The organism is Allobosea sp. P4_E12 (assembly GCF_056401655.1).
Map to the genome: position 1 here is coordinate 1 of NZ_JBFUIY010000006.1, position 54,329 is coordinate 54,329.

The 54,329-nt window shown below is 65.8% G+C and carries 57 protein-coding genes and 2 pseudogenes (1 of these 59 running past the window's edge); 26 read left to right on the forward strand and 33 right to left on the reverse strand.

Translation table 11 applies throughout. From position 1 onward, the window contains the following. Positions 1–38: 38 nt before the first annotated feature. The 3 genes from AC1DW9_RS08910 to AC1DW9_RS08920 form a co-directional block, all read right to left on the reverse strand. The gene (locus AC1DW9_RS08910) at positions 39–1,001 is read right to left on the reverse strand and encodes a dihydrodipicolinate synthase family protein (RefSeq protein WP_441488636.1); all 963 of its coding nucleotides are present in this window, start codon (positions 999–1,001) and stop codon (positions 39–41) included. Positions 1,002–1,124: 123 nt separating this feature from the next. Further along, positions 1,125–1,832, reverse strand: a complete 708-nt coding sequence (locus AC1DW9_RS08915; protein ID WP_441488635.1) for a GntR family transcriptional regulator — start codon at positions 1,830–1,832, stop codon at positions 1,125–1,127. 194 nt (positions 1,833–2,026) lie between these two features. Further along, complete coding sequence (locus AC1DW9_RS08920) at positions 2,027–2,797, reverse strand: alpha/beta hydrolase (protein ID WP_441504710.1); 771 nt, start codon at positions 2,795–2,797, stop codon at positions 2,027–2,029. 143 nt (positions 2,798–2,940) lie between these two features. Here AC1DW9_RS08920 and AC1DW9_RS08925 point away from each other — a divergent pair, with 143 nt between their 5' ends. Next, on the forward strand, positions 2,941–3,417 hold the full coding sequence (locus AC1DW9_RS08925; RefSeq protein WP_441504709.1) for a MarR family winged helix-turn-helix transcriptional regulator: 477 nt from the start codon (positions 2,941–2,943) through the stop codon (positions 3,415–3,417). A gap of 22 nt (positions 3,418–3,439) precedes the next feature. Here AC1DW9_RS08925 and AC1DW9_RS08930 read toward each other — a convergent pair whose 3' ends face one another. Beyond that, complete coding sequence (locus AC1DW9_RS08930; protein ID WP_441504708.1) at positions 3,440–3,886, reverse strand: MarR family winged helix-turn-helix transcriptional regulator; 447 nt, start codon at positions 3,884–3,886, stop codon at positions 3,440–3,442. Positions 3,887–3,940: 54 nt separating this feature from the next. On the opposite strand from AC1DW9_RS08930, the gene AC1DW9_RS08935 reads away from it, so the two are divergent. Both AC1DW9_RS08935 and AC1DW9_RS08940 read left to right on the forward strand, forming a co-directional pair. Next, the gene (locus tag AC1DW9_RS08935; RefSeq protein WP_476775737.1) at positions 3,941–5,059 is read left to right on the forward strand and encodes an FAD-dependent oxidoreductase; all 1,119 of its coding nucleotides are present in this window, start codon (positions 3,941–3,943) and stop codon (positions 5,057–5,059) included. Positions 5,060–5,205: 146 nt separating this feature from the next. After that, the gene (locus tag AC1DW9_RS08940) at positions 5,206–5,844 is read left to right on the forward strand and encodes an alpha/beta hydrolase family protein (protein WP_476775738.1); all 639 of its coding nucleotides are present in this window, start codon (positions 5,206–5,208) and stop codon (positions 5,842–5,844) included. Between the two features lie 72 nt (positions 5,845–5,916). On the opposite strand, the gene AC1DW9_RS08945 is transcribed toward AC1DW9_RS08940, so the two are convergent. The 4 genes from AC1DW9_RS08945 to AC1DW9_RS08960 all read right to left on the reverse strand — a co-directional run bounded on the left by AC1DW9_RS08945 (position 5,917) and on the right by AC1DW9_RS08960 (position 8,322). Beyond that, on the reverse strand, positions 5,917–6,138 hold the full coding sequence (locus AC1DW9_RS08945) for a hypothetical protein (protein WP_069876938.1): 222 nt from the start codon (positions 6,136–6,138) through the stop codon (positions 5,917–5,919). Positions 6,139–6,341: 203 nt separating this feature from the next. Continuing rightward, positions 6,342–6,947 carry a hypothetical protein gene (locus AC1DW9_RS08950; RefSeq protein ID WP_441504705.1) on the reverse strand — a complete coding sequence of 202 codons (606 nt, stop codon included), beginning with the start codon at positions 6,945–6,947 and terminating at the stop codon, positions 6,342–6,344. A gap of 97 nt (positions 6,948–7,044) precedes the next feature. Next, positions 7,045–7,716, reverse strand: a complete 672-nt coding sequence (locus AC1DW9_RS08955) for a LuxR C-terminal-related transcriptional regulator (RefSeq protein WP_441504704.1) — start codon at positions 7,714–7,716, stop codon at positions 7,045–7,047. A gap of 351 nt (positions 7,717–8,067) precedes the next feature. Continuing rightward, on the reverse strand, positions 8,068–8,322 hold the full coding sequence (locus AC1DW9_RS08960; RefSeq protein ID WP_476775739.1) for a hypothetical protein: 255 nt from the start codon (positions 8,320–8,322) through the stop codon (positions 8,068–8,070). 115 nt (positions 8,323–8,437) lie between these two features. Here AC1DW9_RS08960 and AC1DW9_RS08965 point away from each other — a divergent pair, with 115 nt between their 5' ends. The 3 genes and pseudogenes from AC1DW9_RS08965 to AC1DW9_RS08975 form a co-directional block, all read left to right on the forward strand. Next, a complete protein-coding gene (locus AC1DW9_RS08965) occupies positions 8,438–9,619 on the forward strand; it encodes an ABC transporter substrate-binding protein (protein ID WP_476775740.1) in 1,182 nt (393 codons plus the stop codon). 11 nt (positions 9,620–9,630) lie between these two features. Continuing rightward, entirely contained in the window at positions 9,631–10,704 is a 1,074-nt protein-coding gene (locus AC1DW9_RS08970; RefSeq protein ID WP_476775861.1) for a FecCD family ABC transporter permease, read from the forward strand. Between the two features lie 83 nt (positions 10,705–10,787). Then, positions 10,788–11,495: pseudogene (locus tag AC1DW9_RS08975) on the forward strand (ABC transporter ATP-binding protein); the annotation flags it as partial. 99 nt (positions 11,496–11,594) lie between these two features. On the opposite strand, the gene AC1DW9_RS08980 reads toward AC1DW9_RS08975, so the two are convergent. Next, positions 11,595–12,626: an AraC family transcriptional regulator gene (locus tag AC1DW9_RS08980; RefSeq protein ID WP_441504699.1), complete on the reverse strand. Its 1,032-nt coding sequence runs from the start codon at positions 12,624–12,626 to the stop codon at positions 11,595–11,597. A 42-nt stretch (positions 12,627–12,668) separates the two neighbouring features. On the opposite strand from AC1DW9_RS08980, the gene AC1DW9_RS08985 reads away from it, so the two are divergent. From AC1DW9_RS08985 to AC1DW9_RS09010, 6 genes and pseudogenes are all read left to right on the forward strand, one after another. Beyond that, positions 12,669–13,190: a hypothetical protein gene (locus tag AC1DW9_RS08985; RefSeq protein ID WP_441504698.1), complete on the forward strand. Its 522-nt coding sequence runs from the start codon at positions 12,669–12,671 to the stop codon at positions 13,188–13,190. Positions 13,191–14,250: 1,060 nt separating this feature from the next. Then, positions 14,251–14,664 (forward strand): annotated as a pseudogene (locus tag AC1DW9_RS08990) (cell wall hydrolase); the annotation flags it as partial. 88 nt (positions 14,665–14,752) lie between these two features. Further along, positions 14,753–15,568 carry a 3-methyl-2-oxobutanoate hydroxymethyltransferase gene (gene panB / locus AC1DW9_RS08995; protein ID WP_441504697.1) on the forward strand — a complete coding sequence of 272 codons (816 nt, stop codon included), beginning with the start codon at positions 14,753–14,755 and terminating at the stop codon, positions 15,566–15,568. Between the two features lie 336 nt (positions 15,569–15,904). After that, positions 15,905–16,879 (forward strand): GAF domain-containing protein, encoded by a 975-nt coding sequence (locus tag AC1DW9_RS09000; protein ID WP_476775741.1) that lies wholly within the window; start codon positions 15,905–15,907, stop codon positions 16,877–16,879. Positions 16,880–17,037: 158 nt separating this feature from the next. After that, positions 17,038–18,555, forward strand: coding sequence for an aldehyde dehydrogenase (gene adh / locus AC1DW9_RS09005; RefSeq protein ID WP_476775742.1), 1,518 nt, complete (start codon positions 17,038–17,040; stop codon positions 18,553–18,555). Between the two features lie 214 nt (positions 18,556–18,769). Further along, positions 18,770–19,195 (forward strand): DUF779 domain-containing protein, encoded by a 426-nt coding sequence (locus AC1DW9_RS09010; RefSeq protein ID WP_476775743.1) that lies wholly within the window; start codon positions 18,770–18,772, stop codon positions 19,193–19,195. Between the two features lie 19 nt (positions 19,196–19,214). Here the strand turns inward: AC1DW9_RS09010 and AC1DW9_RS09015 are convergent, their stop codons facing one another. Continuing rightward, complete coding sequence (locus tag AC1DW9_RS09015; protein WP_476775744.1) at positions 19,215–20,006, reverse strand: class I SAM-dependent methyltransferase; 792 nt, start codon at positions 20,004–20,006, stop codon at positions 19,215–19,217. A gap of 234 nt (positions 20,007–20,240) precedes the next feature. Here AC1DW9_RS09015 and AC1DW9_RS09020 point away from each other — a divergent pair, with 234 nt between their 5' ends. Beyond that, a complete protein-coding gene (locus AC1DW9_RS09020; RefSeq protein ID WP_476775745.1) occupies positions 20,241–21,131 on the forward strand; it encodes a LysR substrate-binding domain-containing protein in 891 nt (296 codons plus the stop codon). 37 nt (positions 21,132–21,168) lie between these two features. Here AC1DW9_RS09020 and AC1DW9_RS09025 read toward each other — a convergent pair whose 3' ends face one another. The 4 genes from AC1DW9_RS09025 to msrB are packed head-to-tail and all read right to left on the reverse strand — an operon-like array spanning position 21,169 to position 24,711. After that, positions 21,169–21,564 carry an NUDIX hydrolase gene (locus AC1DW9_RS09025; RefSeq protein ID WP_476775862.1) on the reverse strand — a complete coding sequence of 132 codons (396 nt, stop codon included), beginning with the start codon at positions 21,562–21,564 and terminating at the stop codon, positions 21,169–21,171. Positions 21,565–21,616: 52 nt separating this feature from the next. Beyond that, complete coding sequence (gene msrA, locus AC1DW9_RS09030) at positions 21,617–22,369, reverse strand: peptide-methionine (S)-S-oxide reductase MsrA (RefSeq protein WP_476775746.1); 753 nt, start codon at positions 22,367–22,369, stop codon at positions 21,617–21,619. 15 nt (positions 22,370–22,384) lie between these two features. Then, entirely contained in the window at positions 22,385–24,217 is a 1,833-nt protein-coding gene (locus AC1DW9_RS09035; protein ID WP_476775747.1) for a cytochrome c biogenesis protein DipZ, read from the reverse strand. A gap of 11 nt (positions 24,218–24,228) precedes the next feature. Further along, the gene (gene msrB / locus AC1DW9_RS09040) at positions 24,229–24,711 is read right to left on the reverse strand and encodes a peptide-methionine (R)-S-oxide reductase MsrB (RefSeq protein WP_476775863.1); all 483 of its coding nucleotides are present in this window, start codon (positions 24,709–24,711) and stop codon (positions 24,229–24,231) included. 444 nt (positions 24,712–25,155) lie between these two features. Between msrB and AC1DW9_RS09045 the strand changes: the two genes are divergently transcribed. Continuing rightward, entirely contained in the window at positions 25,156–25,443 is a 288-nt protein-coding gene (locus tag AC1DW9_RS09045; RefSeq protein ID WP_441488613.1) for a type II toxin-antitoxin system RelE/ParE family toxin, read from the forward strand. Next, positions 25,443–25,745 (forward strand): HigA family addiction module antitoxin, encoded by a 303-nt coding sequence (locus AC1DW9_RS09050; RefSeq protein ID WP_441488612.1) that lies wholly within the window; start codon positions 25,443–25,445, stop codon positions 25,743–25,745. The genes AC1DW9_RS09045 and AC1DW9_RS09050 overlap by 1 nt, the downstream gene beginning before the upstream one ends. Before the next feature lie 6 nt (positions 25,746–25,751). Here the strand turns inward: AC1DW9_RS09050 and AC1DW9_RS09055 are convergent, their stop codons facing one another. Beyond that, positions 25,752–26,654, reverse strand: coding sequence for a LysR family transcriptional regulator (locus AC1DW9_RS09055; protein WP_476775748.1), 903 nt, complete (start codon positions 26,652–26,654; stop codon positions 25,752–25,754). Between the two features lie 103 nt (positions 26,655–26,757). Here AC1DW9_RS09055 and AC1DW9_RS09060 point away from each other — a divergent pair, with 103 nt between their 5' ends. Beyond that, on the forward strand, positions 26,758–28,173 hold the full coding sequence (locus AC1DW9_RS09060) for an aldehyde dehydrogenase family protein (protein WP_476775749.1): 1,416 nt from the start codon (positions 26,758–26,760) through the stop codon (positions 28,171–28,173). Positions 28,174–28,236: 63 nt separating this feature from the next. On the opposite strand, the gene AC1DW9_RS09065 is transcribed toward AC1DW9_RS09060, so the two are convergent. Both AC1DW9_RS09065 and AC1DW9_RS09070 read right to left on the reverse strand, forming a co-directional pair. After that, positions 28,237–29,148, reverse strand: a complete 912-nt coding sequence (locus AC1DW9_RS09065; protein ID WP_476775750.1) for an SDR family NAD(P)-dependent oxidoreductase — start codon at positions 29,146–29,148, stop codon at positions 28,237–28,239. Positions 29,149–29,215: 67 nt separating this feature from the next. Beyond that, the gene (locus AC1DW9_RS09070) at positions 29,216–29,956 is read right to left on the reverse strand and encodes an SDR family oxidoreductase (protein ID WP_476775751.1); all 741 of its coding nucleotides are present in this window, start codon (positions 29,954–29,956) and stop codon (positions 29,216–29,218) included. Between the two features lie 113 nt (positions 29,957–30,069). Between AC1DW9_RS09070 and AC1DW9_RS09075 the strand changes: the two genes are divergently transcribed. Then, entirely contained in the window at positions 30,070–30,963 is an 894-nt protein-coding gene (locus tag AC1DW9_RS09075) for a LysR family transcriptional regulator (RefSeq protein WP_476775752.1), read from the forward strand. Between the two features lie 59 nt (positions 30,964–31,022). Here AC1DW9_RS09075 and AC1DW9_RS09080 read toward each other — a convergent pair whose 3' ends face one another. The 3 genes from AC1DW9_RS09080 to AC1DW9_RS09090 all read right to left on the reverse strand — a co-directional run bounded on the left by AC1DW9_RS09080 (position 31,023) and on the right by AC1DW9_RS09090 (position 32,793). Then, complete coding sequence (locus AC1DW9_RS09080) at positions 31,023–31,661, reverse strand: ferric reductase-like transmembrane domain-containing protein (protein ID WP_476775753.1); 639 nt, start codon at positions 31,659–31,661, stop codon at positions 31,023–31,025. Continuing rightward, positions 31,642–32,175: a peptidase associated/transthyretin-like domain-containing protein gene (locus AC1DW9_RS09085; protein WP_476775754.1), complete on the reverse strand. Its 534-nt coding sequence runs from the start codon at positions 32,173–32,175 to the stop codon at positions 31,642–31,644. Before AC1DW9_RS09085 ends, AC1DW9_RS09080 begins: the two co-directional genes overlap by 20 nt. A 420-nt stretch (positions 32,176–32,595) precedes the next feature. Next, entirely contained in the window at positions 32,596–32,793 is a 198-nt protein-coding gene (locus AC1DW9_RS09090) for a hypothetical protein (RefSeq protein ID WP_476855074.1), read from the reverse strand. Positions 32,794–33,033: 240 nt separating this feature from the next. Between AC1DW9_RS09090 and AC1DW9_RS09095 the strand changes: the two genes are divergently transcribed. Further along, positions 33,034–33,558, forward strand: coding sequence for a hypothetical protein (locus AC1DW9_RS09095; RefSeq protein ID WP_476775756.1), 525 nt, complete (start codon positions 33,034–33,036; stop codon positions 33,556–33,558). Positions 33,559–33,678: 120 nt separating this feature from the next. Further along, positions 33,679–34,482 carry a lipid II flippase Amj family protein gene (locus AC1DW9_RS09100; protein WP_476775757.1) on the forward strand — a complete coding sequence of 268 codons (804 nt, stop codon included), beginning with the start codon at positions 33,679–33,681 and terminating at the stop codon, positions 34,480–34,482. 187 nt (positions 34,483–34,669) lie between these two features. On the opposite strand, the gene AC1DW9_RS09105 is transcribed toward AC1DW9_RS09100, so the two are convergent. From AC1DW9_RS09105 to AC1DW9_RS09115, 3 genes are all read right to left on the reverse strand, one after another. Next, complete coding sequence (locus AC1DW9_RS09105; protein WP_476775758.1) at positions 34,670–36,274, reverse strand: ABC-F family ATP-binding cassette domain-containing protein; 1,605 nt, start codon at positions 36,272–36,274, stop codon at positions 34,670–34,672. A gap of 370 nt (positions 36,275–36,644) precedes the next feature. Then, positions 36,645–37,844 carry a mandelate racemase/muconate lactonizing enzyme family protein gene (locus AC1DW9_RS09110; RefSeq protein WP_476775759.1) on the reverse strand — a complete coding sequence of 400 codons (1,200 nt, stop codon included), beginning with the start codon at positions 37,842–37,844 and terminating at the stop codon, positions 36,645–36,647. Next, complete coding sequence (locus tag AC1DW9_RS09115) at positions 37,841–38,587, reverse strand: GntR family transcriptional regulator (protein WP_476775760.1); 747 nt, start codon at positions 38,585–38,587, stop codon at positions 37,841–37,843. The genes AC1DW9_RS09110 and AC1DW9_RS09115 overlap by 4 nt, the downstream gene beginning before the upstream one ends. Positions 38,588–38,686: 99 nt before the next feature. On the opposite strand from AC1DW9_RS09115, the gene AC1DW9_RS09120 reads away from it, so the two are divergent. The 6 genes from AC1DW9_RS09120 (at position 38,687) to AC1DW9_RS09145 (ending at position 45,955) form a co-directional block, all read left to right on the forward strand. Further along, positions 38,687–39,724 carry a succinylglutamate desuccinylase/aspartoacylase family protein gene (locus AC1DW9_RS09120; protein WP_476775761.1) on the forward strand — a complete coding sequence of 346 codons (1,038 nt, stop codon included), beginning with the start codon at positions 38,687–38,689 and terminating at the stop codon, positions 39,722–39,724. A gap of 32 nt (positions 39,725–39,756) precedes the next feature. Then, positions 39,757–41,295 (forward strand): ABC transporter substrate-binding protein, encoded by a 1,539-nt coding sequence (locus tag AC1DW9_RS09125; protein ID WP_476775762.1) that lies wholly within the window; start codon positions 39,757–39,759, stop codon positions 41,293–41,295. Between the two features lie 115 nt (positions 41,296–41,410). Continuing rightward, positions 41,411–42,355 carry an ABC transporter permease gene (locus AC1DW9_RS09130; protein WP_476775763.1) on the forward strand — a complete coding sequence of 315 codons (945 nt, stop codon included), beginning with the start codon at positions 41,411–41,413 and terminating at the stop codon, positions 42,353–42,355. Next, positions 42,352–43,215: an ABC transporter permease gene (locus AC1DW9_RS09135; protein ID WP_476775764.1), complete on the forward strand. Its 864-nt coding sequence runs from the start codon at positions 42,352–42,354 to the stop codon at positions 43,213–43,215. The genes AC1DW9_RS09130 and AC1DW9_RS09135 overlap by 4 nt, the downstream gene beginning before the upstream one ends. A gap of 62 nt (positions 43,216–43,277) precedes the next feature. Then, positions 43,278–44,765, forward strand: coding sequence for a M81 family metallopeptidase (locus AC1DW9_RS09140; RefSeq protein WP_476775765.1), 1,488 nt, complete (start codon positions 43,278–43,280; stop codon positions 44,763–44,765). 11 nt (positions 44,766–44,776) lie between these two features. Then, complete coding sequence (locus AC1DW9_RS09145; RefSeq protein WP_476775766.1) at positions 44,777–45,955, forward strand: mandelate racemase/muconate lactonizing enzyme family protein; 1,179 nt, start codon at positions 44,777–44,779, stop codon at positions 45,953–45,955. Positions 45,956–45,974: 19 nt separating this feature from the next. Here the strand turns inward: AC1DW9_RS09145 and AC1DW9_RS09150 are convergent, their stop codons facing one another. After that, positions 45,975–46,970 (reverse strand): aldo/keto reductase, encoded by a 996-nt coding sequence (locus tag AC1DW9_RS09150; protein WP_476775767.1) that lies wholly within the window; start codon positions 46,968–46,970, stop codon positions 45,975–45,977. 108 nt (positions 46,971–47,078) lie between these two features. Between AC1DW9_RS09150 and AC1DW9_RS09155 the strand changes: the two genes are divergently transcribed. After that, positions 47,079–47,972: a LysR family transcriptional regulator gene (locus AC1DW9_RS09155; RefSeq protein ID WP_476775768.1), complete on the forward strand. Its 894-nt coding sequence runs from the start codon at positions 47,079–47,081 to the stop codon at positions 47,970–47,972. A gap of 33 nt (positions 47,973–48,005) precedes the next feature. On the opposite strand, the gene AC1DW9_RS09160 is transcribed toward AC1DW9_RS09155, so the two are convergent. The 9 genes from AC1DW9_RS09160 to AC1DW9_RS09200 form a co-directional block, all read right to left on the reverse strand. Beyond that, positions 48,006–48,737 (reverse strand): DUF4405 domain-containing protein, encoded by a 732-nt coding sequence (locus AC1DW9_RS09160; protein ID WP_476775769.1) that lies wholly within the window; start codon positions 48,735–48,737, stop codon positions 48,006–48,008. 17 nt (positions 48,738–48,754) lie between these two features. After that, on the reverse strand, positions 48,755–49,237 hold the full coding sequence (locus AC1DW9_RS09165; RefSeq protein ID WP_441488584.1) for a cytochrome P460 family protein: 483 nt from the start codon (positions 49,235–49,237) through the stop codon (positions 48,755–48,757). Positions 49,238–49,412: 175 nt separating this feature from the next. Beyond that, positions 49,413–49,841, reverse strand: a complete 429-nt coding sequence (locus tag AC1DW9_RS09170; RefSeq protein ID WP_476775770.1) for a carboxymuconolactone decarboxylase family protein — start codon at positions 49,839–49,841, stop codon at positions 49,413–49,415. Positions 49,842–49,919: 78 nt separating this feature from the next. Beyond that, entirely contained in the window at positions 49,920–51,011 is a 1,092-nt protein-coding gene (locus tag AC1DW9_RS09175; RefSeq protein WP_476775771.1) for an alpha/beta hydrolase, read from the reverse strand. A gap of 171 nt (positions 51,012–51,182) precedes the next feature. Further along, positions 51,183–51,725, reverse strand: a complete 543-nt coding sequence (locus tag AC1DW9_RS09180; RefSeq protein WP_441488581.1) for a GNAT family N-acetyltransferase — start codon at positions 51,723–51,725, stop codon at positions 51,183–51,185. 254 nt (positions 51,726–51,979) lie between these two features. Next, positions 51,980–52,312 (reverse strand): cupin domain-containing protein, encoded by a 333-nt coding sequence (locus AC1DW9_RS09185; protein WP_441488580.1) that lies wholly within the window; start codon positions 52,310–52,312, stop codon positions 51,980–51,982. A gap of 57 nt (positions 52,313–52,369) precedes the next feature. Beyond that, positions 52,370–53,248: a branched-chain amino acid ABC transporter permease gene (locus tag AC1DW9_RS09190; protein WP_441488579.1), complete on the reverse strand. Its 879-nt coding sequence runs from the start codon at positions 53,246–53,248 to the stop codon at positions 52,370–52,372. Continuing rightward, positions 53,241–54,089, reverse strand: coding sequence for an ABC transporter ATP-binding protein (locus AC1DW9_RS09195; protein ID WP_441488578.1), 849 nt, complete (start codon positions 54,087–54,089; stop codon positions 53,241–53,243). Before AC1DW9_RS09195 ends, AC1DW9_RS09190 begins: the two co-directional genes overlap by 8 nt. Continuing rightward, positions 54,086–54,329, reverse strand: the 3' end of a protein-coding gene (locus AC1DW9_RS09200) for a branched-chain amino acid ABC transporter permease (protein WP_441488577.1). It continues 722 nt past the right edge of the window; only the last 244 of its 966 coding nucleotides appear in the window; the start codon falls outside the window, past its right edge — the gene reads right to left on this strand; the stop codon is at positions 54,086–54,088. The genes AC1DW9_RS09195 and AC1DW9_RS09200 overlap by 4 nt, the downstream gene beginning before the upstream one ends.

Below are 54,329 nucleotides of genomic sequence, written 5' to 3' on the forward strand. Positions count from 1 at the left end.
GGAAAGCTCCGCCGCCACGCCCGACCTTAAACCCGCCCTCAGGCGGCATATTTCTGGACGGCGCCGGGAAGCGTGTTCCAGGCCGCATACCAGCTGTCGAAGAGCGCGAGCTGCGCCTCGGCATAGCCGCGCTGGCTCGCGGTCAAGGCATCCGTCTCGTTGAAGTGCAGGGTGTATTCCTTGGCCCCCTTCAGCACCATCATATGCTTGAAATAGAGCACGAGATCGGGACCCTCGTCGAAGGACGAGAGCACGCCGAGAGCCTGTTCGAGCTCCAGTGCGCGCTGGCGCGCCTCGGCATCGCCGGCCGCCGCCGCCTGGGAGAGCTTGCAGAGATGGATCACTTCTTTCGGCAGCACATTGCCGATGCCGGTGATCGCGCCCGTCGCGCCGCAATTCACATAGCCATGGACGACGGCGGTATCGACGCCGATCATCAGCGAAACGTCATCGTCGCCGCTGGTGATGGTCTCGGCGGCGTAGCGCATGTCGGCGGGACCGCCGAATTCCTTGAAGCCGACGAGGTTCTTGTGCTCGGCGCGCAGGGCGAAGAACAGGTCGGCCCGCGTCGCGAAGCCATAATAGGGGCTGTTATAGATCACCGCCGGCAGATCCGGCGCAGCCGAGAGGATCGCCTTGAAATGCGCCTTCTGGGCGAGGAGGACGGTGCCGCGGGACAAGACGCGCGGGATCACCATCAAGCCCTGGGCGCCGACCTTCTGCGCATGGGCCGCGTGAGCCACCGCTAAAGCGGTGTTGACCGCGCCGGTGCCGACGATCACCGGAATGCCGGCCTTCACCAGGCGCTCGACGCCTTCCATGCGCTGGGCATCGGTCAGCAGCGGCCAATCTCCCATCGAGCCGCAATAGACCACCGCCGACATGCCTTCAGCGATCAGCTCCTTGCCCTTGCGCACCAGGGCATCGAAGTCGGGGGTTCGATCCGCCTTGCACGGGGTCATCAGCGCGGGGATCACACCGGAGAAAATCTTGGCCTTCATGTCGATCTCCTTCTGGCTTGCCGAATGGTGGAGTTCGCAGCGCCGCAAGGGCGACGATGCTCGTCTCTGCGTCCTGATATATCTGTTTGCATATTATTTGTCGACAAGAATTAGGCGAGCGTCCTAAAGGGCAATCTCCAGGCGCTCGTCGCCGACCATAAGCTTCTGGATTTGCTGGACGATCTGATCGGCGTGGGCCTTGCCGAGGCGCTCTGCTGCGACGACGTCCCGGGCGATGATCGCGGCGATCATCGCTTCATGCTCCTCGACGAAACGCTGCGGCAGCCGGTCCTCGTAGGACTGATAGTAGAGCCTGAGGAAGCGCCGCCCTTCATCGAGCAGGCGGCTGAACAGGCTGTTGAAATACGGGTTGCGGCCGGCCTCGGCGATGGCGGAATGAAACGCCGCGTTCGTCGCGATCATCGCCAGCGCGTCCTGCGCCTGCACGGCGGCGGCGAATTCCTTCTGCCGGGCGCGGATGGTGACCAGATCCTGCGGGCGATGATGCTGTGCCGCGAGCTGCGTCGTCACCCGGTACATCAGCACGAGGGCGTCGAAGAACGGCGACATGTTGAGGAAATCGAGGTTCGACACCATCGTCGAGCGGTTGGGCAGCGTGTCGATCAGCCCTTCGCCCGCCAGCCGCACCAGCGCCTCGCGAATGGGCGTGCGCGACATCTTGAATCGCTCGGCGAGCTGGACTTCGTCGATCGGGCTGCCCGGCGGCAGCACGAGGTCGAGGATCTCGTCCCGCAGCAGATCATAGACGACCTTCACGCCCGAGCCGCGCTTGCGCTCGGGAGCGGCGGCAGATTGTTTCGTCGTCTTCATCGGCAGATCCTCTTGTCGACAAGAAGGATACTGGCGGCGCCAAGGCGGATCAATCGCTTCGAGGGGCGCCTTGCGCACGCAACGAAACGAAACTCGCCTGACGCACAGCCAAAGCGGGAAGGGCGGGCCCGCTCTGGGCCCGCCCTGAAGATCGATGGCGACGGTGATGGATCGGCTCGACCGTCCTGGTCCGGTCACTTCGCGTTGGCGGCTTTCTCGATGATCTCGGCGACGACGGCCGGCTTCGAGACATAGACGGCATGGCTGCCCTTGGTCTCGACGACGGTTGATCCGGCGCGCTTGGCCATCTGGTGCTGGGCCGGGGGCGGGATCATGTGGTCGTCGCTGGCGACGAGATAGAAGCTCGGCTTCATCTTCCAGGCCGGATTGGTGACCGCGCCGGCCAGCGCCGCGACGCCCCAGGGCACCTGCGAATCCGCCATCAGGGCGGCGGTGTCGGCATCGACATCGGCGGCGAAGGCGGCGGCGAACCTAGCCTTGTCGAGGGCGAGGAAGCCGTCGACGGGCGGCAGGATCGGCGGGACTGATGCGCCGGGAGGCGGGTTGGCGATCAGCGAGGAGACCGACTCGCCCTGATCCGGCGCGAAGGCGGCGATGTAGACGACCGCCTTGACCTTCGGATCGGTGCCGGCCTCGCTGACGACGACGCCGCCATAGGAATGGCCGACCAGGATGACCGGGCCATCCTGCTGGGCGATCGCCCGCTTGGTGAAGGCGACATCGTCGGCCAGCGAGGTCGTCGGGTTCTGGACGATGGTGACGCTGTAGCCCTTTTTCCGGAGGATATTGTAGACGCCCTGCCAGCCCGAGCCGTCGACGAAGCCGCCATGGACGAGGACGACGTTCCTGACGGCAGGGGCGGCCTCGGCGGCGGTGCCGGCGACGACGGCGGAGAGGGCAACGGTAGCGGAGAGGGCGGCGGCAGCGATCAGGGACTTGGTCATGACGGTGGCTCCTTCCTGTTTCTGCGATAATCATTATCGCGATATGTAACTCGATACAGAGGCCCCGCGGCCTTGTAAAGCGATTTCTTTATCGCGATATTGTTTTTCGAGATCTGGGCCCGCGAGGCCCCTGGAGGATGCCGATGACCGATGCCCCGACGCTGCCGCTCGACGGCCAGCTCTGTTTCTCGATCTATTCCGCCTCGCTGGCGATCCAGCGCGTCTACAAGCCGATGCTGGACGCGCTCGGCGTGACCTATACGCAATATCTCGTGCTGAGCGCGCTCTGGGAGCGGGACGGCCTGACGATCGGGGCGATCGGCGAGCGCCTCGCGCTCGAGCCGAGCACGATCACGCCCGCGGTCAAGCGGCTCGAGGCGGCGGGCTTTCTCGCCCGTCGGCGCAGCACCATCGACGAGCGTCTGGTCGAGGTCCATCTCACGGAGAAGGGCAGGAGCCTGCATCCCAAGACAGGGTGCCTGACCGATGCGCTCTTGCGCCATTCCGGCTTCGCCGTGCCCGAGATGATCGAGCTCAACAGCCGCGTCCAGGCCCTGCGCCAGGGCATGCGCGACGCAACCGGCGCCCACCAGGCGGCCGGAGCGGAGGGCGTGGAATGACCATGTGATCGACCGCCCGGCGCTATCGCTCCATCGCCTCGAGATTCCCGAGCACGCGACGGAGTAATGCGATCAGCGTCTGCAGGTCTTCAGCCGAGAGACCACGCGTCATCTCTTCATTGCTCTGCTGAAGGATCGCCCGTCCCGCCGGCAGGCGGTCGCGTGCCTCCTGCGTCAGCGAGATCAGGCTGCTGCGGCGATCGGCCGGATCGGGCTCCCGCCGGATGATGCCGTCACGCTCCATGCGCGCGAGAAGCTGCGCCATTGTCGGCTGTTCGACCCTTGCCCAGCGCGCGAGCTCGGTTTGCGATCGACCGTCCCCGTCTTTCAGGGCGGCCAGCACCGGAAGCTGAGCGGTGGCGAAACCGATCTTTCCGAGGCGTAGATCACCGATCCGGGCCAGGCCGCGCGCGATCCGGCTGAAATAATGGCCGGGATAGGCCATCGGGTCCCAGTCCTCGGATGTCATTGCATAGGCTCCTATGTTGTTATATAGGCTCCTATGTATATTGAGGATCCTGTCATGACAACCAGACCGAAAATCGCGATCATCGGCGGCGGCCCCGGCGGGTTGATGCTCGCCCGGCTCCTTCTGTTGCGCGGGCTTCAGCCGACAGTCTTCGAGCGGGATCGCCATGCCGGTGACCGGCCACAGGGTGGCTCGCTCGATCTCCACGCCGAGACCGGCCAGCAGGCTATCGCCCGGGCTGGGCTCGAAGCCGAGTTTCGCGCCGTGGCGCGGCCCGAGGATCAGGGCGACCGGCTCTATGACCAGAACGGCACGCTGTTGTTCGACCGCGACGGTGCCGGAGACAATCGACCGGAGGTCGACCGGACCGCCTTGCGCCAGATCCTGCTCGGCTCGCTTGCGCCCATGACGCTGCGTTGGGCGAGCAAGGTCGATGCCGTGACACCGATCGAGGCGGGCGGGTTTGATGTCGTCGTCGACGGAATCTCGGAACGCTTCGATATCGTCATCGGTGCGGATGGGGCATGGTCGCGTGTCCGCGCCCTGCTCTCCGATGCCCGGCCGCTCTACGAGGGGGTAACGCTGGTCGAGTTCGGCTTCGCTGCCGAACGCCATCCCGACGTCGACGGGTTGGTCGGGAGCGGCAAGATGTTCGCCGTCGGCGACAATCGGGTGCTGATCGCGCAACGCAATGGACACCGCCATATCCGCGGCTACGCGGGTCTGCGTCTTCCTGAGGCGGAGGCGCGCGGTTGGATGTCGCTCGGCGACGATCGCATCCGGGCAATGCTGCGCGATCGTTTCGCAGGTTGGGCGCCGTCCCTCGTCCATCTCATCGACAGTGGCGAGCTTATCGCCGTCCGCCCGCTCTATGCGCTGCCGATCGATCATTCCTGGCAAAGCCGGGTGGGGCTGACCTTGCTTGGGGACGCAGCCCATCTGATGTCGCCCTTCGGCGGCGAGGGCGTGAATCTGGCGCTCGCCGATGCCGTCGACCTGGCAGACGCGCTGACGAGCGGCGATGGATGGGGCGCGGTTGCCGCTTACGAAGCCGCGATGATGCGACGGGCGAGACCTGCCGCGGAAGGCGCGGCCGAAGGACTGGCTGGTGCGGTGTCGGCCGAGGGCGTCGCGGCCGTTCTGGATCATTATCGCCAGCGGGTCGAAGCCTGACATGCTCCTGGAGGCATTCATCGGCCCGGACTTGACGAGCGCGATCTGGCGACGCTGTTGATTGCGGCGGCTTCCGCTTAATCTCGGCCGACCCGAAGATTGGCCGGCGGCGAGAAGCCGACAGCTCCGGCAAGGCGAAGGCGGCGATGGTGGCATTTCTGATGGATGGCCCGGCTGAGGCGAGGACAACGATCCTCCTGGCGCATGGCGCGGGGGCTCCGATGGATTCCGCTTCGATGACGGCCAACGCCGGCGCTCTGGCTGCGGCCGGTCTTCGCGTGGCCCGGTTCGAGTTCGGTTACATGGAAGGTCGGCGGACATCAGCTGGTCGAAAGCCACCGCCGCGCGCCGAAACCCTGATCTCGGAATATGCCGCCGCCATCGGCGCGCTTGATTGCAAGGGACCGCTCATCATCGGCGGCAAATCGATGGGTGGACGTGTCGCCAGCATGCTGGCCGACGAGTGGCACGCATCCGGCCGGATCGCCGGCCTGCTCTGCCTTGGCTATCCCTTCCACCCGATCGGCAAGCCCGAGCAGCTGCGCACGGCGCATCTCGAGACCATGAAGACGCCGACGCTGATCGCCCAGGGGACGAGGGACCTGTTCGGAACGCGCGAGGAGGTGTCGGCTTACACGCTCTCCAGCGCCATCGAGATCCTCTGGCTCGACGATGGCGATCACGACCTGAAGCCGCGCAAGGCGGTCTCGGGCTATTCCATCGACGACCATCTGAGGACGCTGTCGAACAAGGTCGCCGCCTGGGCGGATAGCCTCACGGCATAGGGGCACGGCCGGCGCGGGCAGGGGAAGCGGCGCGACCCCGGGCCCGGCGCCGCTTCGTCGGTCTGGCCGGCCTCAGGTTCCGTCCGGCCCGCTGCTTTTGAGTTCCCAGGTCAGGATCGCGAGAGCCAGGTTCTCAAGCTCCAGCTCGGCCATCGGATGGTGGGCGGCGGCGTGGAGATCACGCGCCCTGGCGCAGGCGCGAATATAGTCCGCCTCCGAGCTCAGCATCACGGAGCGCCGGTTCGGGTAGCCTGGCGCGCGGTTCCGCCGGCGGTCGGGTCGCTCTTCACGCATGCATGGCCATGCCGGTTCGTGAGACGATACTGCTCATGCCTTAGAGTGAGGCCGGTTCACGCCAATCGCAACCCCGAGATTACCATTGGGCGCGAATCGTCCAACGGCACGCGAATTCGAGGGCGTGCTTCAGCCAGGACGCAGGTCCCCGCCAGGGCATCATCTCTCCGGAGTGGGCGAGGGCGGTTCCGATCAGGTCCCGCCTATTGACGCACCAGGATGATCTCGGAGGTCTGCAGGATCGGGCCGCCGGGCGTGAGGTTATCCGCGACGGTCATCCGCAGGATGCCGCGGCCGTCATTCTGGATGACCATCGCGGCCTGCGTGTCGCCATTGACCGGGCGCGGCCACTCGATGCGAAGGTTCAGGGTGTCGCCGCTGCGCGTGCCGCTGAGCCGGGCGGGGCCGATCCGGGCGCCGGTATAGGTGCCGTGATAGGTGCCGGAGCGCGGATCATAAGTGACATCGATCGCGACCGGGCGCACGAAGATCAGATAGGCGCGGCAGCTGCCTTGCGCGCTGATCCGATTTTCGGTGGGCCGCCCCATGATCGAACAGGTCACGTGCCGCGGCTGGCTGCCGCCGTCGCGCTGGACCTTGCCGGAGCCGGACCAGTCGCCGCGAAAACGCTCGAGAAAGTCGGATTCGGCAGCGCGGGCAGGATTGCAGACGAGGATGACAAGGAGGCAGCACAGGCAAGCCGCCGCGATGCCGCAGCGTGTCGCCCTGCCGATGACCCGGTGCTGCAGGATCGCCCTGGAAGCCAGTTGGACCGGAATGCCGGGCGTAAGAGTGTCCGCGACCGTCATGCCGAGCCTCCCCGGCTCTGGCTGCCTTGAGCCCGGCTAGCGTCTGGAGCCTAGCGACTGCGGCCCTCTCAACGGGCCCGGCAGGGCCGGTCGTCGTTCACGGGCGCCTGATCACGGCAGGGGTGTTCGCTCCCGCAGTCAGCCTTTGCGCGGCGAGCACCACCTCGAGGCGGTTGCGCGCGTTCAGCTTGGCCATCAGATTGGTCATGTAACCCTTGACGGTCTTGGCGCTGAGCGACAGCTCGCGGGCGATTTCGTTGTTCATCTTGCCGAGCAGCAGCAGATTGACGATCTGCTGCTCCCGGACGCTGAGCCTGTTGCTGACCGCCTTCTGTCTTTCGAGGGTCTTTTCTTTCAACGCACAGATCAGCTTGGTCGCGAAGGAGGGCGTGACATAGACATCGCCTCGCTGTGCCGCCTGAAGAGCCTGGAAGAGGTCTTCTCCGGGACTGCCTTTCAGGACATAGCCCTTGGCCCCGGCATCCAGCGCCCTGATCGCGTCTTCCGTGCTGGCCGAGGCGGTGAACACCACGATCTTCGTCTCAGGAGCGATCTTCAACGCGTCCGCAATCGCCTGGAAGACATCCCCCGCCATGCTGAGATCGACGATCATCTCATCCGGGCGATGCGTTCTGGCGATCGGCACGATGTGATCTGCGACAGTCCCCGTCGCGGCGAGCATGAAACCGCCCCAGCGTTTCAGCAGCACGGCGATCCCCTCCATCAGCATGGGGTGATCATCGACGATCGCAACCGAAAGGTCCGGCATGGCTGACCTCTGCACTCTACCCCCAAGCCTGACCGGATGGTTGCGTAGTCAACGCTCTTTGTAAATCCTCTCAAAATGAGAACAATCTCGATTCAATCGGGTCGACAAACCTGTCTTGCTAAACCTTAGGTAGAAGAATTCCGTTTTCTGCGCCTGAGGTTGTGGCTGGCGGCAGGCGGGAGGGCATTCTGCCGCCGCTGCGGCGGTCACCCGGGCCGGCTGAGACCAGCAATGGCAATCTCGTTCAGCGCAATCGTCAGGTCCGCCCATCCCCGTCAGGTCGGGCGCCGGCCCATCTCGCCAAGCGTTTAGTTTAAGAATATTCTAGTTATAGATTTGAGTATTTCTAAGTTATTGAAGTATTGTGACAAATCGCCGCGCAGTCTGTAACTGGTCGCTATTCTGCACGAGGACAGATGCGGTGGATCTTCTGAGCACGCGATCGATCAGGAATAATATCCGGCGTGACTGGAACCGCCCGTCGGCCAAGCCCATGTATTGCGGAATCATGAGATCTTCTTGTTCAGCCGGTCTGCGCATCTCGGCGCGCGCGATAACCAGCGATTGCTTGAGCCGATCCGCACCAGAACCGTCTTCCTGGAGCATGAGCCGATCATGGTCGGTCGGGCGAGGGGAGGCCGCCGGTTGAACACTGGCGGCTGGGCCAGGACCGCTGCGCCATCCCCATGCGCAAACGGCAATCGATAGAGCGAGGATCATGATGGACAGGCATTCACAATCCGTGCCGGGCTGGTTTGCTTGGCTGACCCGGCGCGTGGCGCTCATGGCCGCCCTGGCCCTGCTTGCCGCACCGGGCATCCGCAGCGCGCAGGCTGCCGACACCATGATCGAGGTGACCGACCTTGCCGGCCGCACCGTCAAGGTCAAGAAGGGCGTGCAACGGGCCATCCTCGGCGAGGGCCGGCTATTCTCCGCGACGGTCGTGCTGATGGGCAAGGACAAGCCCTTCGCGCGGCTCGCCGCCATCGGCGACGATCTGCCGAAATTCGACCCCGACACCTGGAACCGCTACCTGGCGGATGTCCCTGCCGCCAAGTCGGTGACATTGGTGAGCGCGCTCGCCTCGAGCGATTTCAGCGTGGAGAAGGCGATCACGCTTGATGCGGACCTCGTCATCCTGTCGCTCGGCTTCCTGGACAAGGCGATGCAGTCCGGTGTCGTCGACAACCTGGCCAAGGCCGGCATTCCGACGATCTTCATCGATTTCCGCGAGCGCCCGACGCAGAACACCGTGCCGAGCATGCTTCTGCTCGGCCGGGTCTTCGACCGCATGGACGCGGCCAATAGCTTCATCGACTATTATTCGCAGCAGATGCGGCGGGTCTACAACGTCACGACGCGGCTGAAGCAGGATCAGCGGCCGCTGGTCTTTGCCGAGCAGGCTGCCGGCCTCAACCCGTCTGCCTGCTGCCAGTCCTTCGGCAATTTCAACTTCGGCGAATTCGTCTCCGAAGCCGGCGGCATGAACTGGGGATCGAAGTATTTTTCCGGTGCCGGCGGCATGGTCAATCCGGAGAAGATCATCGTCGATGATCCGCAATTCCTGCTGATGACCGGCGCCAACTGGTCGAACAGCAACCCCGGCAATATCGCCGTCTGGCTCGGCTACGAGACCCAGCCTGAACGCGCCGCCGCGCAGTTCAAGGGCCTCGTCGCCCGGACCGGATTTCCGGGGCTGACGGCCGTCAAGAACAGGAAGGTGATGGCGATCTATCACCAGTTCTACCAGAGCCCGTATCACTTCGTGGCCATCCAGGCGCTCGCCAAGTGGCTGCACCCCAACGAGTTCAAGGATCTCGACGCCTGGGCGACCTTCCAGGAACTGCATGACCGCTTCCTGCCGATCAAGCTGACTGGCAAGTTCTGGATCGAGATGAACTGATCGCCATGGCCCTGTCCGATATGCCGGCCTTCGAGCCGCCTGCCGATACGGCCAGCGAGCGCTATCGGCGGCGGGTGCTGCGCAAGCTCCTGCTCGCTGTCGGGGCGCTTGCGCTGCTCACGCTGGCGCTCGTGGTCGATGTCTCGGTGGGGCCCGGCAATTTCCCCTTGATGGATGTGGCGCGCGTCATCCTCGAACCGGGATCGATGGGCCCGAAGCTCGACGTGATCGTCTGGGATGTGCGCCTGCCCGTCGCGGTGATGGCCATTCTCGTCGGTGCCATGCTGGGCACTGCCGGGGCGCAGATGCAGACTATCCTCGGCAATCCTCTCGCCGATCCGTTCACGCTCGGCATCTCGTCGGCGGCGAGCTTCGGTGCGGCGCTTGCCATCGCGACCGGCGTCTCGCTCGTGCCTTTCGCGGGGGCCTTCCTGGTGACGGCGAACGCCTTCCTGTTCGCGCTCGCGACCTCGGCGATCCTGTTCCTGTTCACGCGGCTGCGCGGCGTCACCGTCGAGACCTTCGTGCTCGTCGGCATCGCGCTGTTCTTCACCTTCAATGCGCTTCTGGCCTTCATCCAGTTCCACTCGTCCGAAACCCAGCTGCAGCAGATCATCTTCTGGATGATGGGCAGCCTGTCGCGCGCCACCTGGACGAAGCTCGGGATCTGCGCCGGCCTGCTTGGAGTCATCCTGCCGTTCTGCCTGCATCGCAGCTGGATGCTGACCGCGCTCACCATGGGCGACGAGCGGGCCGCCGCCCTTGGCGTGCGCGTCGCGCGGCTGCGCCTCGAAATGCTGGTCTGCATCTCGCTGCTGGCCTCGACCGCCGTCGCCTTCGTCGGCACGATCGGCTTCATCGGCCTGGTGGGGCCGCATATCGCCCGGCTTCTGGTCGGCGAGGACCAGCGCTATTTCGTGCCGGTCGCGGCGATTGCCGGCGGCCTCATCCTGTCCGTCGCGTCGACGCTGTCGAAGGGCATTACCCCGGGGATCATCTATCCCATCGGCATCATCACCGCCCTCGTCGGCGTGCCGTTCTTCCTTAGCCTCGTGATGTCGATCCGCCGGGAGCGCTGGCAATGAGCCTTTCGATCGAGTCGATCGGTTTCGCCTATCGTGGCCGCGGCGACGTCTTCGACGGACTCAGCGCTCTGGGGCTCGAGCGCGGCACCGTCACCGCCGTGGTCGGGCCGAACGGGGTTGGAAAATCCACGCTGTTTCGCCTCGTGGCCGGGCTGCTGCGCCCGCGCGCCGGCACCATGCGGCTCGACGGGGCCGACCTTGCCGGAATGACATCGCGGCAGCGGCATGATGCGATCTTCTTCCTGTCGCAGCATGTCGCGATGCGGGCTGCGCTCTGCGTCTTCGATTATGTGCTGCTCGCCCGGAAAGCCCATGGCGGCCGCGCCACGCGCGAGGATCTGCGGGCGGTGGAGGAGGCGCTCGGCACGCTGCATATCGACCATCTCTCGGAGGTTCCGGTGTCGGACCTTTCGGGTGGCCAGCAGCAGCTCGTCTCCGTGGCCCAGGCCCTGGTGCGCGCGCCCAGCGTGCTCCTGCTCGACGAGCCGACAAGCGCGCTCGACCTGCGCCGGCAGTTGCAGGTGACCAATGTCATCCGCGAGACGACGCGKCGGCGCGGCCAGGTCACGCTCGTCGCCTTGCACGATCTGGCACTGGCCAGCCGCTGCGCGGATCGCTTCCTGCTGATCGACCGCAAGACCGTCGTCGCCGATGGCCGCCCCAGGGATGTCCTCTCCCATCCGGCGGCGTCGGACGTGTATGGCGTCGACATCACGCTGGAACAGGGTGCGACCGGCAATCTCCTGGTCGACACCACGCTGCGCGCCGGCACCGAGCGGCCGACGGCCTGAGAGGGCAGGGGGCGCCGCTCTTCGCCCAGGCCGATGGGCGTCGCATGCGCTCTGGCCGCGCCGACTGCGCCAACGGCCTTGGCGTCGGCCAAGCGACATTCATCCGTTCGGGGTGCCGCCCAGCCGCATCTGGCTCGGCGCCAGCCCGGTCCATTGCTTGAACGCATGCGAGAACGCGCTGACTTCGTGGAAACCCAGCAGCCAGGCGACCTTGGAGACATGGTGGTCGCCATCATTGAGATAGCGCAAAGCCAGATCACGCCGCAGTTGCCGCAGGACCTCCGAAAAGCTCAGCCCCTCCTCGGCGAGCCTTCGCGCCAGTGTCCGTTCGCTTAATCCAAGCTGGCGGGCGATGACTTCGGCGCGAACCTTGCCGTGAGGCAGCAGCGGAGCAATCGCATTCTCGACGCTCACCCGAAGCGGGCTCGCATTGGTCGTGCGGGATGATAGCGCCGCCTCGCAATAGGTCTGGAGGAGATCGTTGAGATAAGGGTCGGCATTCACGAGATGGCGTTCGCGCGCATCGGCCTGCAGAACGAATGCATCGGTCTCGGCGCCGAACTCCACCTTCGTCCCGGCAAACCGCGACATCGCAGAGGTGTCGCCCGATCGGTGATGCGCGATCGAGACGTGTTGTGGGACGAGATTTGCGCCGGTCAGGATGCGGCAGATCCTGATTGCTCCAAAAATGCAGAACTCGGCCTGGTGCCGATCGCAATGCCGGGGAAGGCCGGCATAGCTCAGCGTGACGGTGAACCCGCTTCCCTCGGCAATGCTGAAGACCAGCGCTTCATTGGTGATCGCGCTGTAGCGCGCAATCCGTTGCGTTGCGTCGCCGAGCGTTTGTGAGGATGCCATCACGTAGAACAGCAAGCCCATGGCTCGGGGGTCGAATTCCTGGGCCAGGGTGAAGCCGAGGCAATCATCACCCAGTGCCGCCGCGGCCCGGTCCAGGAATGCGACCTGACGCCGGGAGGGCACTCTCTGATCGTGATCGGCGAGCATGTCCTCGGTCAGGCCGACCTCGTTCAGGAGAGGCGCGGCCGGTATGCCGGCGCCGGCAAGACGCGCAACGGCAAGGCGCGAGATGCCCGCTAGCGTGGTCGGCAGGGAGGTCAGGTCGCGTGGCAAAGCCGCCGAACTCCCCTGCTCATGTCCGGGACGAGCAAAATCTTGGCCGAAATTAACAAGCGTCGGATGCTCCAGCAACGTATTTCAGGGATGTCCGGTCTGCGTGCGCGCACCGGCCACGCCTCGAAGGCAATAGGCCCAGGACAAACCAATAAGCCCAGAACAAACCTGTTGCGGAATTGGAGCCTATGGATGAGATCTCGCCGGCGTCTGGCCTCATTGAGCGCTGTCGGGATCATGATTTCTTCGACCGGTCACGCTGCGACCTTTGCCTGGGAATGTAGGTTCCCTAGCTTTCGCAATGCCCTGACCTTTGTTTGGGATACCGATAAAAGCTCCGCTTCCCTGATTGGCGGCGCGGGCTCGGCGACCTTGTGGCCGAATTTCGGCACGATTGCCTCCGGGCAGGCTGTTGTCTCATTCGCTGAGCCGACCTCTGGCGGAGCCATCCAGACGACAACGATCATCGTCAACACCGGAGAAGCGATTCATAGCCGCAATGCCATCGTCGGCGGGAAGTTTGTTCCCTCGCAAGATTCGGGTCAGTGCAGGCAAAGGCGCTGAATCTAAAATCTGCGCGCCTGCTAATATGCGTCAGTATTATCTTATTGATTTATGTTTATTAAATTAAGTTAATAATATTAATTGCGATTTACCAAAATATTGATTACAAAATTCGGCTTGCATATTCCTGAGGGATCCCGGCGCGATGCGCGTCTAAATCACCTATCGGCAGGAACGGTCACAAAGTTGCCGAACTCCCTGTCCATAGCGCTTCGATCAGCGAACAATGCAGTCTCAAATCGGGAGAGAAAAAATCTTTGGTAATTAGGAAAAAGAGGCAGAGCCGTCAGCAACATTTTTCGGGTACGCCGAGCCGACGTTGTCGAGGCCGATTTGCCATGAATGTTAAACTCAACGGTGATGCAGACTGTATGTTTGCGATACAGAATTTTGCTTCGCGTAACGGTCGTCACTCTCGGTCGGCGACGGGAAAGATTGTCGCCTGCGAAGTGGTCGTCATTTCCACTGTCGCGTTCCGGCGCGGCGCCGGCGTATCCGGACGACGCGCTAATACAGATCAGTCGTCAATGAATAGCCTGAGGCCTGACGCCGTTCCGTGGTTCTCCCGCGCGTTGAGCGGCGCGGTAACGCCTCGGCACGAGGCCGCTTGATGCGGCTCTGCCCGCAGCCTCACTCCTCATCGCAATGGCCGTAACGCCAGTTAACCCACGTTAGTCAAACAGCCTTGTCGCCTTCGGCATATCGAGACGCTGCGCTACGCAGGGCCTTCGCCATGCTTCGGGACAAGCTCCAGCAAAACGAGTTCTTTTCCGCCTCCACAGCCTCCGTGAGAGCCTTGATGTGCTCGTCTCCGGTCAGGCCGCGGCGCCCAAACCCAGCAAACAGACCAAGCCACAAGGGCCGCTGATCCTGCCGACGATGGATCCGGACCGCGAACGCACGGCTTGACCCTTACCCCCGGAGTATCCCCATGAAGCGCATCGCCCCACTGGCGTTGCTTTCGCTTGCGGCCTTTGTCGAGCCGCCCGCCACGACCCTGGCGACCACGCAGCTCATTCTCACCGGCGTGCCGGTCGTCGTCGACGGCGACACGCTGGCGAGCGAGCAGCGCTGCCTCGCCGAGGCGATCTATTTCGAGGCGCGCTCCGAAGCGGAGGACGGGCGCGTCGCCGTCGCCCAGGTGGTGCTCAACCGGGTCAAGAGCGGGTATTATCCGGGGTCCGTCTGCGGCGTCGTCTATCAGAACCGCCACCGCAGGCTCGCCTGCCAGTTCACCTTCGCCTGCGAAGGCAAGTCGTTGCGCATCAAGGAGCCGGAGCAGTGGCAGGTGGCCCAGCGCATCGCACGTGAGGTTTACGAGGGCCGGACCTATCTCGTGGAGGTCGGCGATTCCACGCATTATCACGCCGATTATGTCCAGCCCTCCTGGGCGAAGAGGCTGAAGAAGATGGATGTGATCGGCCGCCACATCTTCTACAGCCGCGGCACGACCGGACTGGCCCATTCAGGGTGACCCGGACCTGAGGCCGGCGCTCGCTTCGCAATTGCGAGCGCGGCCCCTATAGGTTGCGCGGCGATCAGTCTCGCCGGGAGTCATGCCTATGGCCTATCTGTCCGATGCCCGCGCCCTCACGCTGGCCGATTTCGCCCGGATGAAAACGGCGGGCGAGAAGGTCGCGATGATGACCTGCTACGATTCGAGCTTCGCGAGCCTGCTCGAGAGCTGCGGTGTCGAGATCCTGCTCATCGGCGATTCCATGGGGAATGTGCTGCAGGGGCACGCCACGACCCTGCCCGTGACCATGGAGCAGATGGTCTATCACACGGCCTGCGTGGCGCGCGGCGCCAGGCGCGCCTTCATCATGGCCGACATGCCGTTCGGCTCGTATCAGGAAGGTCCTGCCCAAGCCATGCACAACGCCGCCAGGCTGATGGCTGCCGGCGCCCATATGGTGAAGCTCGAAGGCTCCGACTATGCCGTCGAAACCGTTCGATTTCTCGTCGAGCGCGGCGTCCCGGTCTGCGGCCATCTCGGGCTGACGCCGCAATCGGTGCACCAGCTCGGCGGCTACCGGGTCCAGGGCAAATCGGCTGATGCTGCGACCAAGCTCAAGGCCGACGCCGCCGCGCTGGAGCAGGCGGGTGCGCGCTTCCTCGTGCTGGAAATGGTGCCGTCGACGCTCGCCGCCGAGATTGGCGAGGCGAGCGACGCCATGCTGACGATCGGGATCGGCGCCGGTGTCAACTGCAATGGCCAGGTGCTCGTCCTCCACGACGCGATCGGCGTCTATCCCGGCAAGAGGCCACGCTTTTCCAAGGACTTCATGGTCGGCGCGGGCTCGATCCAGCAGGCGGTCGAGGCCTATGTCGCCGCGGTGAAGAGCCAGGAATTCCCGGGGGCGGAGCACAGTTACTGAGAGCCGGCTCCGGCCGCAGGGGCATGTGGCCGGCCGCCGATCTGTCGCTGCAATGCAGGCAGCGAGGGACGGACATTATCAGTCGGATGCGCCCGCTATCTCCGGGGCGGCCTCCGTTAGAATGGCCTCGGCGCGATCTTTCATTATATAAGTTGGAATATAACGATCGGCTTCGTCAATTCCTACCAGAACGCTTTCCTATCCTGACCTCCGCCTATCGGACGGTTGACAGCGGTGCCGGAACGGCCGGAACATGCCGAAAATCGCATGGCTGCCGGTAGTGACGCGCCTCGGCTGGCAATGACGGTGCGAAGCGGGTGGAAATGGATGCCGAGCATGGTCGAGACTGCGCGAGGCCTGCACGCTGACCGGATATATTCGACATTGAACAACGCTGCGGCAGTGGCGCAATCGGCCGTGGCGGCGTCCTGGTCGCGTTCCGCGGTCAAATACGGGCTCGATCCCAACCACGCCCGGCCGCCCTGGCGGCTCAGCCAGCATGAATTCGATGCCGCCTTCGAACGCCTGGATCCGCTGATCCGAGTGGCGCAGTCGACCCTTGATCGGCTCTTCCAGTCGGTCGGCGATGCCGGCTGCTGCGTGCTGTTCACCGATCGCGAGGGCGTGCCGCTCGATCGACGGGGCGTCGTCGGCGACGATGTCGATTTCCGCAATATCGGGCTCTGGACCGGAATGGTCTGGAGCGAGGCCAGCGAGGGCACCAACGGCGTCGGAACCTGCCTCGCGGAGGGGCGTCCGTTGACGATCCACCGCGACCAGCATTTCCTGACGCGCAATATCGGCCTGAGCTGCAGCGTCGCCCCGATCTGGGACGCGCAGGGGCGGCTGATCGCGACGCTGGATGTCTCGACCTGCCGGGCCGACCTGACGCCGGCCATGCTGAAGCTCGTCGCCAGCGCGACGGTCGAGGCGGCGCACAGGATCGAGGCTCATCATTTCCGGATGGCTTTTCCCAAGGCACGCATCGTCGTCGCCCAGGACCGCTTCGGCGGCGGCGGCGGTTTGCTGGCCGTCGACAAGGAGGATCTCGTCTTCGGGGCGAGCCGGGCGGCGCGGCTGGCCTATGGACTGACCGACGAGCGGCTCGCGCACCCATTTCCCGCCGACGATCTCCTGGCGGGTGACGAGGCAAGGCCTGCCGAGGCGTTGAGCGCCGCCGAGCGCGGCGTCGTGCAGCGGGCTCTGGCGCGGGCCAATGGCAATGTCTCGGCGGCGGCGCGCATGCTCGGGGTCAGCCGCGCCACCATGCACCGGAAGCTGACAAGGCTCGGGCTCCAGCGCGGCCGGTGAGCGCACGCGTGGCCGAACATGCAATCTCTTCCGAAACCTGTCGCAAAGCTGAGACAGTCGGGCATCTGAAAGCGCCGCACGCCTCCTGACAACGCCAAGCATTGCGGCCGATCCTGCCCTCCAGGGCGCGGCCTCACAGCGCTGCGATGGAGGATGAGATGAACAAGTCCGAATTCAACCGCACGACCGCGACGCCGTTCAAGGCGCGCTATGGCAATTTCATCAACGGCAAATGGGCCGAGCCCCAGTCAGGGCGCTATTTCGAGAACACCTCTCCGGTGAATGGCCGGCTGCTCTGCGAGGTCGCGCGCTCCGACGCGAACGACATCGAGGCGGCGCTCGACGCCGCCCATGCCGCCAAGGGTGCCTGGGGCCGCACCAGCGCCGCCGAGCGGGCGCTGCTCCTCAACAAGATCGCCGATGTGATGGAGGAGAATCTCGCGCTTCTCGCGCTGGCCGAGACCTGGGACAACGGCAAGCCGATCCGGGAGACGACCGCTGCGGACATGCCGCTGGCGATCGACCATTTCCGCTATTTCGCCGGCGCGGTGCGCGCGCAGGAAGGCGGCATCTCCGAAATCGACCATGATACGGTCGCCTATCACTTCCACGAGCCGCTCGGCGTCGTCGGCCAGATCATTCCCTGGAACTTCCCGATCCTGATGGCAGTCTGGAAGCTGGCGCCGGCGCTCGCCGCCGGCAATTGCGTCGTGCTCAAGCCGGCCGAACAGACGCCCGCCTCGATCCTCGTCCTGGCCGAGCTGATCGCCGACATCCTGCCGCCGGGCGTCCTGAACATCGTCAACGGCTTCGGCCTGGAGGCCGGCAAGCCGCTCGCCTCGAGCAACCGCATCGCCAAGATCGCCTTCACCGGCGAGACCACGACCGGCCGCCTGATCATGCAATATGCCAGTCACAACCTGATCCCGGTGACGCTGGAGCTGGGCGGCAAGTCCCCGAACATCTTCTTCAAGGATGTGACGCTCGAGGATGACGATTTCTTCGACAAGGCGATCGAAGGCTTCGTCATGTTCGCGCTCAACCAGGGCGAAGTCTGCACCTGTCCGAGCCGCGCCCTGGTCCATGAGAGCATCTATGACCGCTTCATGGAAAAGGCGCTGAAGCGCGTCGAAGCGATCAAGCAGGGCGACCCGCTGGATAGCGCGACGATGATCGGGGCGCAGGCCTCCTCCGAGCAGCTCGAGAAGATCCTGAGCTATTTCGATATCGGCCGGCAGGAGGGCGCCGAGGTGTTGATCGGCGGCTCAAGGAACGAACTGCCGGGCGACCTGGCGGGCGGCTATTACGTCAAGCCGACCGTCCTGAAGGGGCACAACAAGATGCGGGTCTTCCAGGAGGAGATCTTTGGGCCGGTCGTCTCCGTCACGACGTTCAAGGACGACGAAGAGGCGCTCTCGATCGCCAATGACACGCTCTATGGCCTCGGCGCCGGCATCTGGACCCGTGACGGCAACCGCGCCTATCGCTTCGGCCGCGCGATCCAGGCGGGCCGGGTCTGGACCAATTGCTACCACGCCTATCCCGCACATGCGGCCTTCGGCGGCTACAAGCAGTCCGGCATCGGTCGCGAGAACCACAAGATGATGCTCGACCATTACCAGCAGACCAAGAACATGCTGGTGAGCTACTCCCCGAAGAAGCTCGGCTTCTTCTGAAGCCCCTGGGGCTTCTCCTGAAGATGTTCAGCTTCTCCCCGAAGAAGCTGGCTTCTTCGGGCGTTTGCCCGCCCCTCCACGGGCACAGGCCCGGCACGCCCGCAGCGAAGACGTTGCTGCGGGCGTGCCGGGATGTCCCGCAAGCCGCATGGCCTGGCGTTGAGCCTGGGCGTACGGCAGGTTTTGGTCGTCCCACGCCACGGGGAGCTCCGGCATGAGCGAGCACGTCATCGGGCAGGTCCCAGTCATCGAGCAGGTCCAGGTTATCGAGCAGGTCACCGCCACTCCGGCTGCGCTACGCCTGATCGCGCGGCTGCAGGCCAAGCACGGAGACATTCTGTTTCATCAGTCGGGAGGCTGCTGCGATGGCTCCTCGCCGATGTGCTATCCGCAGGGCGATTTCATCGTCTCGGACCATGACGTGAAGCTGGGCGAGGTTGGCGGCGTTCCGGTCTATATCAGCGGTTCGCAATTCGCCCTCTGGCGCCATACCCAGCTGATCATCGACGTCGTCCCCGGCCGGGGCGGAATGTTCTCGCTGGAGAACGGCACGGAGCAGCGCTTCCTCACGCGCTCGCGTGCCTTTTCCGGCGAGGAGATGTGCCGCCTCGATGGCGGGACAATCAGCTCCGCCGGCTGAGCTGCAGGTCCAGCCGGCCTTACGGTTCGGCGATGATCAGCCGCAAGGAACCATCGAAGGCCGCTTGCCGGCGCAACGCCCCGTGACGCGCGTCCCAGCTGCCGTCTTCGAGCGCGCGCTGGAGATGTGCGACATAGCCCGCGCGGGCCGGGTCGCCGACGAAGCTCCAGGCCGAATTCGCCGCCCGGGCACCGGCCTCGAGCAGGCGTTCCGGGCGCCCATAATAGGCCTCGTTGAAACCGTCCCGGCAGTCGAAGGGAATGGCGACCGGGTCGGCGCGCGTCTGGCCGCCGAGCAATGTGCGGATGCGGCCAAGCGCGGGGTAGCGGCGGGCCTCGGTGGCGAGAACCTCGGGCGCGTAATCGTTCAGCCAGAAGCGTTGCACGAGATCGGGGTCGCAGCTCAGGATGATGACCCGTCCGCGCGTCACGCGCCGCATATCGGCAAGCCCGGCCTCCAGGTTCTTCCATTGATGGATGGAGAAGGTCGTCATGCTGGCGTCGAAATGCCCGTCCGGGAAAGGCAGCGCCTCGGCGACCGCGTCAATGGCAGGGGCGAGATCGGCGGGACGTTGGGCGCGCATCGAGGCCGAGGGCTCGACGGCCGTGACGTCGCGATCCCGCGGTTCGTAGGAGCCTGCGCCGGCTCCGACATTCAGCACGGTCCGCGCGGTGCCGAGGGCCTGCTCGATCTGGGCGGCAATTGCCGGCTCGGGCTGCCGATACGCGGTATAGCCCGCGCCGATGACGCCGTAATTCGCGTCCCCGGCGCTGCCGTCCGCTTGGCGTGGATTCACCGAACCGACCGTCATCGAGACCTCCCTGTTGCGTCAAAGGGGCTGGCAGATGCGTGCGGGCCTTGCGCCGCGCATCGCCTGCGTTCCGTTAACTCAATGCACAGCCACCTGCCTTCCTCGACCCGCCCATGAAGACACGGGATCGACTGAAAGCTGGCCGGCCATGGCGGTTCTTCTAGAGGTACACTGCCCCTCATGCTATCGAGTTAAAATCCGATCATGGTGAGCTAAACTCACGGACCATCAGTCATGCCGCGCAAGCTTCCGCCGCTTTCCGCCCTCAGGGCCTTTGAGGCGACGGCGCGTCTCGGCTCGGTGACGCGTGCGGGCGAGGAGCTCGGCCGAACCCATGGCGCGGTCAGCCGCCAGCTTCGGAGCCTGCAGGATCATGCGGGTGTGGAGCTTTTCGAGAAGGCGGGGACCGGCTTGCGGCTGAATGAACGCGGCGAGGCCTTGCGGCAGGTCGTCGCCGGATCGCTCGATGCGCTCGAGCAGGGCTGGCTGCGCGTGCTGGAGGAGGCGCGCGGGCCGAGCGTGCATGTGGCCTGCAGCGCCACCTTCGCCATGCGCTGGCTCGTGCCGCATCTGCAGGGCTTCTACCGTCGCCATCCCGAGATCCGGCTACGCCTGTCGATGACCGCCGCGCAGGAGATCAGGCACCAGGGCGCCGATCTGGTGCTGGTCTGGGATCGCCGCTCCTATCCCGCGCGCGACCGGGAGAGGGCGATCCGCCTGACCGATATCGCCTTCGGGCCCGTCTGCGCTCCCGGGCATGCGATCACGCGGGACGGCGAGCGCCTGGTCTGCTCGACCCGGATTGCCCATGAGCACAGCGCGAGCGCCTGGGAGACCTGGCAGGTCAATACGGGCCTGACGGCGAGCCACGAGGCGGAGCTCTTCTTTCCGCACACGCATCTCTGCATCGAGGCCGCGCTGGCGGGCTTGGGCGTGGCGCTTGTCGAGCAGCGCATGGTCGGGGAAGACCTTGCGGCCGGCAGGCTGGTTGCGCCTTGCGGGTTTGTTCCGTTCGCCGATGGCCTTGCCGCCATCCCCGCCAGGGATCATGGCGTTTCACCGGCCGCGCGCGCCTTCCTCGCCTGGATCGCCGAAGAATTCGCCGCCGAAGCTGCCGCCCACTGAGCCGTCGCCTGTCGCCGAGATCGCGGGAGACGGCGTGTCAGGAACCGGCGCGTGTCCGATGGAGCGGCAGGATGGCATCGCGCGTCAGCGGGGCGAGTTCGGGATGGGGCGCGCAAGCCGGATCGAACCGGATCAGCTCCGCGATCTCCGCGGCGGGGGCGAGCGTCCGATCCGTGGACAGGCTGAACAGCTCCGCCTCGACGGTGAAACCCTGCTCATGGGCTGCAGGCGCCGCGAAACAGCCGAGATAGCGCGGCGACGACGGCGCGACGACAAGGCCGAGTTCCTCGTGCAGCTCGCGTATCAGCGCCGCCAGCGGCGTCTCGTCGGGCTGGATCTTGCCTCCGGGCTGCATGAAGGCGCTGGTGCTGCGCTTCCGCACCAGGATCAGCCGGTCCTGTCGGTCCGTGAGCAGGGCGGCCGCGATCCTGATCGTCGGCGGGGGGTCAAAGGCATCTGTCCGGCAGGCCGATTGGTCCGTTCCTTCAGTTGGAGAGACCGGTCTTGGCGACGAGCGCCGGGTTCGGGCGATAGAGCGCGGGATACAGGCGCTTCAGGCTTTCGATCTTCGGCAGGTCGTTGATCACGATATAGGGGTGGCTCGGGTTCTTCGTCAGGAAGTCCTGATGATAGGCCTCGGCCGGGTAGAAGGGCCGGTCCGGCTCGATCTTGGTCACGATCGCCGCGTTGAAGGCCCTCGCCTGGTTGAGCTGGGCGATATAGGCCTTGGCGATCCGGGCCTGGTCCGCATTGGTCGGGAAGATCGCCGAGCGATACTGCGTGCCGATATCGGGACCCTGGCGGTTGAGCTCGGTCGGATCATGCGCTGCCGAGAAATAGACCTGCAGGATGCGCGCATAGCTGATCTTGCGCGGATCATAGGTGATCTGGACCGCTTCGGCATGGCCGGTGCGGCCCGAGCCGACCTGCTCGTAGCGGGCGGTCGCCTTCTCGCCGCCGGCATAGCCGGAGACGGCATTGCTGACACCGTCGACATGCTGGAAGACGCCTTGCACGCCCCAGAAGCAGCCGCCGGCCAGGACAGCGACTTCGGACGTGGCTTGCGGGGCCGGTTCAGCGGCCGACAGGGCGGGAATCGCGCGGGGCGCATTCTCGGCGGCCGATGGTGAAATCCGCAGGCCGAGGCCGACGAGCCCGATCAGCGCCAGGGCGGCGAGGGCAGGCCGGCCGTAGCGCGCGACGGGCGATCCGGCGGTCTTGGCGCGTGGATGTGTCATGTCCAATCTCCCTGTTCAGCCGAAGGTGAAGGCATAGGCCTGTACGCCGGGGTCGAGGAAGCGGATCTCGAACAGGCGATCGCCGACCTCGCCCTTCTGGCGTATGAGCTGGTAGAGCCGCTGCTCGCTCACAATCCCCTGGCCGTCGGCATCGCTGTCCATGCCATGGTCGTCGCCGGGCGGGGCGCCGTCGATGGTGACGCGAAAGCGCACCGGCTTGCCATCCGCTCCCGGACCGAGAACCAGATGCAGGTCGCGCGCATGGAAGCGGAAGCCGATGCTGCCATCCTTCTCATCCAGCGTTGCGTGCTCGGCACCGATCGTCCAGCCGCCTGACAGGCCCCATTCATTGAGCCGGGGCTGGCCCAGCGCATAGGCCTGGTGCGTGTCCTGGACGATGCCGCCGGGCGAGACGAAGTTTTCCGCCCGCTCATACCCCAGATAGGTCTCCGGCGAGCGGACATTGCCGGCATCGGACGCGGCTTCCGCGCCGACGGCCTTGACCGCAACGAGTTCTGTCGGCGTACCGGTCCCGCCCGCCTCGGCCAGCAGCGTCTGGATCACCCGTTCGGAGGCGTCGTAGTCACCCTCGCCGAACTGATGGTGGCGGACCCGGCCTTGCGCGTCGATGAAATAATGCGCCGGCCAATAGCGGTTCTTGAAGGCGCGCCAGATCGCAAAATCATTGTCTATCGCGACGGGGTAGCCGATCTGAAGATCGTTCACCGCCTTCTTGACGTTGCCGCTGGTCTTCTCGAAGGCGAATTCCGGCGTATGCACGCCGATCACCACCAGACCCTGATCCTTGTACTTCTCGGCCCAGGCGCGGACATAGGGGATCGTCCGCAGGCAGTTGATGCAGGAATAGGTCCAGAAATCGATCAGGACGACCTTGCCCTTGAGCTGCTCACTGGTCAGCGGCGGCGAGTTCAACCATTCGACCGCCCCCGCCAGCACCGGCATCACGCCCTCGACGGGCAGTTCGTCACTCGCCTGCGCAGGCTTGCCCTGCATCATCATGGCGTTACCGCCCGTCATGGCCGGGTTCGCGGCCATCATGGCGGGGTTGGCGCCCGTCATCGCGGGGCCGCCCTGCATGGCCACCGGGGACTGTCCGGGCGCCTCTGTTTCCGGCCGGAGCCGGTCGACCAGCCGTTGCTCAAGCGCCGATGTGCTCGCCAGCGAGACGCGTGTCAGGAAGCCGGTGTCGAGCCCGAGCGCGATCGCCGCGACCGCAGCCAGCACCGCAACACCCATACCCCGCCGCAGCCACTCGCCGGCGCCCAGCGAGCGCTTCATGGCGGAAAAGACCCGGCCGCCGACCAGGAGCGCCAATGCGAGCGAGGTTGCAGCTCCGGCGGCATAGGAGAGCAGCAGGAGCGAAGTGCCGGCATTCGCCCCCTGCAGGGCAGCCCCGGTCAGGATCAATCCGAGAACCGGCCCGGCGCAGGGCGCCCAGAGCAGGCCGGTTGCGACGCCGAGCAGGAGCGAAGGTGCGACCGCGCCCTTGCCCTGTTCCGCCTGCTCGGAGAGGCGTCCGCCGAGCGCCACCAGCGGGCGTGTCGCCCAGTCCGAAAGGGAGGGGAACAGCAGCGCGAGCCCGAAGATGGCGAGCAGGCCGATTGCGATCAGCCGGCCATATTGGTTGGCTTCGACGGCCCAGCTGCCGCCGACGGCCGCCAGCGTCGCGATGCCGGCGAAGCTCGCGGCCATGCCGACGAGCATCGGCAGCCCGCTGCGCAGGAAGGGCTGGCCCGCACGGGCGAAGACGAAGGGCAGGACAGGCAGGATGCAGGGGCTGACGATCGTCAGCACACCGCCGAGATAGGCGAGCAGGAACAGGGTCATCGCTGCCGCTCTCAGGCCGCCATCGGCTTGAAGGTCATGGAAACGCCATTCATGCAGTAGCGCAGGCCGGTAGGCTTCGGACCGTCGTTGAAGACATGGCCCTGGTGGCCGCCGCAGCGGCTGCAATGCACGCTCGTGCGCTGCATCCCGAGCGAGTTGTCGGTCTCGGTGCCGACCGCCTTGTCCAGGGGCGCCCAGAAGCTCGGCCAGCCGGTGCCGCTGTCATATTTCGTGGTCGAGGAGAAAAGCGGCTGGTCGCAGCCGGCGCAGGCGAAGTCGCCACGGCGCTTCTCGTTCAGCAGCGGGCTCGTATAGGGGCGCTCCGTGCCGCTCTGGCGCAGGACGGCGTATTGCTCGGGCTTGAGCAGGCGGCGCCATTCGGCGTCGGTATGGGTGACGGGGAGGGTCACCTCGGAACGCGCGATGAGGGCCAGCAAGGGCGATGATGCCGCCGCAAGGCCTGCGCTTCTCAGCAGGATATGTCGCCTCGTCATCATGGTGCTGGCCTCCCGCTCCGGGATGATTCCTGTGTCCCCGAACAAGCTAGCGACGAGACCGCTATTCTTCCATGGGCATAGCGCTCACCGCGCGACCATGTGATCGCTGCGTGATGTCGCAATCTCATCCCGGCCGGCTATCGCGAAGGGGCGATGACACGGGGCCGCGAACGGCCCGGCGCTGTATCCATGAGGGCGCAACGCGGGGCCGCTACACGCATTGCGAGAAGCCCGCGCCGAAGGCACTCCCGCCCCGCGGCGGCCAACGGGACGGATGCGGCTGGACCAGATCGGCACCACGTCAATCGCAGCCGGGCGGGGCTTCCGGAGCTGGGGCAATGTCGCGGGGGCAGGATGGCACGTCTACAAGCCAGCTGCGGCTTGCCTTCTGGGTGTAAAGCGACACTTGACGCGTGACGGCTGCGGGCCTACATCGTCGGCGTGGACATCGAGAGCATCAGGCATAAGGCGCTCCGGACGTTCGCGGAGACAGGGAGAGCCAAGGGGGTGCCTGGCAATCTCGTCGGACGACTTCGGAATATGCTGGCCTATCTGGCCGTGATCGAGGCAGTCGAAGAACTGAACATTCCGCCCAATTTCGGCGCTCACCTTCTGACTGGCGATCGCTCTGGCGTTTGGTCGCTCACGGTCACGAAGAACTGGCGAATGACCTTTCACATCAACGAGGCGGGCGCGATCGAGGACATCGATCTGGAGGATTGTCACTGATGGCCATCAAGCTTCATCCAAGCTTCGCCGTCCACCCTGGGGCGTGGCTCAAGACCGAGTTCGTCCTGCCGCATGGGCTGAGCGTAACCGTCACCGCCGAGAAGTTGGGCGTGACCCGTCAGGCCATGAGCAATCTTCTGAACGGCAAGGCCGGCTTGTCGGCCGAGATGGCGATCCGCTTCGAGAAGGCGTTCGGCGTCCGCGCCGATACGATGCTGCGGATGCAGGCGGCGCATGATCTCGCCGAGGCCAGGGCCCATGAAGACGACATCAAGGTGCAACGGATCGCCGTGGCTGCCTGAGGCCGTCTATTTGCGGCTCCGTTCATTCGTCTCCCGGATCAGCGCGATCAGCGCGCGCAGGCCCGCCGGGACGTGCCGGCGGCCGGGATAGTAGAGACAGAGGCCAGGAAAGGGCGGGCTCCAGTCCTCCAGCACCGGGATCAACGCCCCTGAGGCGATATGCGGTGCGACCGACCATTCGCTGAGATAGGCAAGACCGGTCCCGGCCAGGGCCGCCTCCAGCATCAGGGTCATTTCGTCGAGGGTGAGTGATCCCGGCACATCGATCTCGACCTGCTCGCCGCGCTGCTCGAACTCCCAGTGATAGATCGCGCCGCTCGCCATCCGCGCGCGGATGCAGCGGTGCTGGAGGAGGTCGCCCGGCACGACAGGCCTGGTGCGCCCCTGGAAATAGCCGGGCGATCCCACTACGACCTGTCGCAAGGCGGGGCCGATCGGAACCGCGATCATGTCCTGCGGGACCGTCTCCGCCAGCCGGATGCCGGCATCAAACCCCTGTCCGACGATGTCGACCAGGCGTCCCTCGGTGACGAGCACCACGTTCATGTCCGGGTAGCGCCTGAGATAGTCCAGGATCACCGGCGTCAGGATCATCCGGGCCGCGCCGGCTGATGTGTTGATCCTCAGCGTGCCGGCCGGGGTGTGCCGATGGCTGTTGATGCCCTCGATCGCGCCGCTGATCTCGGCGAGCGCCGGAGCGATCCGGGCGATGAATTGCTCGCCCGCATCGGTCATCGCAACGCTTCGCGTCGTTCGGTTGAACAGCCGCACCCCCAGCCGCGCCTCCAGCGCAGCCACAGCATGGCTCAGCGCCGAGGAGGACATGCCGAGTTCGGTTGCAGCGGCGCGGAAGCTGCCGAGCCGCGCAACGGCGGCGATCGCGTCGTATTCGCTGAGGCCTGTCTTCATTGTCCCGAATTCTGCATCACTCCATGCCGCTTTATCCTGATTATCCAATCGATCCTAGCGCCCTATCTCGGCTTCATCAAACCCGAGGCACCGGAGGCCAGCCATGATGACCATCGACACGATCTATATCGACGGGGCGTTCGTCACGCCGCACGGGACCGAACTCTTCGACCTCCACAACCCGGCGACCGGCCGCGTGATCGGCCAGGTCCAGCTTGGCGACGAGATCGACACCCGCACCGCGATCGCAGCCGCCAAGCGCGCCTTTCCCGCGTTTTCACGCAGCTCGAGGCAGGAGCGCATCGCCTTGCTCAATCGGTTGGCCGACGCGGTGCAGGCGCGCAGTGCCGAGCTGACCGAGGCCGTGATCGAGGAATACGGGGCGCCAATATCCCGGGCGGAGTGGATGTCGGACTATGCGGTCGGCGGTTTCCGGCTCGCTGCGCAGACGCTGCAGACCTATGAGTTCACCCGCCGGATCGGCTCGGCGAAGGTGACGATGGAGCCGCTCGGCGTCGTCGGGCTGATCACGCCCTGGAACGCCAATGCCGGCTTCATCTGCAACAAGCTCGCCATGGTGATCGCCTCGGGCTCGACCGCGGTGATCAAGCCCAGCGAGATGAGTGCGATCCAGACCCAGATCGTGACCGAGGCCCTGCACGAGGCCGGTGTTCCCGCCGGTGTGTTCAACATCGTCACCGGTCGCGGCGAGGTCGTTGGGGCCGAGATCAGCGCGCATCGCGATATCGCCAAGGTCTCCTTCACGGGATCGACCGCGACCGGCCGCGCAATCCTGCGTGCCGGGGCCGAAACGATGAAGCGCGTGACGCTCGAACTCGGTGGAAAATCGCCGATGGTCATTCTCGACGATGCCGATTTCGCTGAAGCCGTGCCCTTCGCATTGATGGCCGGCTTCATGAACAGCGGCCAGGCCTGCATCGCCGGCACCCGTATCCTGGTGCCGCGGGCGAGGCTCGCGGAGTTCGAGGCGGCGATCAAGGCGGCCGTGGCGGAGGTCAGGTCGGGCGCCCCGCGCGATCCGGAAACGGCGATCGGCCCGATGGTCAGCCAACGGCAATGGGACCGCGTCCAGTCCTATATTCGCAAGGGAAGCGAGGAAGGGGCGACGCTCCTGATCGGAGGCGAAGGACGGCCAGAAGGGACGAAGGATGGCTGGTTCGTGCGGCCGACCGTCTTCACCGACGTCCACAACGACATGACCATCGCGCGCGACGAGATCTTTGGGCCGGTCCTGTCGATCATCCCCTATGGCACCGAGGCTGACGCGATCGCGATCGCAAACGACACCGATTATGGCCTCCACGCCTATGTCGCCGGTTCCGATCCCGCTCGCGCGCAGGCCGTGGCGGACCAGCTGGTCGCCGGGCGCGTCGTCATCAACGGCGCTCCCATGGAGCCGATGGCGCCGTTCGGCGGCTTCAAGCAATCCGGTATCGGGCGCGAGAACGGCGTGTTCGGGCTCGAGGCCTATCTCGAACCCAAGGCGGTGATGGGCTGATCGGGGCAGACCACGAGCCGGGGCCCGGCTGAACGGCGGGCCCCGGCCTACACCCGAACCGGTTCAGGCGTTGATCGCGGGATGGAGCAGGTTTTCCAGGCCGATATTGCGGTAGATCTCGCGGCGCATGCGGTCGGCGACGCCGTTGACGATCTCCGCGCCGTCCTGCGACGGGTCGACATGGACGCGGAACGGGCGTTTCCCGAAAGGCGCGTCGACGACCCGGACGATCGCGCGGGCGACCTCGTCCGGGTCGGCATCGGCGGGTTCCAGACCGGCGAGGCCCTGGAGCGCCTTGTCGGCGATGCCAGCATAGGGGCCGGACGCATATTCCGCCGCGCGCGCCTCGTCGGCAGGCTTGCCGGAATGGGCGAAGTGGTTGGTGCCTTTGGTGAAGGCGCCGGGCACCATGATGGTGGTCTCGATGCCCCAGAGCGCGAGCTCGGTGGAATAGGAGACCGCCAGCGCATCCATCGCCGCCTTGGCGGCGAAATAGGGCGCGAGGAATGGTGGCGTGCCGCCACGCGTCGAGCTCGAGCCGACCCAGACCAGCAGGCCCTTGCCCTGGGCTCTCAGCCGGGGAAGGGCGGCGCGGTTGACGCGCTGCGCGCCGAGCACGTTCACGTCATATTGCTGGATGAACTGGTCGGAGGTGAAAGCCTCCGCCGGCCCGAAGACCATGTGGCCGGCATTGTGGACGATGACGTCGAGCCGGCCGGCCTCGCTGATCATGCGGGCGACACCGGCCTCGGCAGATGTGTCCGACTGGACGTCGAGTTCGACCGTGCGCAGATCGACGCCTTCCGCGCTCGCCCATTGCGCCGCAGCCGCGACCTGCGGTGCGTTGTGGCCTTTCGTCTCGCGCATCGAGGCGTAGACGATGTGGCCGGCCTGGGCGAGGGCCTTGGCGGTCATCAGGCAGAAGCCCGAGGAGGCGCCGGTGACGAGGATGACTTGGCTGGGCGGGCTGGGCATGACGCTGGTCCCTTGCTGAGTGTGAGATGAAGTGGAGCGGTCCCGGGGAAATCCCGGGCGTGCCGGATCAGATGATCCCGCCATTGGCTCGCAGCGTCTGGCCGTTGATCCAGGCGCCGTCCGGCCCTGCCAGGAACGCGACGGCATCCGCGATGTCTTTGGGCTGGCCCAGGCGCTCGAGCGGGGCGAGCTTCGCGAGGCGCTCGATCACCTCTTGCGGTTTGCCGTCGAGGAAGAGCTTGGTCGCAGTCGGGCCGGGCGCGATCGCGTTGACGGTGATGTTCCGCCCGCGCAACTCCTTGGCGAGGACGCTCGTCATCGCCTCGACCGCAGCCTTGGTCGCGGCATAGACGCCGTAGCCCGGTTGCAGCAGGCCGGTGACGCTGGACGAGAAATTCACGATCCGGCCGCCATCGCGCAGTCTCCGGGCGGCTTCGCGCAGGGTGTTGAAGGTGCCCCTCAGATTGACCGCGATCTGGCGCTCGAACAGGGCGTCGTCGCTGTCGGCGATATTCGCCAGGGTCATGATGCCGGCATTGTTGATCAGCACATCGACGCCGCCGAAGGCGGCCTCCGCGCTGTCGAACATGCGACGCACCGCCTCGACATTCGTGATGTCGGCCTGGGCGGCGACGGCGCGACCGCCCGCGGCCTCGATCCGGGCGACGAGCGCCTCGGCCGACGCGGCATTGCCGGCATAGTTCACCACCACGGTGAAGCCGTCCTTGGCGAGACGCTCGGCAACCGCAGCGCCGATGCCGCCTGAGGCGCCCGTCACGATCGCGACCTTGCTGCTCGGGTTCGTCATGGTCTTTCTCCTTGGCTCACTGCCGGTGTCCGGCGGCTGTGAGGGGAGAATGGACGTTCCCTTGCGCGGGATAATCAGCCATTATCCGGCATCACTATTCGGGAAGTCGAATAATGGACCGCTTCGATGCCATGCGGGTCTTCACCCGGATCGTGGAGCGCCGCAGCTTCACGCAGGCCGCCGAGGATCTCGGCCTGCCGCGCTCATCGGTGACCGATGCGGTCAAGGGTCTGGAGGCGAGGCTGGGCGTGCGGCTGCTGCAGCGGACGACCCGGCAGGTCAGCCCGACGCTCGACGGCGAGGCCTATTACCGGCGCTGCCTGGCGCTGATTGCCGATCTCGAAGATGCGGAGGGTGCCTTTGCCGGTGCAAAACCGAGCGGCCTGGTGCGGATCGATGTCCACGGCACCCAGGCCCGGCATTTCCTGCTGCCGGGGCTCGGCCGTTTCCTCGAGGCCTATCCCGGCATTCGCCTGCATATCGGCGAGGCGCACCAGGCTCTCGATCTCGTCCGGGAAGGGTTCGACTGCATCCTGCGGGCGGGGCCGCTCGTCGACAGCCCCCTGATCCGGCGCAAGCTCGCGGAGCTCGGCCGCGGCACCTTCGCGAGCCCCTCCTATCTCGAACGCTTCGGCGAGCCGCGGACGCCGGACGATCTGGAGCATCATCACATCATCGGCCTGTTCGCTCCCGATGCGGCGAGCGTCAGTCCGCTGGTCTTCACCGAGCGCAGCCGGGAACGGCAGATCACCCCGCCTTCCGTGGTGACCGTGACCGGCCCCGAGACGAATGTCGCCTGCGCCTGCCTCGGCCTCGGGATCATTCAGGTCCCGCGCTACCGCGTCGCGCCCGAACTGGCCAGCGGCGCGCTCGTCGAGATCCTGGCGGACTATCCTCCGACCCCGCTGCCCATCCATGTCCTCTATTCGCATACGCGCCAGCTATCGCCGCGCGTGCGCGTCGTCATCGACTGGATGGCGGAACAGTTCCGGTCCCGCACGGTCTGAGGCGCCTACCGATCCTGCTGCAGCCGCGGGCTGCGGGCGTGAAGTGTGGCTGGGCCTGCTTATGTGCCTCTCACGGCCCGCCGCCGACGCCAGGGCGCCAGAACATTGACTTCGAGCGCGCCGGCCGTCGTCGCGGCCATCGCGGCAATGCAGATCACCAGCTTGGAGTATTCCTCCATCGCGCCTTCGATCAGAATGGCGTGGATCGCGCCGGCACCGACGATCGCGACCGCCAGAACGCTGTGCAGGATGCGCCAGAGCCGATAGTCGAGCCGTAGCGCGCGCCGGGTCGCCGCCAGCACGGCCGTCAGCACCAGACACCACAGGCTGATCACCCCATAGAGCGAGAACGGCGTCGGCGCGACCAGCAGCAGCGTATCGGTCACATCTTCGGGGCTGTAGGCGTAGAGAGCGCCGACATGCAGCACGACCGCGGCGACAATCGCGATACCGCACAGGCGGTGCCAGCGTATGCCGTCCCTGGCGGCAAGCAGCGGCGGGGCGGCCGCCATCAGGAGAGGCTGCACAAACAGCAGGCTGAGCGCCACCACGCCGGCCATGCCGCCGGTGAGCCAGAGCAGTTCCCGCCCGCCCAGCAATGGGCTTAAGCCGGCGGCAATGACCGGCGCGGCGGCGATGGCTGCCACAAGAAACCATGCCGCGATGCGGCGGCCTCCGTCAGCTCCGGCGCGGCTCATTCGAAGCGGCGGGCGCGAGGACGAAGTCGGCGGTGATGCTCGTATCATGCCGGCTGTTCAGGACGGGTCGCAGGAACAGCGTCGTGAAGCCGGGATCATCATAGGCAATGTGAATGTGGGGTTGCCCGAACTGCGGGACGATCGGCGAGATCTCGAGCCGGTAGGCGCCATCCGGCCCCGTCATGACGCTGCCGCGGTTGCTTGGAACCCGCTCCCCGCCGCGCTCCGTGGCGGCCCAGATCTGGATGCGGAGATTGGACAGCGGCGCACCGTCGCCTGCTCTGCGAACAACGCCCGAGGCGACGAAGCCGGAGCCGAGATTCTGCACCACCGGCGCGTTGGCGACGTAATTGTTGGAGCCGCCGGGCATGGTCTCGGTGGGCGAGAACGCGCTGCTTGCCGATGACTGCGCGATGGCGGAGGTGAAGGAGCGGGGCAGCAAGGCTGCGGCTCCGACCGCTGCCGCACCTGCGAGAACGGCTCTGCGATCCCTAACGATGATCTTGCGGGTCATTGTCTCTTCCTTCGCTATGGATTTGACGTCTGTAGCCCTCAACTGTGTTGCGACGCGGCAATCGCGCGGCCTGAAAGGCCCGATCTTGCTGCTTCAACCTATCGGTTTTGCGCCCGCCAAGTCCACCGACTGGGCCCGCCGCTTGCGGCGCGGTCGATCACCTTCGCGTCATGACACGCCGGTTCTCCGTGCGAAACGCGGGGAATGGCGCGCCGAAAGGCGGGGAGCGGGCGCGACGCGTCGATCCACCGGCCCGCGGCTCGGCCATGGGGCGCCGCGCGCCGAAAGCCCGCCCGAAAGGCGTGTCGGCAGGTCCGCGCCACGGCGGAGGGGCGACCGCCACAAAGGCGCGCCGCCGTGCTAACGGCGGCGGCCTGATGGCGAATGATCGGTCGGATGGCGGCAGTCAGGGAAACCGCGTCAAGCCCTTTGGCGAAGCGTGCGCAGCTGGCGCTCGAGAAGCATCAGCCGGATGCCGTGCTGTTTCTGAATGCGGCACATGTCTTCGAGTATGGCCAGCAATTGTGCCATATTGACACCGGCTCGGGCTGGCTCGGGCTCAAGGCCAAGCCGCTGAAACAGGGAGGGGTTTTCGACCAGGCGAGGCATATCCGGCATGGTGTGATCCTCATTTCTGGTGCCCATTGGGCTGTCTTCACGGCCCCGAGCTGTTCCATTCCGGAACACCTCACGCCCGCACCACATGCCCAGCAAGAACGCCGCCAGACATGTCTGGGCCCTCCGCGCGAACCTTCGGCTCAGGACGGCGTTCCGATTGAACGGGGCCAAGGCGCCTGCCGGGAACCAGCCGGCGCAATCTTGGTTCAGTCCAAGGCGCATCAAGCGAGGACGGATCTGATGACACGCACGATCATCCGCTCATTCGACGACCCTGCCGATGCCGAGACTGCCATCACGAGACTGGAAGCAGCAGGCCTGCCGCCAGATGACATCAGCATCATTCGCTCCCCCACAGCGACCATCAGCAAAGATGCCTCCCGGGGAGCCGAGCTCGGCGGCGCGGTCGGCGCGGGCGCGGGCCTTCTGGCCGGGGTGGCAGCACTTCCCCTGCCTGGCATCGGGCCGGTTCTGGCGGCCGGGTGGCTGCTCGGCACATTGGCCGTCGGCACCACGGCCGGCGCCGCAGCCGGAAGCCTGATCGGGGCGCTGACCGGCGCCGGACTGAGCGAGGACGAGGCCCATTTCTACGCGGAAACGATCCGGCGCGGCAGCACGGTGGTCTCGGTCCGCACCTCCGATTCCCATGCCGCGGTCATCGAGAAGATCCTGGATGGAGCCGGTCCGATCGATGCGAAGGTGCGCCGCGGCGAATATGAGCGGGCAGGCTGGAGCCGCTTCGACGAAACGACATCGCCTCCGTGACGCCGCCTCGAGGCGGTCGCCCTCTGAAAGGAGAGGCAAAGCCGGGATCATGGCTGAGGCTCGGTCGGCATGATAGCGCTGAGCCCGGGACAGGGATCACGGCCGCCTGGGGAGGGAACCATGGATTTTCAGTTGGCGCTCATCATTGGGTTGACCTTCGTGATCCACCTGATCGGCACCCTCGCCTATGCCTTCAGGATTGCGGGCATCCGCACCGGCCACATCGCCATCGCGTTCTCCCTCTTCAACGTTCTCGTCCTGATCTCGCGGACTTCAAATTCATTTCAGGGGCCATTTCTGGCAAAACGTGTCGAGAACGCCATCAAGAGTCCCGTACTCCACGATCTTCACTTCGATTTCGCGCTGATCATCGCCAGTGCCTCGGCCGCCACCTTGATCGGCGGCCTGCTGATCCCGACCTTTCAACGCTATTCGACGATCGCGGTGTCGAGCTTCAAACGAAATCGTTCGATGCCGCGCCTGTTGGCTCGCTCTCTGACGCCGCGCGGCGTTTCCCTCATCGGGTCATCGGCCAAGATCCCGAGCTACCAGAATCTCTATCTTCTCAAGCTCCCGACAGATGTTCCCGTGTCGGTCATCCTGATGAATTTCGTAGCCAGTGCGCTTTGGACCGTTGGCGTGCTGGCGGCGATCTATGCCGGAACGATCGATCCGGACTTGCGCGTGACTGCGAGCACGCTGTCCTCAGTGATCAACGGCGTCGCGACGATCATGATGTTCATCCTGATCGATCCCTATCTTGCGGCCCTTACGGACGACACCGTCAGCGGAACCTCGGATGACGGCTTCTTCCGAAAGGTCGTGGTCTGGATGATTGCCGGGCGTTTGGCGGGAACCATCGCTGCTCAGGCCATTCTGGTGCCTGCTGCGCAGTTGATCGTCTGGGTCGCCAAGGCAATCTAGCGCCCGTTGCCTGAGCTCCAACAGTGGGGGGCAAGCTGACTGATCGAGTGCTGCCCGCCGACCCTCGCCAGCAGCGGCGGCCTGACGGCTGCATCGGCCATCATGCGAGACAGGCTTCGCCGCCCGCCGCGACGATCTCCTCCTCGCACATGCTCCGATGCGGCGCCGGTCACCTTGCTTCCGCTCGCTAAGACAGTGTGGTCGCTCTCCCCGACGGCAGTTCCAGCCGCCGGGAGATTTGCGACGCCTCCAGGAGTGCTTCGTCGTGGCTGACGACGACGAGCGCGCCGTCATAGGCGCGCAGCCCGGCCTCCACAGCCTCGATCGAGTCGATGTCCAGATGGTTCGTCGGCTCGTCGAGCAGGAGCAGCGGAGGAGGGGTCTTTCCGCCGAGAACGCAGGCGAGGCCGGCACGCAGCATCTGTCCACCGCTGAGGGACAAGACACGCTGAAGCGCGGCATCGGCCCTGAACATGAAGCGGGCGAGCGCGGCCCGGCAGGCATTTTCGTCGGCCTGCGGATTGATCCGAAGGAAATTGTCCCTGATCGAGAGCGCTGGATCGAGCAGGCTGACGCGCTGGTCGAGCATGGCGAAACCGGTCAGGACGCGGACGCTCCCCGCCCAGGGCCGCAACTGTCCGGCGATCAACGCAAGCAAGGTCGTCTTTCCCGAGCCATTGGGGCCGGTGACGGCCAGGCGCTCCGGGCCGGTCACCGTCAGGGAGAGGTCGCGGAGAATCGGCCGCTCCCGCTCATGGCCTGCGCTGACGCGATCGATCGTCAGCACGGTTCTGTTCGCCGGCAGCCCTGTCGAGGGCAGGGTTACAGAGAGCGGCTGCAGAATCTCGATGCGCTCGCGTGCGGCAGTCGCGGCCGCCAAGGCCTGCGAGCGTCTGTCCTCGGTGAGGCGGGCATTGCCGCCTCCGCTGTCTTCGCTGCGATCCTTCAGCAGGCCCAGGGCGATCCGTGGCATGCCGCCCTTCGCACCTGTCCTGCGGCCGGCCCCGTCCTTGCGGGCCTTGCGTTCGGTTGCCGCCTGGGCCTCGCGGGCCAATTCGGCGAGATGTTTGTCGGCGTCCGCGAGATCGTGCTGCGCGGCGGCGAGCTCGAGCGCCTTGCGCTCGCGATAGGCGCTCCAATTGCCGCCATAGCGCGTCGCGCCGAGAGAGGTCAGCTCGACGATGGCATCCATGGTCTCGAGCAGCTCGCGATCATGGCTCACGACGATGGCACCAGAGCGCCAGTTGGCGAGGAGATCGATCACGGCGCTCCGGCCTTCCCGGTCGAGATTGTTCGTGGGTTCGTCCAGCAGGAGGAAATCGGGTTCCGCGAAGATAAGCGCAGCGAGGCTGGCCCGCGTGCGCTGCCCGCCGGAGAGGGCAGTCAGTCGCGCCTGCGGTTGCACTTCAAGCCCAACCTGGGCGAGGGCGGCCGACAGGCGCGCCTCAAGCGTCCAGTCGGCTTTCCCGAGTTCGTCGATGGTGGCTTCGCCGGCCGCGGCACGGTGCAGGAGCGCCAGCGCCTCAGTCGCTCCAAACAGCCCCGCGATCGTTTCGTCGGGATTGATCTGGACGGCCTGGCGCAGGACGCCAAGCGTTCCGCTCACAAAAACGCGCCCCGACTGGGGGGAGAGTTCGCCAGAGATCAACCGGAGAAGCGAGGTCTTTCCGATGCCGTTACGGCCGACGAGGCCGACGCGTTCCGGCCCGAAACTCAGGTCGAGGTCAGAGAGGAGAGAGCGGCCGTCAGGTGCCGACAGCGTCAGATGGGACAGGATGATGGAGGCAGGCATGAATACGGATCTCCCCGGGGGCAAGGCGGACTGGCTTTGCGGTCGGGGTGAAATCCATGGCTGCAGACATCCTGTGGGAACTGATAACGGGCGTTATCTAGCTCCGTGATCCCTCCGGATCAAGCGTCGTACGGAGGCTTTGCATTGCACGCCGGGTCTGGACGGTCGCGCTTTTGGCACAGCCGGAGCTGGGCGAACAGGACAGGGGGCTGTCAGCTAAATGTCAGCTTGCCCGGCGTAAGCTGATCTGAGCGCGGCACATCTTCAGCCCCCCAGCTCTTGTGTCGCGCCCGCCTCGGCCCCGCCGTTTCACATGATCCGGCGGGGCTTCGCATGTCGGGGCCTTGGCCGCACTGCCCTCTAGCCTGGCTCAGGCGAAGAGCAGCCCGGGGTTCGGCGTGTAGCGGGCGAGCTTGTCCTGGTCGATGCTGACGCCGAGGCCCGGCCGGTCGGGGATCGTCAGCCAGCCTTCGCCGTCGAGAACGAAGGGCTCGGCGAGGATGCCGTCGACATAGGGGCTACCGCCGATGAACTCGACCAGATCCGCGCTCGGGAACGCAGCGGCCATCTGCAGGTCGGCCGCGAGGCCGAGCGCCGTGTTCCAGCCATGGCCGATATATTTCACGCCGAAATCATCGGCCATCCAGGCGATGCGGCGCTGCTCCGACAGGCCCCCGACCTTGGTGACGTCTGGCTGGACGATGTCGACGGCGCCGCGCGCCAGCCAGGGCAGGAAGGCCTGGCGCCGCGTCAGCACCTCGCAGCCCGCGATCGGCACCGGCGAACACAGCCGCAGCTCGCGATATTCCTCGATCGCGTCGGGGCGCACCGGCTCCTCGAACCAGCCGACATCGAAATCCGCCAGCATTTCCGCGGTGCGCTTGGCCCATTTGAAGCCATGCGGCCAGAGCGCATCGCTTGCGCCGGCATCGACGAAGAGCTTGGCCTTGTCGCCGGCGGCCTCGCGCGCCGCCCGCACGATCGCTTCGTCGAGCCGGGTGTCCAGCGCCCGGCCGAACGGCCCCCAGCCGATCTTGAAGGCGGTGAAGCCCTTGTCGCGATAGGTCGCGATCACCTCGCGCATCGCCGCCGGCTCTTCCATCAGCAGCGAGCAATAGGGTTGCACGCGGCGGCGATAGCTGCCGCCGAGCAGCCGCCCGACGCTGAGCCCGGTCGCCTGGCCGAGAATGTCCCAGAGCGCGATGTCGATGCCGCTGATCGTATGGGTGAGCGTACCGCCGCGTCCCATCCAGAACGTGTTCTGGTGCAGCCGTTCGCTGAGATGATCGGGGGAGAGCGCGTCCTCGCCGAGGTACAGCGGCTCGAGCACCTTGAGCCCGGCCTGCACCAGCCGCCCATCCGTGAACGAGCTGCCATAGCCGATCAGCCCCTGGTCGGTATGGACCGCGATCAGGGCATGGATCGAGTCGTCCGGCCGGATCTCCGCCGACCAGCCGCCCTTGGGGCTCTCGCCGAAGAGCGGGGCGGCCTCGATCCGTGTGATCTTGAAGGGGGGGAGGGCGGTGGGCCGCGGGGTCGTCCTGGCAGGGCTTATCTCGGAAACAGTCACGCTTCGTCCCTTTCTGCGCGGCGGCGGGCAATGATGGCTTCGTAATCCATGGCCTGGTTCATCACGGTGATGTGCTCGTCCAGCGCGGCGCGGATTGCCGCGATGTCGCCGGCCTCGAACACCACGAGCAGGTCCTGGTGCTCCTCGACGACGCCGAGCATCGGCTTGCCGAAGGTCGCCAGGCCAAAAATGATGGTGAATTGCCGCGACAGCGTCTCCCAGAGATCGAGCGTCACGCTGTTGCCGCCGAGTTCGCAGAGCGCGCGGTGGAACAGCGTGTCGGCCGCGGCGACGCCATAGGCATCGTGGCGGGCCGCCATCAGCTCCATTTCCGCAACCGCCTTGCGTAAGGGGTCGAGATGGTGGCCGCGATTGCGCCCGGCCGCGGTCGCCCGCCCCATCGCGCTGGCTTCGAGCGCGATGCGGGTTTCGATGAGGTCGGCAACCCGGTCATTCGTCACCGGGCGCAGCCGGATGCCCTTGTAGGGCTCGTTGACGACGACACCCTGGCTCTCGAGCAGCCGCAGCGCCTCGCGCACCGGTACGCGGCTGACGCCGAGTTTGCGAGCGAGCTCGGCCTCGACGACCCGGTCCCCGGGCAGGATCAGGCCGGCGGCTGCGCCGGCGATGATGGCCTCGATCGCCTGGTCGACCAGGGTTTGCGGCTGCAGCGGAAGCCAGCCGGTGCCGCGGGATGCCGGCCTCGGTGCTTCAGTCCCCGGATTCGTCTTCGCCTGCTGCATTCTCGCCTTCTGCATCCTGCCCGCTCAGTGGTGGCCTCACTTGACTAATCGTAGAATCGTATACGATCATACGATTGTAAGAGCAAGGAGGGGGTGGGAATGGTGACCGTTGCCGAGAGCCGCATTCGCTGCGAAATCGATCTCGATGCGCCAGGGCGCCAGGCCGGCTACCTGAAGGCGCCGCTCTCGCGAAACACCTCCGGCTGGGGCACGGTCGAGATTCCGATCATCAGCGTGCGCAACGGCACGGGGCCGACCGTGCTGTTTACAGGCGGCGTCCATGGCGACGAGTATGAAGGTCCGATCGCCATCTCCCGGCTCGCGCGCAGCCTGGATGCTGGCGCGATCCAGGGGCGCGTCATCATGATACCGGCGCTGAACATCCCGGCCGTGATGAACGACACGCGGCTGTCGCCGGTCGATAACCGCGACATGAACCGCTGCTTCCCCGGCAATCCGCGCGGGACCTTCTCGGAGATGCTGGCGCATTTCGTCGATGCGGTGCTGCTGCCGCATGTCGATATCTCCGTCGACCTTCACACGGCGGGCCATTCCGGCGACTCCGCCTTGTCGACCAACATGCATTACGTCGCCGATGTCGGGCTCCGGGAGCGCACCATGGCGGCGGCCGCGGCCTTCGGCGCGCCCTATAATGTCGTGTTCTGGGGCGTCGACGAGGGCGCGACCCTGACATCCTCGGTCGAGCGCCGCGGCATTCTCTCGCTCGGCACCGAGCTCGGCGGCTGGGGGCGCGTCAATGTCGAGGGCGTGCGCATCGCCGACCGTGCGCTGCTCAACATTCTCAAGCATTTCAAGCTGATGGAGGGCAGCCCCGATACGCGCCAGCGCGATGGGGCGAAAGGCACCCGCCACATGATGGTCCGCAACGCCGCCGGATACAGCTTTGCGCCATCCGGCGGCCTGTTCGAGCCTAAGAATGTCGTCGGCGATATCTGCCGGGCCGGCGAACTCGCCGGGCTGCTGCATTTCGTCGAGGATGTCGACCGGCCACCGATCGAGCTTCGCTACCAGCTCGACGGCGTCCTGTGGATGTCGGCCGGTCCGGGCCGCGTCCAGCGCGGCGACGCCGTGGCCGTGGTGATGGAGGATTACGACGAGACCCGCGCTGCCCAGTGACGTCCTGAATAATCAAAAAGGGGAGATCAGGCATGAAAAAGCACAGCATTCTCGGCCACGCGCTTGCAGCAACCATGCTCCTGTCGATGCAGGCCGGAGCCTCCGCCCAGCAGAAGGGCGGGGACGTCGTCATCGGCATCAGCCAGGCGCCGCCTTCGCTCGATGCGCAGATCACCTCGGCGCAGGCGTCTCGGAACGTCACCCTGCATGTTTTCGAGACGCTCTATGCCCGCGACGAGAATGCCAGGCCGGTGCCGGAGCTGGCCGAGGGCGTCACCATCTCGCCCGATGGCAAGACCTATGTCTTCCCGATCCGCAAGGGCGTGAAGTTCCATAACGGCAAGGAGCTCGACGCCAATGACGTCGTCGCCTCGCTCGAGCGCTACCGCAAGATCGGCGCCTCGCTCGCGCTGGTTTCCGCGATTGACAGCATCAAGGCGACCGGCCCGCATGAAGTCACCATCACGCTGAAGCAGGTTCAGGCGACATTCCTCGACAACCTCTCCTCGCCGCGGGCGCCGCTGGCGATCTATCCGGCGAGCGAGGCGGCGAAAGAGGCCGGCAAGATCGAGATCATCGGCACCGGCCCCTATAAATTCGTCGAGTACAAGCCCGACAGCCATGTGAAGCTCGCCCGCTTCGACGGCTATGTGCCCAATCCCAACGGCACGGGGCGCGACGGTTTCGCGGGCAAGAAGGAAGCCTTCCTCGACACCGTGACCTTCCGCTTCATGCCGGAGGGTGGCGCCCGCACCGCAGCGCTCGAATCCGGTCAGATCCAGTTCAACGAGACGGCGGATGGGCCGACCGCCAAGCGCCTCGGCAGCGATCCGCGCTTTTCGATCCACAAGGTGGTGCCCTTCGGCCTGCAGGTGATCAAGTTCAACCATGCCGAAGCGCCGGGCAACGACAAGAATTTCCGGCTCGCCGTCCAGGCCGCGTTGAACATGGACGACATCATGAGCATCGCCTATTCCGACATCAACCAGATGGATCCGAGCTGGCTCTATCCCGGTGCGCCGTTCTACAGCACGGCCGGCAGCGCCAAATACAACAAGGCCGATCTGGCTGAGGCCAAGGCGCTCCTGGCAAAATCCTCCTACAAGGGCGGCAAGACCACCTTCATCGTCGACAACCTGCGGGCCAATGTCGACACGGCGACCGTGCTGCAGGAGCGCCTGAAGGAGATCGGCATCACTGTCGATATCTCGATCGCCGACTGGCCGACGGTCTCGAAGATCGGCTTCACCCCGCAAGGCTGGACCTTCTGGACCCATGGCTTCGGCATCGAGCCCTTCGAGGGGCCGGCTTCCGTCATGGCGCCCTGGGTCAACGGCCTGTCGCAGCAGGCCAAGGACCCCGTCATCGACGAGTTGGCGGCGTCGCTCGGCAGCGAGATGGACGAGGCGAAGCGCAAGGCGCTGTTCGACCGCTTCCAGACCCATATGTATGACAACGCGGTTGCCATGAAGGCCGGCAATTACGGCGTCTTCCAGATCAGCACCGCCAAATTGAAGAACTTCAAGCCCTACCGCATCCCGCGCATGTGGGGCGTCTGGCTCGAGCGCTGACGCCAGCCTGTGGGCGCACAGATCCGTGCGCCCGCCGACCGGCCCGCCGTACGCAGGCCCGCCGTTGGCGGGCTGGCGGGCCGCGTGACGACGCTTTCTCCAAGCGGAAGATCTGATGGCAAGCTTTATGATCCGGCGGATCGCCAGCGCGATCCTGGTGCTCGCGCTGGTCTCGCTGATGTCCTTCGCCCTGATCTGGCTGGTTCCCGGCGATACGGCGGCGGCCTTCCTCGACGCCTCGGCCACGCCCGAGCAGGTCGCGGCGCTGCGCACGGCGCTTGGGCTGGACAAGGCGCTGCCGCTGCAGATGGCGGAATGGTACGGGCGCGTCCTCAGCGGCGATCTCGGGCAATCCGTGCTGCTGAACCGCTCCGTCGCCGGTGCATTGCTGGAGCGGCTGCCCGTGACGCTCTCGCTCGCCAGTTTTGCGCTCGCCATCGCCATCGCGCTCGGCGTGCCCGCCGGAGTCGCCGCCGCCGTCTTCCATAATCGCTGGCCGGACCAGCTCTTCATGACGACGGCGCTGCTCGGCCTCTCCGTCCCCGATTTCTGGCTCGGGCTGGTGATGGTGCTGGTCTTCGCCGTCTCTCTCGGCTGGCTGCCGAGCGGCGGTTTCACCGCCTTCGGCACCGACCCGCTCGGCTGGCTCAAGACGGTCATCCTTCCGGCCTTCACCCTCGGGCTCGTGCAGGTCGGTTTCATCGCCCGCATGGCGCGCGCCTCGATGCTGGAAACGCTGAACCAGGATTTCGTCCGCACGGCCAATGCCAAGGGCCTGTCGCGCGTCTATATCGTGCTGCGCCACGGCCTGCCCAACGCCATGATCCCGATCCTGACCGTGATCGGCATCGTCGCCGGTGCGCTGCTTGGCGGCGCCGTCATCATCGAGCAGGTCTTCTCGATACCCGGCATCGGCCGGCTCATCGTCGGCGCCATCGCCTCCCGCGACTTTCCCGTGCTCCAGGGCGGCCTGCTCTTCCTGGCGGTGGTCTATCTCCTGATCAATCTGATCGTCGATCTTCTCTACGCAGTCGTCGACCCGCGGGTGAGGCTGTCTTGACGATCGCTTTTCACAAGCCCGCCCTGAGCCCGCGACAGGCGAGCCTGCGACGGCTCGCCCGCAGCCGTTCCTTCCAGATCGGGGCCGCGATCGTGCTCGCCATTGTCCTGGTCGCACTGCTGGCCGATCTGCTCGCGCCCTTCGATCCGCTGCGCAGCAATGCCCGCATGCGCCTGACGCCGCCGAACGCCACCCACTGGTTCGGCACCGACCATTTCGGCCGCGACATTCTCTCCCGCGTCATGGTCGGGGCCCGGATCTCGCTCAGCATCGGCGCGGCGACCGTCCTTCTCACCGGCCTCTTCGGCACCGTCATCGGCGCGGTCGCAGGGTTCTTCCCGCGCTTCGACAACCCGATCATGCGGCTGATGGATGCGCTGATGGCGTTCCCCTCCATCGTGCTCGCCATGGTGGTCAGCGCCGTGCTCGGCGCCTCGCTGACCAATGTCGTGATCGCCCTGTCGATCGCCACCATGCCTCACACCGCCCGCATCGTCCGTGCTTCGGTGCTGGTCGCGCGCGAGCTTGAGTATGTCGAGGCCGCCCGCTCGCTCGGCGCGGGCGAATTGTCGATCCTGTTCCGGCATGTGCTGGTCAATGCCATGGGGCCGCTGATCGTCCGGCTGACCTATGTCTTTGCCGTCGCCATCCTCGCCGAGGCGGCGCTCTCCTTTGTCGGCGCCGGGCCGCCGCCGCCCGCGCCCTCCTTCGGTGCGATCATCGCCCAGGGCCGCGATTTCATGCGCGAGGCGCCGTGGATCACGATCTTTCCGGGGCTGGCGATCGTCCTGTCCGTGCTCGGCCTCAACCTGCTCGGCGACGGCCTGCGCGACGCCCTTGATCCGCGCTCGACCCTATAGCCGCCGCCATCCCGAAGGCGGGCGCGGAGAACCGCGCCCGAGCGATAAACCGGAGACCTGACGTGAAACGCATCCTCATCGCCGAATGCAAGCAGGAGATCTCGTCCTTCAATCCGCTCCCGTCGGGCTACGGCAATTTCCACATCAGGCGGGGTGACGGGCTCTATGAGCAGCGCGGCACCAACCAGGAGATCGGTGGCGCGCTCGCCGTGTTCGAAGCGCGCGGTGATATCGCCGTGGTGCCGACGATCAGCGCGCGGGCCGGCAGCGCCGGCCTGCTCTCCGCCGAGGGCTGGAAGCGCCTGTCGCAGGAATTCCTCGACGCCGTCTTCGCGCGTCTCGACGGGATCGACGGCATCTATGTCTGTCTGCATGGCGCGATGGCGGCCGAGGGCGAGCTCGATCCTGAGGGCTACCTGCTCGAGGCGCTGCGCAAGCGCGTCGGGCCGGACATGCCGATCGTCATCTCGCTCGACCTGCATGGCATCCTGACCGACCGCATGCTGCGGCAGGTCAATGGTTTCGCGATCTACTGGACCTATCCGCATGTCGATTTCGCCGATACCGGGCGCCGCGCCTCGGCGCTGCTGCTGCGCCTGATGGAGGGCGGGCTTCGTCCGGTTGCCGCGCGCGTCGTCATGCCGACGCTGGTCCGCGGCGACGAGCTCATCACCAAGACTGGCTGCTATGGCGATCTCCTGCGCGACTGCCGGCGCCTCGAGGAGGAGGGCAGGGCGCTCGCTGCCGGCATCATGATCGGCAACCCGTTCACCGACGTGCCGGAACTGTGCTCGCAGGTCCTGATCCTGACCGACGGTGACGCGGCCACGGCTGAACGCGAGGCGCTTCGCCTCGCCGAGGAATTCTGGCCGCAACGCTTCCGGATGCAGGGCAAGCTGATCGGGCTCGAGCGCGCCATCGCCCAATCCCAGACGATGGCAGGTCCGTTGATCTTCACCGATGCGGCCGACGCCACTTCCTCGGGCGCGTCCGGCGATAGCAACGCCATCATCGCGGCTTTGCACGCGGCCGGTTACGGCGGGAAGGTGCTCGCGCCGCTGGTCGATGTTGCAGCGGCCGCCGCCGCGCACAAGGCCGGCGTCGGCGCGACGATCAGCGTCGCGCTCGGCGGCAGCATCGACCCCGCCCGCTTCACGCCGATGCAGGTCGAGGCCAAGGTCAAGCTGCTCTCGAATGGCGAAGCGCTGCTGGAAACGATGAAGGCGCCGCTTGCGGCCGGTCCGGCGGCGGTGCTGACCTTCGGCGTGTTCACGATCGTCGTCATGACCCATTCGGTCAGCCTGTTCGACCGGGCGATGTATTACGCCAATGGCCTGAACCCGCAGGATTTCGACCTCGTCGTGGTCAAGTCGCCCCATACCGAGCACCACATGTTCGAGCAGTGGTGCGAGCATAATTTCAACATCGATGCGCCGGGCGCGACCTCGGCCAATCTCCGGAGTCTCGGGCACAGCATTTGCGCGCGCCCGATGTATCCGCTCGAGGCCGATGCGGCCTTCGCACCGAACCCCGTCATCTACACGCTGTGAAGGACAAGCCCGTGCCGACGATCGATGCAGTCGATTTCTTCTACCTGTCCATGCCCGTGGTGACGGACGAGGCCGATGGCAGCCAGGATGCCCTGCTGGTGCGGGTAGCCGCCGGCGGCCAGATCGGCTGGGGCGAGTGCGAGGCAGCCCCGTTGCCCTCGATCGCAGCCTTCATCTGCCCGATGTCGCATGGGGTCTGCCGCCCCGTCGCCGATTCCGTTCTCGGCAAGCCGCTCGAAAGCCCGGCCGATATCGCGCAGATCTCGGCTGACGTCGCCTATAACTCGATGGACCTGCTGCAGGCGCCGCACACCTTGTCGGGCGTCGAAATGGCGTTGTGGGATGTGCTCGGCAAGCTGCGCGGAGAGCCCGTTTGGCGCCTGCTCGGCTATGAGCGCAGCCACCCCAAGACGCCCTATGCCTCGGTGCTGTTCGGCGACACGCCGCAGGAGACGCTGGCGCGCGCCCGCGATGCGAGAGCGCGCAACTTCCGGGCCGCCAAGTTCGGCTGGGGGCCGATCGGGCGGGGCAGCGTCGCCACGGATGCCGAGCATTTCGTCGCCGCGCGCGAAGGGCTTGGCGCAGACGGCATCCTGCTGGTCGATACCGGCCAGATCTTCATCGAGGATGTCGAGCGTGCCGCTGCTCGGCTGCCCGCGCTGGAGAAGGCCGGCGCGCTCTGGTTCGAGGAGCCGTTCCAGGCGAGCGCCGTCGACGCCTATGCGGCCCTGGCCAGGCGCAGTGCGACCGTGCGGCTGGCGGGCGGCGAGGGCGCGCATAACGTCCATATGGCGAAGCAACTGATCGATCATGGCGGCGTCGGCTATATCCAGATCGATTGCGGCCGGATCGGCGGCGTCGGCCCGTCAAAGGAGGTGGCCGATTACGCGGTCGCCAGGGGCGTGACCTTCGTCAATCATAGCTTCACCTCGCATCTGGCGCTCTCGGCCTCGATCCAGCCCTATGCCGGCCTGAAGGATCACGTCATCTGCGAATACCCGGCGATGCCCAAGCCCGTCGCGCTGGCCTTCACCCGCAACCACCTCGAAAGGGACGGGAATGGCGATATCAGCGTGCCCGACGTGCCTGGTTTGGGCCTGGAGATCGACGAGGACGGCGTCCGCCAGTATCTCCAGGACGTCGAGATCAAGGTGAACGGCAAAGTGCTCTACGCGACGCCGCAGATCTGAGACGCGGGCATGACGAGCGCTAGAGGCCCGTCATCTTCAAGGCGGCTGCGGGCAAGCGCTCCCCGGTCAAGGTCATGGTCGACAAAGCCTCATCGATCTCGCGCAGATCGCCCGCGGTCAGTTCGACCTGCGCCGCGGCTATATTCTCCTCGAGGCGGTGAGGCTTCGTCGTGCCGGGGATGGGAACGATCCACGGCTTCTGCGCCAGCAGCCAGGCCAGTGCGACTTGCGCCGGCGTCGCGCCCTTGTCCTCGGCAACGCTTTCAATGAGCCTGACCAAGGCTGCATTGGCCTTGCGGGCCTCCACGGAAAAGCGCGGCACTGCGTTGCGGAAATCTGTCGGTTCGAAGGTCGTGGTCTCGTCGATCTTGCCCGTCAGGAAACCGGCGCCGAGCGGGCTGAACGGCACGAAACCGATGCAGAGCTCTTCGAGCACAGGCAAGGTCTCCGCTTCCGCGTCGCGATAGAACAGCGAGTATTCGCTCTGGACGGCTGCGACGGGATGAACCGCATGCGCCCTGCGGATCGTCGCCGCGCCGGCCTCGGACAGCCCGAAATGCCGGACCTTGCCTTCCGCGACCAACGCTTGGACTGCGCCGGCCACCTCCTCGATGGGAACATCGGGATCGACACGGTGCTGATAGAAGATGTCGATGGCGTCAGTGCGAAGCCGCTTCAGGGACGCCTCGGCGACCCGCCTGATATGCTCGGGTCGGCTGTTCAGTCCTGGGCGCCGTTCTCCGGTCCTCTGGTCGATGTCGAACCCGAACTTGGTCGCGATCACGACGTGCTCGCGGATCGGCGCGAGCGCCTCGCCCAGGAGTTCCTCATTGACGAAGGGCCCATAGGATTCGGCGGTGTCGAACAAGGTCACCCCTCGGTCGAAGGCCAGGCGGATCAACTCGACCCCGGCTTTTGCCTCGATGGCCTGGCCATAGCCATAGCTCAGGCCCATGCAGCCGAGGCCAAGCGCCGACACGCTCAGGCCGCTCTTGCCGAGTGTCCGTTTCTGCATGGCTCACCTCACAATCTGAAGATCGATGTTGATGCAGGGTATCTAGCGAGCGCGGCCGGTGATGATTAGGAGCTATAATCCGCAAGAGCTCATAAGGCCCCCTAATCAATGGCGCAGCCGAACTTCAATGACCTCGCCGCCTTCGCCATGGTGGCGCGGGAGCGCAGCTTCACCAAGGCCGGGGCCAAGCTGGGCGTCTCGCAATCGGCCCTGAGCCAGACGATCAAGGCACTCGAGGAACGGCTGAAGCTGCGCCTGCTGACCCGCACGACGCGCAGCGTGGCGCCCACGGAGGCGGGCAAGAGACTGCTGGAGACCGTTGGTCCGCGCTTCGAGGAGATCGAGGCCGAGATCGCAGCGCTCGGCGAATTGCGCGGCAAACCTGCGGGAACGGTACGCATCACGGCCGGAGAGCACGCGGCGGTCGCCATGCTGCAGCCGGCCCTGCGCAAGTTCCTGCCGGATCATCCCGACATCACGGTCGAAATCATCGTCGATTACGGCCTCGTCGATATCGTCGCGGCTGGCTACGACGCCGGCGTGCGCCTTGGCGAGCAGCTGGCGAAGGACATGATCGCGGTTCGCATCGGCCCTGAGATGCGGATGGCCGTGATTGGCTCACCGGACTATTTCGTTCGCTACGGCGTTCCCGAATCTCCGCAGGACCTGACGGCCCATAACTGCATCGCGTCGCGCCTGCCGACCTATGGCGGGCTTTTCGCCTGGGGGCTGGAAAAGGACGGCCGCGAGATCAAGGTCCGCGGCGAGGGGCAGCTTGTGTTCAACAGCCTCGCCATGCGGCTGAACTCCGCCTTGGACGGGTTGGGACTCGCCTATTTGCCGGAGGATCAGGCCATCCCGCATATCCGGGACGGGCGCCTCGTGCGCGTGCTCGAGGATTGGTGCCCGCCATTCCCCGGCTATCATCTCTATTATCCGAGCCGCCGGCATGTCTCGCCGGCCCTGGCCGTCCTGATCGACGTTCTGCGCTACCGCGATTGATTTCGCCAACCGACGCGGCCGGTCATCGGCCTCTCATGCCTGGCTGGCCTGACCGGGCTCCGCGCCCGGCAAGTCTCGTGGGCGACCGCTCCCAAGGGGCCGGCCGGGTTGGGCGAGCTTCAGGCTGTAATAGGTGGCGACCATGAACAGCCCGGCGATCGCCGCGCAATGGATGAAGAAGCCCGCCACCGCGTCCTCGAAATTCCACCAATCCAGTGTCACCTGCATGGAGAGCTTGGTTCCAAGCCCGAGGACCGTGCAGCTCCAGGCGCCGTGGATGGCGATCGTCACGGCTGCTGCCCGCAGCAGGAGCGTTCGCAGCCTGCTGGGCGTTCTGATGCCGAACAGGTTACGCGCCACGCCCATCAGCATCGGCCAGCGCAGCCCGAGATGGATCGCGACGATCACCAGGACCCAGTAGGCGGCAAGGGTGTGGATCTGCCGAATGGTGAAGCCGCCCCAGGCCGGCAGATAGGCGGCAAGGGCATGCGAGATCAGCACGCTGGTCGCGACCAGCGCCAGCATGGCGATCAGGAGCGCGACGGTGACGCTGATGTTGAGCAGGCTGCGCCGCCCGTGCCGGGTCCGCGCGACGGCGCCATACCAGCGCCGGTTGAAGACGTTATGGGCGATCAGGAGCAGGAACAGCGCCGTTCCCGCGATCTCATGGGCAGGATTGCCCAGCCACCAATAGGCGAGATCGAGCAGCAGCAGGAAGGCCGCCAGAGCGTCGAGCCAGAGCCGGGATATGAAGACAGAGTTCACCTCGCGCTCCCCTGGACCTATTCGACGGGCTTGCCGTCGAAACGGGGGATGCGGTAGCCGGTGAACAGGAATTCGCTGCCCGACTGGCTCTGGTGGCAGGACTGGCAGCGGGCGGTGTTCTCGCTCGTGTTGATCGTCCGATCGGGCCAGAACCACTGGAACTGCCAGTCGCCGGTGCGGCGGCGGTCGTCGTAATCCGCGCCCCAGTTCTGGCCCTTCTCCATCACGAAATAGCGGAACAGCTTTCCGTCGCGATGATCGACCAGCACGAAATGGGTTCCGGCCGGCACTGGCTGGCGGTTCTTCACGGCCTCGATCGCCGCGGGCGTCGTCATGATATGTTCGGTGACGTTGCCGCGCCGGACGGTGGTGTAGTGGACCAGCGTGTCGAGTTCGGGAAACGTCACCCTCGTGGCCTCCGCATGGACCCGCCAGCCCACCGTGAGGACGGCGGCCATGGACAGGCTTGCCAGGGCGATCTGAAGCGTAGGCACCTTCATGAATGGGTTGTCCTTGGATTGCTCATTGGAGACATGATTGCTTCTGGCCGCGGCCGTGCCGTCGAGGGCCGGGGAGGTCGCGGAATGGCCACGCCCTGCGTTGCAGAGGGGCTGCGCCGACCGTTCGCTCCATCGGGACCAGGTGGTGCAAGCTCTGGAACGACCATCCCGGGCCTCATTTCGGCTTGAACACGTCGCGCGCAACCGCGACCGCCGAAACGGCGTTCGGCCAGCCCGTGTAGAAGGCGAGCTGCGTGATCGCCTCGACGAGCTCTTCCTCCTTCACGCCGTTCTGCCGCGCCAGGGCGAGATGGGACCGCAACTGATCAGGGCGGTTCATGGCAATGAGAGCGCTGACGGTGACCAGGCTGCGGTCGCGCCTGGAGAGGCCTGGCCGCTCCCAGATGTCGCCGAACAGGACAGTGTCGGTGAGCTCGGCCAGCTTTGGCGCGATATCGCCCATCAGCTGCTGCGCCCGGGAAGGCGGCTTTGGCGTCGCCGGCTGGGTCGGGGCTGGCGCCTGGGGTTGGGCGTAGGAGGTCGTTGCGTGGCCAGCAGCGAACAGGCATGTGGCGGCGAGCAGGGCACGCGCGAGGGGGCTCATGGTGGGGCTTTCCTTGTCCGAATGAGTGGCCGCGACAGGCATGCGCCGTCGTCGTGCCGGCGAGAGTGCTGGGAGTGATCAGTCCAGCTGCTTGTCCGCCAGGAAGCGCGAGACCTGGTCCGCAATCTCGATGTTGTTCAGGTCCGAGAACGGGAAATGCGTGTTGCCCCGTATGCCGATCTCCGACAGGTGGACCAAAGTGACTTGGCCGCCATGCTTGTTGACGGTGTCGCGCCAGATCCGAGCCATCTCCAGCCGGCCACGCCAGGCGTCCTGGGTCGGAACATCGGACGCCTTCGACGGGATATTGTCGCCGTAGAAGATGATGATCGGCAGCTTGGTCAGTGCCATGAAGTCCGACATCGGCACCGGCGTGCCTTCAAGCGTGTCGAACGCGGTCGGCACAGGCTTCGGCAGCTCGCCCTGCGGGAAGACGAAGCCGCTGCCGGGCTCGAAGGCGACGATCGCCTTGACGTTTTTGCTCTTGATCGCGGTCAGCCAGCCTGGCCCGCCGCTCTGCGAATGCGTCATCAGGATGCCGGGACCGATCCTGGCGAACAGCGCCGACACGCCATCGGAAATCAGGTTTGCATCGAACGGGCCGGTGTTCGGGGTCATGGCACGGAAATACTGGTTCAGCGTCTCCGGCTTGCGGTCGAACTGGACGCCGTCGAAATAGGTCGGCCAGATGCCGACGCGGAACTGGCCGAACCAGAACTGCTCGTCGGGAGTCGGCTTGATGGTCGCCTCGACCGTGCTGCGGCCGGCATTGCCGCGCCGCGGCTGGTCGATGAGATAGGTCGCGAAACGGCGGCGCAGGAAAATGTTCTGGAAGCCTTCGCGCCCGTCTGGTGTCGTCTCCCAGGTCTTCGAGAATTGCCCGGCCCCGTGCCACATCACGATGGGGAGTTTCCGCGGGGCGACCGGCAGCTGGTAGAAGGCGTAGAGATGATCGCCATGGAAGGTCTGCCCGGCCGGCTGCAGGGGTTTCATCGCATCGAATGTGCCCGGGGCGCTGGCGATCACGCCGCCGACCGCGAAACTGCCCTGGTCCTGAATGACCAAAGGCTCTGGCTTCCCGGCAGATTGTGAAAGCGCAGGCGTCAGACTGAGCAGACCGGTCGCGATCAGGATGGATGGAAGCAGGAATAGCGTCTTGATCGTCGGCATGCGCCCCTCGGTTGCTGCGTCAGCTTCGCGGGGAACCTAACGATCTGGCCGATATTCGATTAGGCTCAATGATTCACTAGGACAGATAAGCGGTGCTAATGAATGCCGGCGGTGCCGCGATCGCCGACCACCGCACGGAAACGCGGCTGTCCCGGGGCGGCCGCCCCTCGCTCACTCCAGCGTTACGGAGGCGGGCAGGACGTAGCGGCGCTGCAGGATTGTCTCGCCTCTCGAGCGGGAGCTTCGCTGAACGGTGTCCAGTGGGCGAAAGCCGAGTTTGAGAAGCACCTGCCCCGAAGCTGCGTTGTCGACGGCATGTCCGGAGAGAAGCTGCGACAGGCCGACTGTTCGAAACGCGAAGTTCAGGACCGCTCGTGCCGCTTCCGATGCATAGCCGCAGCCCCAGCTGGCCTGCTCGAACCAATAGCCGAGTTCCCCCTCGCCTTGAGAGATCTCATCGACGTCGATGACCCCGATGGCTCTGCCCTGGAGCTCGACCGCAAAACGATAGGCTTCTCCCGCTGCCCATTCGCGCGGATGGTCGGCGAACCATTGCGCGATGTCTGCTCGATCGGGCGGAAACGACGCCATTCGCAGCATGCGCGTCACCTCCCAGTCCGACTGTATTTCAAAGGCGCGATCAGCATCCGCGAGGCTCGTTGGGCGCAGAACCAGGCGATCCGTTGTCAAATGTTGCGGAGGGATGCGAGCCATAGTCTACCGCCAGCTGATCATCATGAGTGCCACCAAGGCCATGACGATAAGCCCGTCGTGATTGCCCGCAATGGGCGACATCGGGTGCTGCCGCGCCGTCCCGCCTAGGTCCGTATTCGGCCAAGAGGCCGACGTCCGGCACTGGCGCGACCCGGCGGGATGCGGCCAGACGCGATCGACCAGCCCCTCGGCTCCCTCGTGGGCTGTGACTTTTCCCTCGAATGCGCCCCCCTTGGGCCTGGAACCCCTTGGTTTCAGGCGTATTCCGGGCGGCGCGGTGTGAAGACGTCAAGATTGAGCACGGGCTCGTCGCCGACGACCTCGCCCCAATGCTCGACATTGGACGGGATCACGACGAGCCCGCCGGGGCCGACGAGATGCTCTTCGCCGCCGATGAAGAAGCGCAGCGTCCCACTCACGATATAGGCGATCTGCTCATGGGGATGGCTGTGCGGCCTGGGCTCATGGCCAGGCATCAGCCGGTGCAACGCCACTGTCGCGGCACTACCGGAGAAGGCCTTGCGGTCCACGCCTGGACGCACCGGCGTCCACGGAATCTGGCTCCAGTCGATCTTGTGAATGTCCATGGTGGATCTCCCGATTGAACAAGAGCGACCGTCCGGGCGGTCGGGTGCGTCGCTTGTCTACTTGGCCGCGCCGAGGATGCCGGACGGCCGGATGAACAGGAAGAGCAGCAGCACCGACAGCGCCGCGACGTTCTTCAGGCCCGCGCCGAAGCCGACGATGGCGAGTGCCTGCAGCAGGCCGAGCAGCAACCCGCCGAGAAAGGCGCCGAAAGGCCGCCCGAAGCCGCCGACGATCGCGGCGATGAAGCCGCTGATCGCGAAGGGCACGCCGACATTGAAGGCGGTGTACTGCGTCGGTGTGATCAGGATGCCGGCAATGGCGCCGAGCGCCGCGCTCAGCGCGAAGGCCAGTGCCAGCATGCGCGCGACCGGGATGCCTTGCAGCGCAGCCGCCTCGCGGTTGATCGAGCAGGCGCGCATGGCCTTGCCGGTCCGCGTCAGGCCGAAGAAGGCGGCAAGCGCTGCGACGATCGCAAGCGATCCCCCGACGATCCAGATCAGCTGGTAGCCAATCGCGACGCTACCGATCATCAGCGGCGGGAGGTCGGTGAAGACCGGCAGGGTCTTGGGCTGGTCGCCGACTGCGATCAGCGTCAGCCGCTCGATCACGATCTGGGCGGCCAGCGTCGCCAGGATCATCACGAACATCGTCGCCTTGCGGTTCCAAAGCGGCCTGACGACGACGCGCTCGATCGCCACGCCGAGCACGGCGACGGCTGCGATCGCGATCAGGGCGGCGACCGGCAGCGGCACGCCGTTACGCGCGAACAGCACCTGGGTAATCAAGCCGCCGAGCATCACGAAGGCGCCTTGCGCGAAATTCACGATGCCGCTGGCGTTGTAGATCACGCAGAAGCCGATGCCGATCAGGCCGTAGACGCAGCCGATGCCGAGCCCGCTGACGAGCACTTGCGGGATATAGGACAAGTCAGCCATGGGCCGCCTCCTGCGTGCCGGGCGTGTCGGTGGAAGACTTGTTCAGGGAAGACTTGTCCGAGGAGGACTTGTTCGAGAAAGACTTGCCGGTGCCGAGATAGGCCGCGATCACGGCCGGGTCGGCGCGGACCTCGGCCGGCGTGCCCTCTGCGATCTTGCGGCCGAAATCCACCACGACGACGCGGTCGGCGGTATTCATCACCAGCGTCATGTCGTGTTCGATCAGGAGCACGCTGGTGCCTTCGTCGGCGATGCGCCGGATGGTGCGCGAGAGCACGGCTGATTCCTCGGTATTCAGGCCGGCCGCCGGCTCGTCGAGCAGGATGAGCCGTGGCCCCGCCGCCATGGCGCGCGCCAGTTCAAGCATGCGCTGGCGGCCATAGGGCAGGCCCGATGCCGGTTCGTCGGCCATCCCTGCGAGACCGGCGAAGGCGAGGAGGTCGCGCGCCCGGGCTTCGACGGCTGCCTCCTCGCGGCGGGCAGAGGCCGGCCGCAGCAATGCCGAGAACAGGCCGGCCTTGCCCTGCAGGTGACACCCGACCTTGACGTTATCGAGCACGCTCAGATCCTCGAACAGCTTGACGAGCTGGAAGGTCCGCACCAGTCCCGCAGTGGCGATCTCTGCGGGCGGCCGGCCGGTGATGTCCTTGCCCTCGAAGACGATCCGGCCTGCGCTCGGCGGCAGGAAGCCGGAGATCAGGTTGAACAGCGTCGTCTTGCCGGCGCCATTGGGGCCGATCACGGCGGTGACGCCCTCGGCAGGGACCTCGAACGAGACATCGTCGACTGCGACGAGGCCGCCGAAGCGGCGCGTCACGCCGTCCAGGCGAAGCCGGCTCACGAGCGCCCCCGCGGGGCAAAGAGGCCGGCGAGGCCGCGCGGCGCATAGATCAGCAGCAGGATCAGCGCCGCGCCATAGGCGAGGTCCTGATAGTCCTTGAAGGCGCGAAAAGTCTCCGGCAGCAGGCTGACGATCAGCGCCCCGACCAAAGGTCCGGCGACCGTGCCGATGCCGCCGACATAGAGCATGGTGAAGGTGACGATGACCATGTGCAGCCCGAAGACCTCGGGGCTGACGAAG

Excerpts from the sequence above, each read along its gene's own strand:
- AC1DW9_RS08910 (WP_441488636.1), bottom strand. The coding sequence starts at position 1,001 with ATGAAGGCCAAGATTTTCTCCGGTGTGATCCCCGCGCTGATGACCCCG.
- AC1DW9_RS08915 (WP_441488635.1), bottom strand. The coding sequence starts at position 1,832 with ATGAAGACGACGAAACAATCTGCCGCCGCTCCCGAGCGCAAGCGCGGC.
- AC1DW9_RS08920 (WP_441504710.1), bottom strand. The coding sequence starts at position 2,797 with ATGACCAAGTCCCTGATCGCTGCCGCCGCCCTCTCCGCTACCGTTGCC.
- AC1DW9_RS08925 (WP_441504709.1), top strand. The coding sequence starts at position 2,941 with ATGACCGATGCCCCGACGCTGCCGCTCGACGGCCAGCTCTGTTTCTCG.
- AC1DW9_RS08930 (WP_441504708.1), bottom strand. The coding sequence starts at position 3,886 with ATGACATCCGAGGACTGGGACCCGATGGCCTATCCCGGCCATTATTTC.
- AC1DW9_RS08935 (WP_476775737.1), top strand. The coding sequence starts at position 3,941 with ATGACAACCAGACCGAAAATCGCGATCATCGGCGGCGGCCCCGGCGGG.
- AC1DW9_RS08940 (WP_476775738.1), top strand. The coding sequence starts at position 5,206 with ATGGTGGCATTTCTGATGGATGGCCCGGCTGAGGCGAGGACAACGATC.
- AC1DW9_RS08945 (WP_069876938.1), bottom strand. The coding sequence starts at position 6,138 with ATGCGTGAAGAGCGACCCGACCGCCGGCGGAACCGCGCGCCAGGCTAC.
- AC1DW9_RS08950 (WP_441504705.1), bottom strand. The coding sequence starts at position 6,947 with ATGACGGTCGCGGACACTCTTACGCCCGGCATTCCGGTCCAACTGGCT.
- AC1DW9_RS08955 (WP_441504704.1), bottom strand. The coding sequence starts at position 7,716 with ATGCCGGACCTTTCGGTTGCGATCGTCGATGATCACCCCATGCTGATG.
- AC1DW9_RS08960 (WP_476775739.1), bottom strand. The coding sequence starts at position 8,322 with ATGCTCCAGGAAGACGGTTCTGGTGCGGATCGGCTCAAGCAATCGCTG.
- AC1DW9_RS08965 (WP_476775740.1), top strand. The coding sequence starts at position 8,438 with ATGGACAGGCATTCACAATCCGTGCCGGGCTGGTTTGCTTGGCTGACC.
- panB (WP_441504697.1), top strand. The coding sequence starts at position 14,753 with ATGGCCTATCTGTCCGATGCCCGCGCCCTCACGCTGGCCGATTTCGCC.
- AC1DW9_RS09000 (WP_476775741.1), top strand. The coding sequence starts at position 15,905 with ATGGTCGAGACTGCGCGAGGCCTGCACGCTGACCGGATATATTCGACA.
- adh (WP_476775742.1), top strand. The coding sequence starts at position 17,038 with ATGAACAAGTCCGAATTCAACCGCACGACCGCGACGCCGTTCAAGGCG.
- AC1DW9_RS09010 (WP_476775743.1), top strand. The coding sequence starts at position 18,770 with ATGAGCGAGCACGTCATCGGGCAGGTCCCAGTCATCGAGCAGGTCCAG.
- AC1DW9_RS09015 (WP_476775744.1), bottom strand. The coding sequence starts at position 20,006 with ATGACGGTCGGTTCGGTGAATCCACGCCAAGCGGACGGCAGCGCCGGG.
- AC1DW9_RS09020 (WP_476775745.1), top strand. The coding sequence starts at position 20,241 with ATGCCGCGCAAGCTTCCGCCGCTTTCCGCCCTCAGGGCCTTTGAGGCG.
- msrA (WP_476775746.1), bottom strand. The coding sequence starts at position 22,369 with ATGACACATCCACGCGCCAAGACCGCCGGATCGCCCGTCGCGCGCTAC.
- AC1DW9_RS09035 (WP_476775747.1), bottom strand. The coding sequence starts at position 24,217 with ATGACCCTGTTCCTGCTCGCCTATCTCGGCGGTGTGCTGACGATCGTC.
- msrB (WP_476775863.1), bottom strand. The coding sequence starts at position 24,711 with ATGACGAGGCGACATATCCTGCTGAGAAGCGCAGGCCTTGCGGCGGCA.
- AC1DW9_RS09050 (WP_441488612.1), top strand. The coding sequence starts at position 25,443 with ATGGCCATCAAGCTTCATCCAAGCTTCGCCGTCCACCCTGGGGCGTGG.
- AC1DW9_RS09055 (WP_476775748.1), bottom strand. The coding sequence starts at position 26,654 with ATGAAGACAGGCCTCAGCGAATACGACGCGATCGCCGCCGTTGCGCGG.
- AC1DW9_RS09060 (WP_476775749.1), top strand. The coding sequence starts at position 26,758 with ATGATGACCATCGACACGATCTATATCGACGGGGCGTTCGTCACGCCG.
- AC1DW9_RS09065 (WP_476775750.1), bottom strand. The coding sequence starts at position 29,148 with ATGCCCAGCCCGCCCAGCCAAGTCATCCTCGTCACCGGCGCCTCCTCG.
- AC1DW9_RS09070 (WP_476775751.1), bottom strand. The coding sequence starts at position 29,956 with ATGACGAACCCGAGCAGCAAGGTCGCGATCGTGACGGGCGCCTCAGGC.
- AC1DW9_RS09075 (WP_476775752.1), top strand. The coding sequence starts at position 30,070 with ATGGACCGCTTCGATGCCATGCGGGTCTTCACCCGGATCGTGGAGCGC.
- AC1DW9_RS09080 (WP_476775753.1), bottom strand. The coding sequence starts at position 31,661 with ATGAGCCGCGCCGGAGCTGACGGAGGCCGCCGCATCGCGGCATGGTTT.
- AC1DW9_RS09085 (WP_476775754.1), bottom strand. The coding sequence starts at position 32,175 with ATGACCCGCAAGATCATCGTTAGGGATCGCAGAGCCGTTCTCGCAGGT.
- AC1DW9_RS09090 (WP_476855074.1), bottom strand. The coding sequence starts at position 32,793 with ATGCCGGATATGCCTCGCCTGGTCGAAAACCCCTCCCTGTTTCAGCGG.
- AC1DW9_RS09095 (WP_476775756.1), top strand. The coding sequence starts at position 33,034 with ATGACACGCACGATCATCCGCTCATTCGACGACCCTGCCGATGCCGAG.
- AC1DW9_RS09100 (WP_476775757.1), top strand. The coding sequence starts at position 33,679 with ATGGATTTTCAGTTGGCGCTCATCATTGGGTTGACCTTCGTGATCCAC.
- AC1DW9_RS09105 (WP_476775758.1), bottom strand. The coding sequence starts at position 36,274 with ATGCCTGCCTCCATCATCCTGTCCCATCTGACGCTGTCGGCACCTGAC.
- AC1DW9_RS09115 (WP_476775760.1), bottom strand. The coding sequence starts at position 38,587 with ATGCAGCAGGCGAAGACGAATCCGGGGACTGAAGCACCGAGGCCGGCA.
- AC1DW9_RS09120 (WP_476775761.1), top strand. The coding sequence starts at position 38,687 with ATGGTGACCGTTGCCGAGAGCCGCATTCGCTGCGAAATCGATCTCGAT.
- AC1DW9_RS09125 (WP_476775762.1), top strand. The coding sequence starts at position 39,757 with ATGAAAAAGCACAGCATTCTCGGCCACGCGCTTGCAGCAACCATGCTC.
- AC1DW9_RS09130 (WP_476775763.1), top strand. The coding sequence starts at position 41,411 with ATGGCAAGCTTTATGATCCGGCGGATCGCCAGCGCGATCCTGGTGCTC.
- AC1DW9_RS09150 (WP_476775767.1), bottom strand. The coding sequence starts at position 46,970 with ATGCAGAAACGGACACTCGGCAAGAGCGGCCTGAGCGTGTCGGCGCTT.
- AC1DW9_RS09155 (WP_476775768.1), top strand. The coding sequence starts at position 47,079 with ATGGCGCAGCCGAACTTCAATGACCTCGCCGCCTTCGCCATGGTGGCG.
- AC1DW9_RS09165 (WP_441488584.1), bottom strand. The coding sequence starts at position 49,237 with ATGAAGGTGCCTACGCTTCAGATCGCCCTGGCAAGCCTGTCCATGGCC.
- AC1DW9_RS09170 (WP_476775770.1), bottom strand. The coding sequence starts at position 49,841 with ATGAGCCCCCTCGCGCGTGCCCTGCTCGCCGCCACATGCCTGTTCGCT.
- AC1DW9_RS09175 (WP_476775771.1), bottom strand. The coding sequence starts at position 51,011 with ATGCCGACGATCAAGACGCTATTCCTGCTTCCATCCATCCTGATCGCG.
- AC1DW9_RS09180 (WP_441488581.1), bottom strand. The coding sequence starts at position 51,725 with ATGGCTCGCATCCCTCCGCAACATTTGACAACGGATCGCCTGGTTCTG.
- AC1DW9_RS09185 (WP_441488580.1), bottom strand. The coding sequence starts at position 52,312 with ATGGACATTCACAAGATCGACTGGAGCCAGATTCCGTGGACGCCGGTG.
- AC1DW9_RS09190 (WP_441488579.1), bottom strand. The coding sequence starts at position 53,248 with ATGGCTGACTTGTCCTATATCCCGCAAGTGCTCGTCAGCGGGCTCGGC.